Genomic DNA, 56,839 nt, shown 5'->3' on the forward strand with positions numbered 1-56,839 from the left:
GAGGGGCAGGCGGCGATGTCCGCCAGGAGCGTCTTCTCGACCAGGCGGACCTCCGGCTGACCGGTGAGGTTCTCGGTGCCGCTGGTGTCCGTGGCGTGGCGGGGGTCGGCCAGGTAGAGGCGGACCGTGTTGCCGACGCCGGCGGTGAAGCCGCGCTCCAGGACGAGGAGGCGGCCGTCGGGGGTCGCCTGGACCTCGGGCACGCCGAGGCCGGTGTCGGTGCGGTAGGCGTACTGGGCGCCGGGCGTGAAGCGGCCGTGGTGGCGGGTCCACGTCTGGAAGCGGACGATGCCGGCGGAGTCGCCGGCGAGCGCGTACTCCATGGACGCCAGCAGGGTGTGGCCGCCGGGCAGCAGGGTCAGGCCCTCGAAGGTCTGGTTGGCGGTGGCGCGGCCGGCCGGGGCGACCTGGAGGGCGGGCGGGACCGGGAGGCGCTCGAGGATCGTGCCGTCGCGGGAGTAGCGGCGGACGGACGGCTCGGTCTCGGAGGAGATCAGCCGGGTGCCGTCCCGGTCGATGACGAGGCCCTCGGAGTCGAGGTCGGCGCCCTTCTCGTCGGCGAGGCGGACGACCGCCCGCGGCTGGAGCGTACGGGGGTCCAGGCGGAACAGCGACGAGCGGTCGGCCAGGGCCGCCGGCGAGCCGTCCCGGTCGACCGCGAGGGCGGAGAAGTTGCCGACGAAGGTGCCCTCGTACGTGGTCTTGTCGAGCGCGTCGGAGAAGCGGTCGATCGACACGGTGGCCGAGCAGGCGTGGCGCGCCGGGGTGTCCGCGGCGGGCCCGGCGGCCACGGGCCCGGCGGCGGCCAGACAGGTGGCCGCCGCCAGGCCGGCGGTGAGGGTGGCGAGTAAGGTTCTCGGGCGCATGACGCACACCGTAGGAGCCGGCGGTGCCGTGCGCGAGACCGCCTCGTGAAGGGTCAGCCCCGCGGCGGCACGGCGACGAACGCCTCGCGCGGGTGGCTGGTCGGCGTGTACCGGGTGACGCCGGTGGTGGTCGGCACCAGGTCCTTGTGGATCGCCTTGGCGACGTTCTGGATCGTGGTGACGCCGTAGCTCATGGTGCTGTTGTCCTGTGTCAGCACGGTGATCATGTAGTCGCGGCCGGCGCCGTTGAAGGTGCCCAGGCTGTGCACCCGCCAGCCGTGCGTGGAGCGCTGCAGCCAGCCGTTCTTCACGTGCACGGAGACGGAGGACGGCGCACCGGCCGGGGTGCCCCAGCGCTGCGAGGAGACGACCTGGCCCATCAGCTTCAGGATGTAGGCGCGGGAGTTGTCGCTCAGCACGCTGTTCTTGGCGGTGACGAGCTTGAGGAGCTTCTGCTCGTCGTTGACGTTCTCCTGGGTCAGGCCCCAGTAGCCGTTCGCGCCCGGCACGGTCTTCGTCATGCCGGCGGCGGCCAGGAAGCCCTTGATCTTCGTCATGCCGAGCTGCTTCCAGAGCTTGCTGGTCGCGTTGTTGTCGGACTGGGTGATCATGGCCTTGGCGAGCGACTGCTCGGTACTGGTCAGGTACCGGTTGTGCTTCTTGGCGTCCCACAGCAGCGTGGCGAGGACGGTGACCTTGACCGTGCTGGCCGAGTCGTAGGCGCTGGTGGCCCGCAGGGTGCAGGTGGTCTTGGTGCTGCGGTCGTACAGGCCGATGGCGACCGTGCCCTTGCGGTTGGTGAGGGCGGCCGTGATGTCCTTCTTCAGCTTCGCGGCCAGGCCCGCCTTGGCGGACGTACAGGTCACGGCGGGCGTGGCCGCGGCGGCCGGGGTGGCGGCGGTGACCGCCGGCACGAGCAGCGCGGCACTGACCGCGGCCGCGAGCACGCCGGCCCGGCCGGATATCCGGTGAGTCATGGAAGGTTCCCCCTTGAACGTCGAACGGGCGTCCCCCTGAACGCCGTTGAGCGCACCCGTGCGCTGCATGACTCGACTCGCCGGGGTGGTCGATAGTTGTACGCGCGTTCGGAGATGAGGAGTTGCTCACAATGGGCAGGGCCATGCCATAGGGAAGGGTGAGGGTCTCCGCGGTCCTACTAGTCCCACTTCTTCCCTCACACCGGCGAAGGCGATCTTGCCGCCGGGCGTGTCCCGCCGGCCGGCCCCCACCCTGGGCGATGCCCGGCGCACCGCCGGGCATCCCGACTCCCCTTCCTGGAGAGCCACATGAAGCAGCAGCTCCGCGTCTGGACGCTGGCCGCCGCCCTCGCCCTGACCGCCGTACTCGTGCCCGCCGGGACCGCCACGGCCCGCGCCGCCCAGCCCTCCTGCCCCGACGGCTCCGTCTGTCTCTGGAGCGGTGAGGGCTTCGGCGGCTCGTACTGGGAGTGGACGGCCCGCAGCGGCTACCGCGACCTGCCGCCGAGCCTCCACGACCACGTGGGCTCCTTCGTCGCCTCGACCCGCGCCTGCTTCGTCAACTGGGGCCCGGTGGAGAAGCGGGACGTGTTCAACGGCGACTGGCGCTCCCGCTACCTCGGCGACTTCGGCGGCCGGATGGACGGGGTGGGCCCGGGCGGCTGCTGACCCCGCCGCAACCGGTGCGGCGCGTCAGTCGCCCAGGTGCGTCGGCGCGAACATCCTGAGCACGGCCGGGAGCACGACCACCGACGGGCCCGGGGTGCCGAGTGCCTTCGTCAGGTCCTGTTCCAGCGTCTGCGGGGTGGTGCGGACGCCCGGCACGCCGAAGGACTCCGCGAGGGCCACGTAGTCCGGGCGGGTCAGTTCCGTCGCCGTCGCCTGGCCGAAGGCGTCCGTCATGTACTCGCGCAGGATGCCGTAGCCACCGTCGTCGACGATCAGCCAGGTGACGTTCAGGTCGTACTGGCGGGCCGTGGCCAGTTCGGCGATGGAGTACAGGGCGCCGCCGTCGCCGGACACCGCCAGCACCGGGCGTGTCGGGTCCGCCGCCGCCGCGCCCAGCGCCGCCGGGAAGCCGTAGCCGAGGCCGCCCGCGCCCTGGGCCGAGTGCATGGTGTTCGGGCCCTGCGCGTCGAACGCGGACCAGGCCCAGTAGGCCAGGATCGTCATGTCCCAGAAGGACGGGGAGTCGGCGGGCAGGGCGCGGCGGACCGAGGCCAGCACGTCCTGCTCCAGGGTGAGTTCCTGGGCTGCGATGCGCTCGGACACACGGGCCAGGAGGTCCCGCACCCGCTCGACAGCGGAGTCGTCCGTGCGCTCCTCCACCGTCTCCAGCAGCGCCTGGAGGGCCGGGCGGGCGTCCGCGTGGATGCCGAGCGCCGGGTGGTTGGACTCCAGTTTGCCGAGGTCCGCCTCGATCTGGATCACCCGGCCCCGGGGCTGGAACGTGTGGTAGTTGGACGACAGTTCACCGAGGCCGGAGCCGACCACCAGCAGGACGTCCGCGTCCTCCAGGAAGTCCGTCGTGTGCCGGTCCTCCAGCCAGGACTGCAACGACAGGGGGTGGTGCCACGGGAACGCGCCCTTGCCGCCGAAGGTCGTCACGACCGGCGCCCGGAGCTTCTCGGCCAGCTGGAGCAGCTTGCCCGACGCGTCCGCGCGGACGACCCCGCCGCCCGCGATGATCGCCGGACGGGCGGCGCGGGACAGCAGGTCGGCCGCCACCGCCGTCAGTTCGGGGCGCGGGACCAGGTCGTCGGGGGTCGCGTCCATCGCCGTCACCACGGGCAGCGAGGTCTCGGCCAGCAGCACGTCCTGCGGGATCTCCACCCACACCGGGCCGTGCGGGGCCGTCAGGGCCGACTTCCAGGCCGCCGCGATCGCGGAGGGGATCTGGGAGGGGGTGCGGACCGTGTGGACCGACTTCACCACGCCCCGGAACGAGGCCGCCTGGTCCGGGAGTTCGTGGAGGTAGCCGTGCCGGCCGCCGCCCAGTCCCGCCGTCGGGATCTGGCTGCTGATGGCGAGCACCGGCGCGCTGGCCGCAGCCGCCTCCTGGAGCGCGGCCAGGGACGTCAGCGCGCCCGGCCCCGTCGAGAGCAGCAGCGGCGCCGCCTCGCCCGTGATCCTGCCGTACGCGTCCGCCGCGAAGCCCGCGTTGTTCTCCACCCGCAGGCCCACATAGCGCAGGGAGGAGCGGCGGAGCGCGTCGAACATGCCGAGGGCGTGCTGGCCGGGGAGGCCGAAGACGGTCGTCGCACCCAGCCCGGCCAGCGTCTCCACGACCAGGTCTCCGCCGTTGCGCCCCGAAGGAGGGTTCAGGGCGGCGGTGATCTGCGCCGGCGTCGGGCGGAGTACCAGGTCGTGGTCGTGGGTCACTTCGCTTCCGTGTCCTTCCGGGCCGCCGCGATCTGGCGGCTCATGATCGTGGTCAGTTCGTACGCCGTGTGGGAGGCGGCGACCGAGGTGATCTCGGCGTGGTCGTAGGCCGGGGCGACCTCGACGACATCCGCCGACACCAGGTTGCAGCCCGCCAGGCCGCGCAGGATCTCCAGCAGCTCGCGGGAGGTCATGCCGCCCGCCTCCGGGGTTCCGGTGCCGGGCGCGTGCGCCGGGTCCAGGCAGTCGATGTCGATGGAGATGTACAGCGGGCGATCGCCGATGCGCTGGCGCAGCTGGTCGGCCACCTCGTCGGCGCCCCGGCGGTAGACGTCGGCGGAGGTCACGATGCCGAAGCCCATCTTCTCGTCGTCCGTCAGGTCCTGCTTGCCGTACAGCGGGCCGCGGGTGCCGACGTGGGACAGGGCGGAGGTGTCGAGGATGCCCTCCTCGACCGCGCGGCGGAACGGGGTGCCGTGGGTGTACTCGGCGCCGAAGTAGGTGTCCCAGGTGTCCAGGTGCGCGTCGAAGTGGAGCAGGGCGACCGGGCCGTGCTTCTTCGCCACCGAGCGCAGCAGCGGCAGCGCGATGGTGTGGTCGCCGCCGAGGGTCATCAGACGGGCGCCGGTGCCGAGCAGGTCGTCGGCGGCGGCCTCGATGGTCTCGACGGCCTCGTTGATGTTGAACGGGTTCACGGCGATGTCGCCGCCGTCCGCGACCTGGGCGAGGGCGAACGGGGAGGCGTCCTGCGCCGGGTTGTACGGGCGCAGCAGCCGGGACGCCTCACGGATGGCGTTGCCGCCGAAGCGGGCGCCCGGCCGGTACGAGACGCCGGAGTCGAACGGCACGCCCACGACGGCGACGTCGGCGGTGCCGACCTCGTCCAGGCGGGGCAGCCGGGCGAAGGTCGCGGGGCCGGCGTACCGCGGGATGCGGGAGGAGTCGACGGGGCCGCGGGGCGTCTCGTTGCTGCTCATGGTGAAATGCCTTCTTTCTTGCGCTTCTTCGCGCATGTACTGCTTTCTCTACGACTCTACTGGTGAGCCGGGACCGGTTCGGACGGGAGTTCGGGGGAACGTCCGGCGAGGCGCTCGCGCCAGGTGGCGAGGACGGTCTCGTCGGTGGGCCTCGTGGCCAGGGAGACGGCGACGTAGGCGGCGAGGGAGGCCGGCAGGCCGTAGTAGACGGGCTCGTTGGCGAGGATGCCGTAGCCGGCCATCAGGCCGATGACCGCGAGGCCGCCGACGATCACGGAGGCCAGCGCGCCCTGGACCGTGCCGCGCTTCCACAGCAGGCCGCCCAGGATGGGCACGAGCAGGCCGCCGACGAGGAGGTTGTACGCCACGGTGAGCGCCTCGACCACGTTGTTCAGGGCGATCGCCGTGCCGATCACGGCCACGCCCATGACCAGGATGAACGCGCGGTTGCCCCTGACCTCGTCGTGGTCCTCGCCGTCCCGTCGCACGACCCCGCGCAGACGGGACCAGATGTCGTTGTTGGCGACCGTGGCGCAGGCGATCAGGGCGCCGGAGGACGTCGACATCACGGCGGCGAGGGCCGCGGCCAGGACCAGTCCGCGCACGCCGACGGGGAGCTCGTCCTTGACGATGGTGGCGAAGGCGTCGTCGGGGCTGCCCAGCTTCGGGTACAGCACCTTGGCGGCCGTGCCGATCACCGCGCCGGCCAGGGCGTAGGCCAGGCAGTAGGTTCCGGCCACCGTGCCGCCCCACCTGGCGGTCCGGTCACTGCGGGCGGTGAACACGCGCTGCCAGATGTCCTGGCCGATCAGCATGCCGAACGTGTAGATCAGGACGTAGGTGAAGATCGTCTCGCCGCCGATGCCCAGCGGGTCGAAGTAGCCGGTCGGCAGCTTGGCCTTCATCTCGGCGAAGCCGCCCGCCTTGACGACCGCGATCGGCAGCAGCAGGAGCAGCACGCCGATGGTCTTGACGACGAACTGGACCATGTCGGTCAGGGTGATGGACCACATGCCGCCGAGCGTCGAGTAGGCGACGACGATGGAGCCGCCGAGGATGATCGCCACCGTGCGGTTCATGTCGAAGAGCACGTCGAAGATCGTGGCGTAGGCGATGGTGGAGGTCACCGCGAGCATGAGGGTGTACGCCCACATGACCACGCCCGAGATCACGCCGGCCCGGCCGCCGTAGCGCAGGTCCAGCATCTCGGAGACCGTGTACACCTTCAGGCGGGCGATGCGGGCCGAGAAGAAGACGGAGAGGGCGAGCAGGCCGAGGCCGATGGTGAAGACCATCCAGGCGCCGGAGAGGCCGTACTGGTAGCCGAGGCCCACGCCGCCGATGGTGGAGGCGCCGCCGAGGACGATCGCCGCCATCGTGCCGGAGTACATGGCGGGCCCGAGGCGGCGGCCGGCCACCAGGAACTCGCTCTTGGACCTGGCGCGGCGCATGCCCCACCAGCCCATGGCGAGCATGCCGGCGAGATAGACGACGATCACTGTGTAGTCGACGGCCATGGGGCCCTCCTTCGCGCACTGTCCGGTGGCGTGTCGTGCAGGTTCTTCGGGGATGTGCCGGCAGCGGCTCGCGGGGACATCCGCCCGTACCCGCGGCTGCCGTGCCCCTTGAGGCTAGGTGGCCGGAAAGCGACTGCGAAGTGTACGTTTCATCCATATGAACGGGGTGGGATGGAGGGAACGCACACCATGCCGGAGACGCTCGCCCCAGCGGTCCCACCGACCCCGCCGGTCACACTCCAGGCGCTGCTGGCCCGGGACGACCTCGCCCTGCGGCAGATCGCCGGACCCACGGACCCGGGGATCGCGGTCCACTGGGCGCACACCTCGGAGATGGCCGACCCGTACCCCTATCTGCTGGGCGGCGAGCTGCTGCTGACGGCCGGGGTGCACATCCCGGAGGCGGCCGGCTCGGGGACCTACTTCGACAACTACGTGGCCCGGATCGTGGCGGCGGGCGGCGCGGCCCTCGGCTTCGGGGTGGCCCCCGTGCACGACACGGTCCCGCGCGCCCTGGTCGCCGCCTGCGACCGGTACGGGCTGCCACTGCTGGAGGTCCCGCCGCAGACCACGTTCTCCGGGGTGGCCCGGGCGGTCTGGCAGCTGATGGCGCAGGCCCGGCTGGCCGAGCTGCGCCGGGTGACCGAGGCCCAGCAGAGTCTCGCGGCCGCCGCCTCCCGGCCGGACCCGGTCCCCTCGGTGCTGCGCCAGCTGGCCCAGCGCCTGGGCGGCCGGGCGGTGCTCTACGGGCCCGACGGCACGGAGATCGCGGGGGCCGGCCGGGAGACACCGGAGGGCGCGCGGACGGCGCTGGCGGAGCTGGCGGGCGTGGTCAGGCATCCGGCCGTGCCCCGCGGCCGACCGCACCCGGCCCCTTCCGCACCGGGCGCCCCGAGCGCACCCGGCACGCCGGCCCCCCGCCCGCACCCCGCCTCCGCCACCGACACCCACGGCACCACCCACCTCGCCGTCTACGCCCTCGGCGCCGGGGAGGGGTTCGTGCTGGGGGTGGCCGCCCCCCGGCGCGACCCGGGTGATCACACCATCGCCTCGGTCGCCGCCGTCCTGCTGGCCCTGCTGACCGGGGAGCACCACAGCGGCGCCGGGGCGGCCCGGTCCTCCGCGCTCGTCCGGCTGCTGCTAGGCGCCCCGCCCGAGGAGGTGGCGCCGCTCCTCGGCACCGGGCAGTGGCTCGTGGTGCACGCGCGGCCGGAGGCCCAGGCCCCCGACGCGGTCGCCGCCTCCGCGCTGGGCGCCGCCCTGGGTTCGCCGCTGGTCGACCTCGCCCGCGACGTCGTACGGGTGCTGGTGCCGGCGGAGCGGGAACCGGGACCGCAGCCCGGCTGGACGCTCGGCGTGAGTGCCGCGGCCGGGCCCCGGGAGTGGCCGGCCGCCGACACCCAGGCCGCCCGCGCCCTCGCCCGGGCCCGCGCCACCCGCACTCCGCTGGTCCGGCACGCCGCCCGGCCGGCGCTGGCGGACCTGGTGCCGCGTGCGGACGCCGAGACCCATGCCCGTGCGCTGCTCGGTCCCCTCGCGGGGCAGGCCGCGCTCGCCGACACCCTGCGCACCTGGCTGTCCCTGCACGGCAATTGGGACCGTACGGCGGTGGCGCTCGGCGTGCACCGCAACACCGTGCGGCAGCGGATCGCCCGCTGCGCCGCCCTGTTGGCCGCCGACCTGGACGATCCGGACGTGCGCATGGAGCTGTGGTTCGCGCTGCGCCGTGACTGACGGCGACCGTGCGTGACCCCCGTCCCAGCGGTCGGTATGCCGAGGACGCGCGCCGGGCACTGCCCCACAATGGGAGGCATGCCGATATCCGGGACACCCAGCCGCGCCCAGCTCGTCGACCACCTGGTGCGCACGCGTATCGCGGGGGACGTCGCCACGCCCCGCGAGAACAACCTCTCCCACTACCGTCAGCTCGCCAACGGTGTCCGCAACTACTGGCTCGGCCTGGAACTGGGCGACCGCTGGACGGACGAGCAGGACGTGCTCGCGGTGATGGCCGAGCGGGTGGGCGTCAACGACGACCCGGAATACCGGTACGGGCAGGACACCATCGACCCCGAGCTGACGGTGGACGCCCTCGACCGCATGGCGGCGCGGCTACGCAAGGCCGCCGAGGACCGGCAGCGGGTGCTGTTCGCGACCGGGCATCCCGGGGGGCTGCTGGACGTCCACCGGGCCACGGCGGCCGCGTTGCGCGCCGCCGGCTGCGAGATCGTCGTCATCCCGGACGGGCTCCAGACGGACGAGGGATACGTGATGCAGTTCGCGGACGTGGCCGTGCTGGAGCACGGGGCGACGCTGTGGCACACGCACTCCGGTGAGCCGATGCGGGCCATTCTCACGGGACTTGAGCGGGAGGGGCGCCCGCTTCCGGACCTGGTGGTCGCCGACCACGGCTGGGCCGGGTACGCGGGACAGCACGGGGTCGACTCCGTGGGGTACGCCGACTGCAACGACCCGGCGCTGTTCCTCGCCGAGTCCGAGGGCACCGTGCAGGTCGTCGTCCCGCTGGACGACCATGTGGTGAGCCCGCGTCACTACGACCCGATGACCGCGTACCTGCTCGCCGCGGCCGGTCTGGCCTGACACGGCCGCACGCCGGGGGTCCGACGCTCCGGCACAGAACGGGGTGCGGCCCCGCGAACGGGGCCGCACGTCTTCAGTTCGTGGTCGGCTCAGTGGCCGCCGCCACCTCCTCCGCCGCCGTGGCCGCCGCCACCGCCGCCGTGGCCGCCGCCACCGCCGCCGTGACCGCCACCGCCGCCGCCGTGGCCGCCACCACCGTGACCGCCGCCACCGTGACCGCCACCGCCGTGGCCGCCGCCACCGTAGCCGCCACCGTGACCGCCGCCGTAGCCGCCGCCGTGGTCACCGCCATAGCCGCCGCCGTGGTCACCGCCGTAGCCGCCGCCATAGCCGCCGCCGTGGTCACCGCCGTAGCCGTTGTCGTCATCGTCGCCCCAGTTCCAGCTGTAGGAACCGTGGTCGCTGTGGGTCGAGGCAGAGGCGGTTCCGGCCGTGCCGATCGCGGCTCCGCCGGCCAGCAGCAGGCCGCTGGCGGAAATCGCGACAAGACGCCTCACGCGCTGTGATCGCATGGGAATACCTTCCATCTCCATCGTCTCTCACGGCTCCCTGAGGAAGCGCGAGGTGGATGGCCGTCGCCGCTGCGAAAGGGGAAGAATGCGGCGCGGTCTTCAGATGTCACCGCAGCCAGTTGGAACCGAAACGCGCCGGGCACCTCACACAGGGGTCTGCCGGGCATGCCGTTCACTGCGGCCTTTCACTCAGAGAGCCTAGTCCCACACGGGTCACGCGTCATCTCGGAGAGCACCCCGGTCACGGCCGTCTCGGCAGGCGGACAGCGCCCCCGTCACGATCGTCTCGGCACCCGGACGACACCCTCCTGGATGACCGAGATGGCGAGCCGCCCGTCCTGGGTGTAGATGCGGGCCTGGCCGAGGCCCCGGCCGCCGTGCGCGGACGGCGACTCCTGGTCGTACAGCAGCCATTCGTCCGCCCGGAAGGGGCGGTGGAACCACATCGCGTGGTCCAGGGAGGCGCCGACGACGTCCCCGACGGCCCAGCCGCCGCGCCCGTGCGCGAGCAGCACCGAGTCGAGCAGGGTCATGTCGGAGACGTAGGTGGCGAGGACGACGTGCAGCAGGGGTTCGTCGACGGCGCCGCCGAGCTTGCCGTTGGTGCGGAACCACACCTGCGAGTGCGGCTCGCGCGGCTCGCCGTACCGCCCGTACGGCGGCTCGTCCACGTACCTGAGGTCGATCGCCTCGCGCGCCTCGAGGAACCGCTCCACGACGTCGGGGGCGAGGTGGCCGTAGCCGCGCAGCCGCTCCTGGGAGGTCGGCAGGGTCGCCGGGTCGGGCGCGGCGGGCATGGGCGCCTGGTGCTCCAGCCCGTCCTCGTACGCCTGGAAGGACGCCGACAGGTGGAAGATCGGCTTGCCGTGCTGGACGGCGACCACCCGGCGGGTGGTGAAGGACCGGCCGTCACGGATGCGGTCCACGGTGTAGACGATGGGCGCGCCCGGGTCGCCGGGGCGCAGGAAGTACGCGTGCAGGGAGTGGGCGGGCCGGTCCGCGGGGACCGTCCGCCCGGCGGCGACCAGCGCCTGCGCCGCCACCTGCCCGCCGAAGACGCGCGGGACGACGGCGGAGCGGGAGCGGCCGCGGAAGATGTTCTCCTCGATCTGCTCCAGGTCGAGCAGATCGAGGAGATCCTGGAGTGCCTGGCTCATGGTGTGCTGTTGTACCGGCCAGTGATCGCGTGTCGGTGTCCGGGGCCTTACAGACCCATGTCCTTGGCGATGATCGTCTTCATGATCTCGCTGGTGCCGCCGTAGATGCGGTTGACCCGGTTGTCCGCGTACAGACGGGCGATCGGGTACTCGTTCATGTAGCCGTAGCCGCCGTGCAGCTGGAGGCAGCGGTCGATGACGCGGTGCGCGACCTCGGTGCAGAACAGCTTCGCGGAGGCGGCCTCGGCGGGGGTCAGCTCACCGGCGTCCAGGGCCTCCAGGGCGCGGTCGGCGACCGCCTCGGCGGCGTCCACCTCGGCCTGGCAGGCGGCCAGCTCGAACTTGGTGTTCTGGAAGTGGGCGACCGGCTTGCCGAAGACGGTGCGCTCCTGCACGTAGCTCTTGGCGAACCGGACGGCGGCCTTGGCCTGGGCGTAGGCGCCGAAGGCGATGCCCCAGCGCTCGGAGGCCAGGTTGTGGCCGAGGTAGGAGAAGCCCTTGTTCTCCTCGCCGAGCAGGTCCTCGACCGGGACCTTGACGTCGACGAAGGCCAGCTCGGCGGTGTCGGAGGTGCGCAGGCCCAGCTTGTCCAGCTTGCGGCCGATGGAGTAGCCCTCGGACTTGGTGTCCACAGCGAACAGGGAGATGCCGTGGCGGCGGTCCTCGGCGGTGGGCGCGGCCGTGCGGGCGCAGACGATCACCTTGTCGGCGTGCACACCGCCGGTGATGAAGGTCTTGGCGCCGTTGAGGACGTAGTGCGTGCCGTCCTCGGAGAGCCTGGCGGTGGTCTTCATGCCCGCGAGGTCGGAGCCGGTGCCCGGCTCGGTCATCGCGATGGCCCACATCTCCTCGCCGGTGACGAACTTCGGCAGGTAGCGCTTCTTCTGCTCGTCGGTGGCGAGCATCTTGATGTAGGGCAGGGCGAGCAGCACGTGCACGCCGGAGCCGCCGAACTGGACGCCGGCGCGGGCGGTCTCCTCGTAGAGGACGGCCTCGAACTTGTGGGTGTCCAGGCCCGCGCCGCCGAACTCCTCGGGCACGCTGATGCCGAAGATGCCCAGCTCGCCGAGCTTGTAGTAGAAGTCGCGCGGCGCCTGGCCGGCGGCGAACCACTCGTCGTACACCGGCACGACCTCGGCCTCGATGAAGGCGCGAAGGGTCTCCCGGAACGCCTCGTGATCCTCGTTGAACACCGTACGGCGCACGCCGCCCACCTCCACGTACCTGACATCGGCATGTCTAAGCGCTTGCTCAGATGCCAAGGTACTGGCGAGTACGCTCAGGCGTCCAGGGTGACCTTTGCCACGCGTCCCGGTCAGTCGCCGGCTTTGCCGTACCGGCGGAACTCGGACGGCAAGACGATCTCGACAGCGGCCGGCACCTCGGCCGCGTCGACGGCGAGGCCTTCCTCGTCGAGGACAGCCTCGGGGATGACGATCGCGTGACCCGCGTCACCCCTCCCCCGCCGCCTCGAACGCCCCCCGCGCCATCCGGTGCAGCAGCGCCGCCGTCACCCCGCGCCCCGGCAGGGTCCCCGCGCGGCCCAGGTGGGGCGTGGAGTTGAGCAGGCCGAAGACCGAGTGGACGGCCGAGCGGGCGGCCGGTTCGGTCAGGCCCGGGTACACCGCGCGGACCACCTCCACCCACAGCTCCACGTACTGCCGCTGGAGCTGCCGCACCAGCTTGCGGTCGCTGTCCCGCAGGCGGTCCAGCTCGCGGTCGTGCAGGGTGATCAGCGGGCGGTCGTCCAGGGCGAAGTCGATGTGGCCCTCGATCAGGGAGTCGAGGACGCGGGTCGCGGGGACCCCGTCGGCCTCGGCCAGCCGGCGCCTGGCACCGGTGAGCAGCTGCCCGCTGATGCCGACCAGCAGTTCGGCGAGCATCGCGTCCTTGCCCGGGAAGTGCCGGTAGAGGCCGGGGCCGCTGATGCCGACCGCGGCGCCTATCTCGTCGACACCGACACCGTGGAACCCGCGCTCGGCGAACAGCCGGGCGGCCTCCTTGAGGATCTGCTCACGGCGGGTCGGTGCGTCGGTTCTGGTGGCCATGCAGACAATTCTAGACAGCGAGGTTAGCGGTCGTTAACCTGATGGCAATGGTTAACGCTCATTAACAGGTTCGATCACCGGTGAGGGGAACCGCAGGATGCAGGAGGCACCGGAGCTTCACAGCGCGGCAGATCCCGCGTCGGAGGCCTGGAGGGCCAACGAACAGGCGCATCTGGCCCTCGTGGAGGAGCTGCGCGCCAAGCTGGCCGCGGCGGCCCTCGGCGGCGGCGAGAAGGCACGCGCCCGGCACACCGCGCGCGGCAAGCTGCTGCCGAGGGACAGGGTGGACACGCTGCTCGACCCGGGCTCGCCCTTCCTGGAGCTGGCCCCGCTCGCGGCCGACGGGATGTACGAGGGGCAGGCCCCGGCGGCCGGAGTGATCGCCGGGATCGGCCGGGTCAGCGGCCGCGAGTGCGTGATCGTCGCGAACGACGCCACGGTCAAGGGCGGCACGTACTACCCGATGACGGTGAAGAAGCACCTGCGCGCGCAGGAGGTGGCCCTGGACAACCGGCTGCCGTGCGTCTACCTGGTCGACTCCGGCGGGGCCTTCCTGCCGATGCAGGACGAGGTCTTCCCGGACCGGGACCACTTCGGGCGGATCTTCTACAACCAGGCCCGGATGTCCGGCGCGGGCATCCCGCAGATCGCGGCCGTGCTCGGCTCCTGCACGGCCGGCGGGGCGTACGTCCCGGCGATGAGCGACGAGGCCGTGATCGTCCGCGGCCAGGGCACGATCTTCCTGGGCGGCCCGCCGCTGGTGAAGGCGGCCACCGGTGAGGTCGTCACGGCGGAGGAGCTGGGCGGCGGCGAGGTCCACTCGCGTGTCTCCGGGGTCACCGACCACCTCGCCGAGGACGACGCGCACGCCCTGAGGATCGTCCGGAACATCGTCGCCACGCTCCCGGCCCGGCAGTCCCCGCCCTGGGAGGTCGTGCCCGTCACCGAGCCGAAGGCCGACCCCTACGGGCTCTACGGCGCGGTCCCCGTCGACTCCCGCACCCCCTACGACGTCCGCGAGATCATCGCGCGCGTGGTCGACGGCTCCCGGTTCGCGGAGTTCAAGAGCGAGTTCGGGCAGACCCTGGTCACCGGCTTCGCGCGCATCCACGGCCACCCGGTCGGGATCGTCGCCAACAACGGCATCCTGTTCTCCGAGTCCGCCCAGAAGGGCGCCCACTTCATCGAGCTGTGCGACCAGCGCGGCATTCCGCTGGTGTTCCTCCAGAACATCTCCGGTTTCATGGTCGGCAAGGACTACGAGGCGGGCGGCATCGCCAAGCACGGCGCCAAGATGGTGACCGCGGTCGCCTGCACCCGCGTGCCGAAGCTGACGGTCGTCGTCGGCGGCTCGTACGGCGCGGGCAACTACTCGATGTGCGGCCGGGCCTACTCGCCCCGCTTCCTGTGGATGTGGCCCAACGCCAAGATCTCCGTCATGGGCGGCGAGCAGGCCGCGTCCGTGCTGGCGACCGTCAAGCGGGACCAGCTTCAGGCGCGCGGGGAGCAGTGGTCCGCCGAGGACGAGGAGGCGTTCAAGGCGCCCGTCCGCGCCCAGTACGAACGCCAGGGCAACGCCTACTACGCCACCGCCCGGCTCTGGGACGACGGCGTCATCGACCCGCTGGAGACCCGTCAGGTGCTGGGCCTCGCCCTGACGGCCTGCGCCAACGCGCCCCTGGGAGACCCCCAGTTCGGCGTCTTCCGGATGTGAGGAGGGGAACCGTGTTCGACACAGTGCTGGTGGCCAACCGGGGCGAGATCGCCGTACGCGTCATCCGTACGCTCCGCTCGCTGGGCGTACGCTCGGTGGCGGTCTTCTCCGACGCCGACGCCGACGCGCGGCACGTCCGGGAGGCCGACACGGCGGTACGGATCGGTCCGGCGCCGGCCGCCGAGAGCTATCTGTCGGTGGAGCGGCTGCTTCAGGCCGCCGCCCGCACCGGCGCCCAGGCCGTCCACCCCGGCTACGGCTTCCTCGCGGAGAACGCGGGCTTCGCGCGCGCCTGCGAGGAGGCGGGGCTGGTCTTCATCGGCCCGCCGGCGGACGCGATCGCGCTCATGGGCGACAAGATCCGGGCCAAGGAGACGGTCCAGGCGGCCGGAGTGCCGGTGGTGCCGGGCGGCCGGGACCCCGAGCTCGCCGAGGCGGCCCGCGCGCTGGGCGCGCCCGTGCTGCTCAAGCCGTCCGCCGGCGGCGGCGGCAAGGGCATGCGGCTGGTGCGGGACCTGACCGTGCTGGAGGAGGAGATCGCCGCCGCCCGCCGCGAGGCCCGCGCCTCCTTCGGCGACGACACCCTGCTGGTGGAGCGGTGGGTCGACCGGCCGCGGCACATCGAGATCCAGGTGCTCGCCGACGGCCACGGCAACGTGGTCCACCTGGGCGAGCGCGAGTGCTCCCTCCAGCGGCGCCACCAGAAGATCATCGAGGAGGCGCCGAGCGTGCTCCTCGACGAGCGGACCCGGGCCGCGATGGGCGAGGCGGCCGTGCAGGCGGCGCACTCGTGCGGGTACCGGGGCGCGGGGACGGTGGAGTTCATCGTCCCGGGCGGCGATCCCTCGCAGTACTACTTCATGGAGATGAACACCCGCCTCCAGGTGGAGCACCCGGTCACCGAACTCGTCACCGGGCTGGACCTGGTGGAGTGGCAGCTGCGGGTGGCCGCCGGGGAGCCGCTGGGGTTCGCCCAGGAGGACCTGCGGCTGACCGGCCACGCGGTGGAGGCCCGTATCTGCGCGGAGGACCCCGCGCGCGGGTTCCTGCCCTCCGGCGGCACGGTCCTGCTGCTGGGCGAACCGCAGGGCGACGGCGTGCGCACCGACTCCGGGCTCACCGAGGGCACCGAGGTGGGCAGCCTGTACGACCCGATGCTGTCCAAGGTGATCGCGTACGGCCCCGACCGCGCGACGGCGCTCAGGAAGCTCCGCTCGGCGCTCGCGGAGACGGTCACGCTGGGCGTGCAGACCAACGCCGGGTTCCTGCGCCGGCTGCTCGCGCACCCGGCGGTCGTCGCGGGCGAGCTGGACACGGGCCTGGTCGAGCGCGTCGTGGACGACCTGGTCCCCACGGACGTGCCCGAGGAGGTCTACGAGGCGGCGGCGGCCGTACGCCTGGAGCGGCTCAAGCCGCGCGCGGAGGGCTGGACCGACCCCTTCTCCGTGCCGAGCGGCTGGCGGCTCGGCGGCACCCCGAAGCCGCCGGCCTTCCACCTGCGGGCGCAGGAGGCGGTGACGTACACCCCCCGGGGCACGCACACCGTCACCGGTGACCGCGTGACCGTCACCCTCGACGGCGTCCGGCACACCTTCCACCGGGCCGGCGACTGGATCGGCCGGGACGGGGACGCCTGGCAGGTGCGCGACCACGACCCGGTGGCCGCGTCCCTGAACCGCGCGGCCCACGCGGGTGCCGACTCGCTCACCGCGCCCATGCCCGGCACGGTGACGGTGGTCAAGGTGGCCGTCGGCGACGAGGTGACCGCCGGGCAGAGCCTGCTGGTGGTGGAGGCGATGAAGATGGAGCACGTCATCTCCGCCCCGCACGCCGGCACGGTCGCCGAGCTGGACGTGACACCCGGTACGACGGTCGCCATGGACCAGGTGCTGGCCGTCATCGCCCCGAAGGAGGCGGCGGAATGAGCGCCGACGGTCTGCCCATGGTCGTACCGGTCCCGGGCCTGCCCGCGCGGGTGCGGATCCACGAGGTCGGCGCGCGCGACGGGCTGCAGAACGAGAAGACGGCCGTGCCGACGGCGGTGAAGGCGGAGTTCATCCGGCGGCTGGCCGGCGCGGGTCTGACGACGATCGAGGCGACGAGCTTCGTGCACCCCAAGTGGGTGCCCCAACTGGCCGACGCCGAGGAGCTGTTCCCACAGGTGAGCGACCTGCCCGGGGTGGCCCTGCCGGTGCTGGTCCCCAACCGGCGCGGCCTGGACCGGGCGCTGGCCCTCGGCGCCGGGCGCGTCGCCGTGTTCGCCAGCGCCACCGAGTCCTTCGCGAAGGCCAACCTCAACCGCACGCTGGACGAGTCGCTGGCGGTGTTCGAGCCGGTGGTGCGGCAGGCCAAGGACCAGGGCGTGCACGTGCGCGGCTATGTGTCCATGTGCTTCGGCGACCCGTGGGAGGGCGCGGTGCCGGCGCACCAGGTGGCCCGGGTGTGCACGGCCCTGCGGGACATGGGCTGCGACGAGCTGAGTCTCGGCGACACGATCGGTGTGGCCACGGCCGGCCAGGTGCGCGAGCTGCTCGGGCTGCTCAACGACAGGGGCGTGCCGACGGAGACGATCGGCGTGCACTTCCACGACACCTACGGCCAGGCGCTCGCCAACACACTGGCGGCGCTCCAGCACGGCGTCACCACGGTCGACGCCTCCGCGGGCGGCCTCGGCGGCTGCCCGTACGCCAGGTCCGCCACCGGCAACCTCGCCACCGAGGACCTCGTCTGGATGCTGCACGGCCTCGGCATCGCGACGGGGGTCGACCTCGGCCGTCTGACCGCCACGAGCGTGTGGATGGCCGAACAGCTGGGCCGGCCCAGCCCGTCCCGTACCGTCCGCGCTCTCTCCCACAAGGACCAGTGATCAGCATGGACCACCGTCTCAGCCCCGAGCTGGAGGACCTCCGCCGTACGGTGGAGGAGTTCGCGCACGACGTCGTGGCGCCGAAGATCGGCGACTTCTACGAGCGGCACGAGTTCCCGTACGAGATCGTGCGGGAGATGGGCCGCATGGGCCTGTTCGGGCTGCCGTTCCCGGAGGAGTACGGCGGTATGGGCGGCGACTACCTGGCGCTCGGCCTCGCGCTGGAGGAGCTGGCCCGGGTCGACTCGTCGGTGGCCATCACCCTGGAGGCGGGAGTCTCGCTGGGCGCGATGCCGCTGCACCTGTTCGGCACGGAGGAGCAGAAGCGCCGGTGGCTGCCCCGGCTGTGCTCGGGTGAGGTCCTGGGCGCGTTCGGCCTGACCGAGCCGGACGGCGGCAGCGACGCGGGGGCGACCCGTACGACGGCCCGGCTCGACCCGGACACGGACGAGTGGGTGATCAACGGCACGAAGTGCTTCATCACGAACTCGGGCACGGACATCACGGGGCTGGTGACCGTCACCGCCGTCACCGGCCGCAAGCCGGACGGCCGGCCGGAGATCTCGGCGATCATCGTCCCGTCGGGCACACCGGGCTTCACGGTGGCGGCGCCCTACTCGAAGGTCGGCTGGAACGCGTCGGACACCCGCGAGCTGTCGTTCGCCGACGTCCGCGTCCCCGCCGCCAACCTCCTGGGCGAACAGGGCCGTGGCTACGCCCAGTTCCTGCGCATCCTGGACGAGGGCCGCATCGCCATCGCGGCCCTGGCGACGGGCCTGGCCCAGGGCTGCGTGGACGAGTCGGTGAAGTACGCCAAGGAACGCCGCGCCTTCGGCAGGCCCATCGGCGCCAACCAGGCGATCCAGTTCAAGATCGCCGACATGGAGATGAAGGCCCACACGGCCCGCCTCGCCTGGCGCGACGCCGCCAGCCGGCTGGTGGCCGGCGAGCCCTTCAAGAAGGAGGCGGCCCTGGCCAAGCTCTACTCCTCCACGGTGGCCGTCGACAACGCCCGCGAGGCGACCCAGATCCACGGCGGCTACGGCTTCATGAACGAGTACCCGGTGGCCCGTATGTGGCGCGACTCCAAGATCCTGGAGATCGGCGAGGGCACGAGCGAGGTCCAGCGGTTGCTGATCGCCCGGGAACTGGGCCTGGTGGGCTGACCCGGAGCCCCGCCCACCCGCACGGGACCGGCAGCACCGGCTGCCGGTCCCGTGTCATCGCGCGGTGCCCCCGCCGCCGTCCGCGCGCGGACCCCGGGCTGTCCGTCGTACCGCCAACTCCCGTTCCGTCGGGGGTTGTCCACAATGCGCGCACCGGGCGAACGGGCGGGGACCCGCCCCCTGGACATCAGCTGAGGTTAGGCTAACCTACCTTCGAACTTGTCCGGCGGGCGCTTCGCCCCGTTCGAAAGCAGTCATACCCATGCCCCAAGCCCGTGCCACCCACCTCACTCGCCGCGGCCTGCTCGCCGCCGGCGGCGCCCTCGGACTCGGTGCCGCGCTCGCCGCCTGCGGGGACGACAAGGGCGAAGACGGCGGCTCCGGCACGGAGGCGAAGGCCGGCACGTCCGGACCCTGGTCCTTCAAGGACGACCGCGGCACCACCGTGAAGCTGGACAAGGTCCCCGCGAACATCGTCGCGTTCACCGGTGTGGGCGCCGCGCTGTACGACTACGGCATCCAGGTGAAGGGCGTCTTCGGCCCGACGAGGACCGCCGCCGGCAAGCCGGACGTCCAGGCCGGCGACATGGACATCAGCAAGGTGACGGTCCTCGGCAACACCTGGGGCCAGTTCAGCGTCGAGAAGTACGCCTCCCTCGCCCCGGACGTGCTCGTCTCCACGATGTTCGACGGCGCCGGCACCCTCTGGTACGTCCCCGAGGAGTCGAAGAAGAAGATCGCCCAGCTGGCCCCGAGCGTCGGCATCTCCGTCTACGACCGCCGGCTCACCGAGCCGCTCCAGCGCATGTGGGACCTCGCCGCATCGCTCGGCGCGGACATGAAGGCCGCCAGGGTCACCGACGCCAAGAAGCGGTTCGAGGACGCCGCCGCCCGGCTGCGCGCCGCCGCGAAGGCCAAGCCCGGCATCAAGGTGATGGCCGGCAGCGCCAGCGACCAGCTGTTCTACGTGTCCGGCACCAACCTCTCCATCGACCTGGAGTACTTCAAGGCCCTCGGCGTGAACTTCGTGGAGCCGCCGGAGAGTGCCAAGAAGCAGGGCGGCGGCTGGTACGAGTCGCTGAGCTGGGAGAACGTCGACAAGTACCAGGCCGACATCATCATGATGGACGACCGCACCTCGGCCATCCAGCCCGCCGACATCACCAAGGCCACCTGGAAGAAGCTGCCCGCGGTCAAGGCGGGCCAGGTCATCGCCCGGTCCCCCGAGCCGATCCTGTCCTACGACAAGTGCGTGCCGCTGCTGACGAACCTGGCGGAGGCCCTGGAGAAGGCCAGGAAGGTCGGCTGACCCGCGAGCACCCCCGACAAAGCCCTGAACCCCACCCTCAGGAGCCACACATGACGACGGCCGTAGCCGCCCCGTTCCGTTTCTTCTCCCTCCAGGTCGTACGGACGAGGCGGCTCGGTCCGTCCCTGCTCCGGGTCACTTTCGGCGGAGCCGATCTGCACGCCTTCCACTCGGACGGGCGGGACCAGTCCCTGTCGCTCTTCCTGCCGCATCCCGGGCAGACCGACCCCGTCGTGCCGCTGGAACTGGGCGAGGGCTGGTGGCAGGGGTGGCGGGAACTCCCGGACGACGTGCGGGCGGTGATGCGTTCGTACACGCTCCGGGCACTGCGCCGCGACCCCGACGAGATCGACGTCGACTTCGCCCTGCACGGCGTGGAACCGGGCGCGGCCACACCCGCCGGCCCCGCCTCCCGCTGGGCCGCCCGTGCCGCCGCCGGTGACCGGGTGCTGCTGCTCGGCCCGGCCGTCGCGGACAACCGGGCGATCCGGTTCCGTCCGCCCGGGGACACCGGTCCCGTCGTGCTGTGCGGCGACGAGACCGCCGTACCCGCCGCGACCGCGATCCTCGAAGCCCTCCCCGCCGGCACCCGGGTCCGGGCCTGGCTGGAGGTGCCGCACGCCGGTGACATCCAGGACGTGCGCACGGAGGCGGACGCGGAGATCACGTGGCTCGTACGGCACGACGGGTCCCCCATGACCGTCGACGCCGTACGAGCCGCCCCCCTGCGGGACGCGGAGCGGGCGTACGTGTGGATCGCCGGCGAGTCGGGCCGGGTGAAGGCGCTGCGGCGGCACTTCGTCGCCGAGCGCGGGGTGGACCGGCGGCGCGTCACCTTCGTCGGCTACTGGCGGCGGGGGATGACGGAGGAACAGCTCCGGGCCGTGGAACAGAACTGACGTGCCGTGACACCGGTCACGGGGCACGGCATGTCCCGCCCCCCAGAAGTTAGGTTAGGCTAACCTAAGTTGATCTCGCACGGACCGTCCCCTCGGAGGACCCCCACATGCGCTCGCACCTGCTCAATGGCCTCACCGCGGAGCACTACCGCCGCTCCGTGACCGAAGGAGTCGAGCGGGTGGCGGCCAAACTCGCCACCACCGACCGTCCGTTCACCGGCGTCACCGTGGACGCCCTCTCCCCCACCATCGACGCGATCGACCTCGACCGCCCGCTGGGCGACACCGCCGCCGTCCTGGACGAGCTGGAGGACGTCTACCTCCGGGACGCGGTCTACTTCCACCACCCCCGCTACCTCGCCCACCTCAACTGCCCGGTCGTCATCCCGGCGGTGCTCGGCGAAGCCGTGCTCTCCGCGGTCAACTCCTCGCTGGACACCTGGGACCAGTCGGCCGGCGGCACCCTCATCGAGCGCAAGCTCATCGACTGGACGGCCGCCCGCATCGGTCTCGGCCCGGCCGCCGACGGCGTGTTCACCTCCGGCGGCACCCAGTCCAACCTCCAGGCGCTGCTGCTGGCCCGGGAGGAGGCGAAGAGCCACTCGCTCGGCCGACTGCGCGTCTTCGCCTCCGAGGCCGGCCACTTCAGCGTCAGGAAGTCCGCGACGCTGCTCGGACTCGGGCCGGACGCCGTCGTCACCGTCCCCGTCGACCACGACAAGCGCATGCAGACGGTCGCCCTCGCCCGTGAGCTGGAGCGCTGCGCACGGGACGGCCTGGTCCCCATGGCCGTCGTCGCCACCGCCGGCACCACCGACTTCGGCTCCATCGACCCGCTCCCGGAGATCGCCGGGCTGTGCGCCCAGTACGGCGTGTGGATGCACGTCGACGCGGCCTACGGCTGCGGGCTGCTCGCCTCCCTGAAGTACCGGGACCGGATCGAGGGCATCGAGCGCGCCGACTCCGTCACCGTCGACTACCACAAGTCGTTCTTCCAGCCGGTCAGTTCCTCCGCCGTGCTGGTCAGGGACGCGGCCACGCTGCGGCACGCCACCTACCACGCGGAGTACCTCAACCCGCGCCGCATGGTGCAGGAGCGCATTCCCAACCAGGTCGACAAGTCCCTCCAGACCACCCGCCGTTTCGACGCCCTCAAGCTGTGGATGACGCTGCGCACGATGGGCGCCGACGGCGTCGGGCAGCTCTTCGACGAGGTGTGCGACCTGGCCCGGGAGGGCTGGGAGCTGCTCGCGGCCGACCCCCGCTACGACGTCGTCGTCGAGCCCAGCCTGTCCACCCTCGTCTTCCGCTACGTCCCGGCCGCCGTCACCGACCCCGCCGAGATCGACCGCGCCAACCTGCACGCCCGCAAGGCCCTGTTCGCCTCGGGTGACGCCGTGGTCGCGGGAACCAAGGTGGACGGCCGCCACTACCTGAAGTTCACCCTGCTCAACCCCGAGACACGGGCGGCCGACATCGCCGCCGTCCTCGATCTGATCGCCGGCCACGCCGAGCAGTACCTGGGAGAGTCCCTTGACCGCGCGTCCTGAAGCCCACGGCAAGACCTACGACTTCGTGGGGGTGGGGCTCGGCCCCTTCAACCTCGGACTCGCCTGCCTCACCGAGCCGATCGCCGAACTGGACGGCGTCTTCCTGGAGTCCAAGCCCGACTTCGAGTGGCACGCCGGCATGTTCCTGGACGGCGCCCACCTCCAGACCCCGTTCATGTCGGACCTGGTCACCCTGGCCGACCCGACCTCGCCGTACTCCTTCCTGAACTATCTGAAGGAGAAGGGCAGACTGTACTCGTTCTACATCCGCGAGAACTTCTACCCGCTGCGGGTCGAGTACGACGACTACTGCCGCTGGGCCGCGAACAAGCTGAGCAGCGTCCGCTTCGGCACCACGGTCACCGAGGTGACGTACGAGGACGAGCGGTACGTCGTCCGCACCGGCGCCGGGGACACCTACCGGGCCCGGCACCTGGTCCTCGGCACCGGCACGGTCCCCTTCGTGCCCCAGGCGTGCCAGGGGCTGGGCGGCGACTTCCTGCACACCTCCCAGTACATGCACCGCAAGGCGGAGCTGCTGGAGAAGAAGTCCATCACCATCGTCGGCAGCGGCCAGAGCGCGGCGGAGATCTACCACGAGCTGCTCGCCGGGATCGACGTCCACGGCTACCGGCTCAACTGGGTCACCCGCTCCCCGCGGTTCTTCCCGCTGGAGTACACCAAACTGACCCTGGAGATGACCTCCCCGGACTACGTCGACTACTTCCGGGCGCTGCCCGAGGAGACCCGCTACCGGCTGGAGAAGCAGCAGAAGGGCCTGTTCAAGGGCATCAACTCGGAGCTCGTCGACGCGATCTTCGACCTGCTGTACCAGAAGAACGTCGAGAGCGGCGACCGTCCGGTCCCCACCCGGCTGCTCACCAACTCCACGCTGCGCACGGCGGCGTACCAGGACGGCACCTACACCCTCGGCTTCCACCAGGACGAGCAGGACAAGGACTTCGAGATCCGCAGCGAGGGCCTGGTCCTGGCCACCGGCTACCACTACACCCCGCCGGCCTTCCTCGCCCCGGTCCAGGGCCGGCTCCGCTTCGACGGCCACGGCCGCTTCGACGTCGCCCGGAACTACTCCATCGACATCACCGGCCGCGGGGTCTTCCTCCAGAACGCCGGCGTCCACACGCACAGCATCACCAGTCCCGACCTGGGCATGGGCGCGTACCGCAACGCGTACATCGTCCGTGAGCTGCTCGGCACGGAGTACTACCCGGTGGAGAAGACCATCGCCTTCCAGGAGTTCGCGGTATGACCGGCACGACCACGACCACGACCACGACCTTCACCTTCCGTCCCGTCGACCCGTCGACGGACGCCGGACTGCTCCACTCCTGGGTCACCCATCCCAAGGCGGCCTTCTGGATGATGCGGGACGCGCGGCCGGAGGACGTTGAACGCGCCTACAGGGAGATAGCGGCGGACGAGCACCACCACGCGCTGCTCGGGCTGCGCGACGGCACGCCCGTCTTCCTGATGGAGACGTACGACCCCGCGCACCGGGAGCTGGCCGGGCTGTACGAGGCGCGGCCGGGCGATGTCGGGATGCACTTCCTGACCCCGGCCACCGACACCCCCGAGCACGGGTTCACCAAGGCCGTCATCACCGCCGTCATGGCCCGTCTCTTCGAGGACCCGGCGGTGCGGCGGGTCGTCGTCGAGCCGGACGTGCGCAACACGGCCGTGCACGCGCTGAACGCGGCCGTCGGGTTCGTGCCCGAGCGGGAGATCGACACACCGGAGAAGCGGGCTTTGCTGAGCTTCTGCACCCGCGAGCAGTTCGAGAAGGCGGTGACCGCATGAGCCTCGCCGACGCCGTGGCCCATCTGTCCCCCGAGCGCTGGGCGACGGCCAACCGGCTGCTGCTGCGCAAGGCGCTCGCCGAGTTCGCGCACGAGCGGCTGGTCACGCCCGAGGAGGACGGCGGCCGGTACGTCGTCCGCAGCGACGACGGGCTCACCGCCTACCGGTTCAGCGCCGTGCGGCGGGCCCTGGACCACTGGGAGATCGACGCCGGCTCCCTCACCCGGCACCGCGAGGGCACCGAACTTCCGCTGGCCGCACTGGACTTCTTCATCGAGCTGAAGGAGTCGCTGGGACTGAGCGACGAGATCCTGCCGGTCTACCTGGAGGAGATCTCCTCCACCCTCTCGAGCACCTGCTACAAGCTCACCAAGCCCCGCGTGACCTCCGCGGAGCTGGCCCGCGGCGGCTTCCAGGCGATCGAGACGGGGATGACGGAGGGCCACCCGTGCTTCGTCGCGAACAACGGGCGGCTCGGCTTCGGCGTCCACGAGTACCTGTCGTACGCCCCGGAGACGGCGAGCCCGGTGCGGCTGGTGTGGCTGGCCGCGCACCGCTCGCGGGCCGCGTTCACGGCCGGTGCCGGGATCGAGTACGAGTCGTTCCTGCGGGGCGAGCTGGGTGAGAAGACGGTGGAGCGGTTCCGTGCCGTCCTCACCGACCAGGGGCTGGACCCGGCCGACTACCTGTTCATCCCGGTCCACCCCTGGCAGTGGTGGAACAAGCTCAGCGTCACGTTCGCCGCCGAGGTGGCCCGCCGGCACCTGGTCTGCCTGGGCGAGGGCGACGACGAGTACCTGGCCCAGCAGTCGATCCGCACCTTCTTCAACACCAGCGACCCACACAAGCACTATGTGAAGACCGCCCTGTCCGTCCTCAACATGGGCTTCATGCGCGGCCTGTCCGCCGCCTACATGGAGGCGACCCCGGCCATCAACGACTGGCTGGCCCGGCTGATCGACGGCGACCCGGTGCTGAGGTCCACGGGCCTGTCCGTCATCCGGGAGCGGGCCGCCGTCGGCTACCGGCACCTGGAGTACGAGCGGGCCACCGACCGCTACTCGCCCTACCGCAAGATGCTCGCCGCGCTGTGGCGGGAGAGCCCGCTGCCCTCGCTGCGGGACGGCGAGACCCTCGCCACCATGGCCTCGCTGCTGCACGTGGACGAGGAGGGCGCCTCCTTCGCGGGCGCCCTGATCGAACGCTCGGGCCTGGCCCCCGCCCAGTGGCTGCGGCAGTACCTGCGGGCCTACTACACCCCGCTGCTGCACAGCTTCTACGCCTACGACCTGGTGTTCATGCCGCACGGCGAGAACACGATCCTGGTGCTGCGGGACGGGGCCGTGCAGCGGGCGGTCTACAAGGACATCGCCGAGGAGATCGCCGTCATGGACCCGGACGCGGCCCTGCCGCCGGAGGTCCGGCGGATCCGCGTCGAGGTCCCCGAGGACAGGAAACTGCTGTCGATCTTCACGGACGTCTTCGACTGCTTCTTCCGCTTCCTCGCCGCCCGCCTCGCCGCCGAGGGCCTCCTGGAGGAGGACGGCTTCTGGCGCACGGTCGCGGAGGTCACCCGCGAGTACCAGGAGGCGAACCCGCACCTGGCCGACAGGTTCCGCCGGTACGACATGTTCGCCCCGGAGTTCGCGCTGTCCTGCCTGAACCGTCTCCAGCTGCGCGACAACAGGCAGATGGTGGACCTCGCCGACCCGTCCGGCGCGCTCCAGCTCGTCGGCACCCTCAAGAACCCGATCGCCGGGTTCTGAGGGCACCGCGGCCCCGGCGGGCACCTCGCGGTACGGTCCCGCGGGGTGCCCGCCGGCTTCCGGTCAGCGTGCCGGCCAGGGCACCTGCGGCGAGCGGTAGTAGTGGATGCCGAGGGCGTCCCAGCGGGGGCCCTGGGCCGCCAGCCGCACCCGGTAGGCGGTCCAGTCGTGGGTGGCCGCCGGTGACCAGCCCAGCTCGGCCGCGCCGGCGAGCCGGGGGAACGCCATGTACTCGATCTCGGCGGTGTCCGTCACGTTCTCCGTCCACAGGGGCGCCTCGACGCCCCGGACCGCGGAGGCCGGCACCCCGGCGAGATAGGCGCCCGGATCCCAGTCGTAGGACCGCTTCACCTCGACCAGGCCCGCCCAGTCCTGACCGGGGCCGGTGTCGCGCGTGTACTTCATGTCGAGGTAGGTCCGGTCGGCCGGGGACAGGATCAGGCCCGTGCCGTTCCGGGCGGCCTCGGCGACCCGTGCCTTCTCCGCCGCGCTGGTGTCGTCCAGGCCCCAGTACTGGGCGAGGGCGCCCTTCGCCGGGTGCGCGCCGGTGAGCTGGTGCCAGCCGATGACGGTCTTGCCGTAGCGGGCGACGACCGGCTGCACCCGGTCCATGAACGTCACGTAGTCCGCGTGGCTGGTGGAGTGCGCCTCGTCGCCGCCGATGTGCAGGTAGCGGCCGGGGGTGAGGGCGGCCACCTCCCGGACGACGTCGTCCACGAAGTCGTAGGTGGCCTTCCCGGGCACGCACAGCGAGCTGAAGCCGACCTCGGTCCCGGTGTACAGCGGGGGTGCCACGCCGTCGCAGTTGAGCCTGGCATAGGAGGCGAGGGCCGCGTTGGTGTGGCCGGGCATGTCGATCTCGGGCACGACCTCCAGGTAGCGGGAGGCCGCGTACCGCACGATCTCCCGGTAGTCGGCCTTGGTGTAGTGACCGCCCGGGCCGCCGCCGACCTGGGTCGAGCCGCCGTAGGAGGCCAGGCGCGGCCAGGAGTCGATCGCGATGCGCCAGCCCTGGTCGTCGCTGAGGTGCAGATGCAGCTCGTTGACCTTGTACAGGGCCAACTGGTCGATGTACCGCTTGACTTGGGCGACCGTGAAGAAGTGCCGGGAGACGTCGAGCATGGCGCCCCGGTAGGCGAAGCGGGGGCGGTCCAGCACGGTGCCGCCGGCGACCGGCCAGGGGCCGGGCTGGACCGTCTTCTTCTCGACGGCCGCCGGGAGGAGCTGGCGCAGGGTCTGCACGCCGTGGAAGAGGCCGGCGGGGGTGCGCGCGGTGAGGGTGACCCCGCCCGCGTCGGTGTGCAGACGGTAGCCCTCGGCGCCGAAGTCGCCCTGCGCGAGGCCGAGCCGGATGCCGCCGGCGCCGTGGCCGGTGACGGGCAGCGGATAGCCGGTGGCCGGGCGCAGCAGGCCGGCCAGGTAGCCGCCGATGCGGCGGACCTCGGCGGATCCGTCGACGCGGATGCGGGTCTGGCGGGTGATGCGGTACGGCGTTCCGCCGGGCGTGACCGAGGCGGGGGCCGGGACCACCCGGTCCAGGGGGGTCGGGGCGGCGGCCTGCGCCGTGCGGTCCGCGCCGAGGGTGACGACGCCGGCCGCGGCGAGCAGCAGCAGGGACCCGAGGACGTGGGACAGGCGGGGAGTCGTGCCGTGGTTCCGTCTCACAAGCGCTCCCTTCGGAAGGGGTGACCGTCAGACTTGGTCGAGACCACTGTCCCGCAGATCGGGTGGAACAATCCCCGCATGGCGGAAATCATCCAGAAGGACGGTACTTGGGCCTTCGACGGGGACGCCCTGCGCCTCACCCCGGGCCGGGACAAGAACGTGGGCCTGCTCCGCCGCGAGCTGGGCGAACTGATCGTACCGCTCGGCGCCTTGACCGGCGTGTCCTTCGAACAGGGCCGGAAGTCGGGCCGGCTCAGGCTGCGGCTGCGCGCCGGCGCCGACCCGCTGCTGCACGTCACCGGGGGCCGGCTCGCCGAGCCGCACGACCCGTACCAGCTGACGGTGGAGCCCGACCGGTACGGAGTCGCCGAGTACGTCGCCGACGAGGTGCGCAACGCCCTGCTGCTGGACGGGGTTTCACCGGAGCCGGCCGACGGGTATCTGCTGCCGGGCCCGTCCCTGCCGGTGTCCGCGTCGGCCGGGGACGGCACGGCGGGCTTCGACGGGGAGCGGGTGCGGCTGGAGTGGAACTGGAAGACCGAGGAGGCCAAGGCCTCGGCAGGGCCGCGCACGATCCCCCTCGCGGACATCACCGGCGTCGAGTGGCAGCCGGCGGCCGGACTGGAGAACGGGCACCTGCGGTTCCTCGTGCGCGGCGCCCCGGTCACCGCACCGGCCAAGTACGACCCGAACGCGGTCGAGCTGTGGGGCTTCAGGAGGGATCCGCTGATGGCCCTGGTCGCGGCGGCGGTGCAGGCGCGGCTGCCGCATCCCTCGGCTCCGCGTCCCCCGGCGGCGGAGCCGGACGTACGGCAGGACGCTGCCCGGCCGTCCGAAAAGGGCGCCGGGGACGGCCACGACGCGCTGCTGCGCCGGCTGCGCGAGCTGGGTGAGCTGCACCGTGACGGGGTGCTGACGGACGAGGAGTTCGCCCTGGCCAAGCGGGCGGTCCTCAAGCGCCTGTGAGTGAGGCGCCGGTGGGGACCGCCCGCCGGGGGCCTACTTGGCCTTGCGGGACACCGTGAAGTGGTCGATCCGGTCGCCGGTCTCGGCGATGCCCGACACCGTCAGCGTGGTCTGCCGGCCCTTCGGCGCGGGCGTGACGTCCACGCGCAGGAAGGAGTAGTCGAGGTAACGCACCCGGGACCAGGCGACGGTCTCGTTGACCTTGCCGTCCTTGGTGTTGACGAACGAGGCCACGGAGTCGGTCTCGTGCTCGTGGCCCTCGTAGGAGTCCGGGGCGGAGAACGCGTACAGGCTGCGGCCGGCGGCGCCCGCGGTGACGTAGACCACACCGTCGGTCTCGGGGTAGGCCGTTCCGCCGATCGGCAGCTTCCTGGTGACCTTGCCGGCCTTGATGACGTCGGTGCGCTCGTACTGGTGGTTGTGGCCGTTGATGACCAGGTCCACCGTGTACTTCTCGAACAGCGGCACCCACTCCTGGCGCACACCGCCCTCCGACGCGTGCGCGGTGGACGTGCAGTAGGCGCAGTGGTGGAAGAAGACGACGATGAAGTCGACGTCCTTGGCGGCGCGGTACTTCTTCAGCTGGCCTTCCAGCCACTTGGTCTGGGTTCCGCCGGATATGCCCAGGTTCGCCGGGATCTCGAAGGAGACGTCGTTGGCGTCGAGCGAGATGACCGCCGTGTTGCCGTAGACGAAGGAGTAGACGCCCGGCAGGTTCTTCTTGTCGGGGCCGTTGTCCGGGAGGTTCCAGCGGGCCTCCTCGCCGCCGTAGCCGTTGGGCGAGTACCAGGCCTCCATGTCGTGGTTGCCGTACGCGGGCATCCACGGGACCTGCTTGGCGACCGACTCGGTCTGGGCGAGGAAGGAGTCCCAGGTGCGCGAGTCGAAGCCGGTGTCGGCGGTCTTGCCGGCGCCGGACGGGTCGGCGTAGGCGATGTCGCCGGCGTGCAGGTGGAACGCCGGGTTCTGGCCGAGCAGCAGGCTGTTGTTGGCCAGGCCGTGGTAGCCGACGCCCTCGTCGCCGAAGGCGGTGAAGGTGAACGGCGCCTTGTGGGCGGGGGCGGTGGTGAACGTGCCCACCGTGCCCAGCAGGTGCGGCTGGGCCGGGTCGAAGCCCTGGTGGCCGACGCCGTAGTAGTAGGTCTTGCCGGGGCGCAGGTGGGTCAGCTTGGCGTGCAGGTAGTACTGGGTGTGGTCGCCGCTCGCGCCGACGCCGGCCGGGGTGTAGAGGGTGCGGACCTCGGCGTCGATCCTGCGCGAGAGGTCCCAGGGGTGGGCGCCGATGCGGATGAACGGCTTCTTGACGGCGACCGGGACCTGCCAGGAGACGGTGATCTCGGTGCGCGGGTCGTTGCCCCAGGCGAGGTGGCGGCCGAAGGGGGCGACCAGGGCGCCGTCGACGTGCTGGGTGGCGGGGGCGGTCCGCTGGGTCGGCACGGCCGCCTGGGCGGTGGCGCCCGGTACGAACGCGCCACCCGCGACGGCGCCGAGCGTGACCGCGCCGCCCCTGATCATGGTGCGCCGCGAGAATCTGGCGCGCAGGTACTCGTGCTGTTCGGCCATGCTCATGCGCGCGGCCAGCTTCTCGGGTACTCCCATACGAGGAATGTCCATGGCGTCTGAAACTCGTCTGTTCGAGCAACGAGTCGCAGGACACAGGATGGACAGCTCACGAACAGAGCCCCATAAGAGTTTCAACAGTCGCTTGCCCGGAATCGGGCACGATTCTTGCGAAACAGGCGCCGGTACTCCAGGATCTACCGGGTGCACGACGAACTTCTCGATCACCTGACGCGGTCCACGCCCCTCAGCCGGGGCGAGGCGCTGCGCGTGGTCCAGGACGTGCTCGCCTACTTCGACGAGACGATCCAGGAGTTCGTCCGCCGCCGCCACCGCGAACTCCAGGCCCAGGGCCTGGTGAACGCGGAGATCTTCGACCGGATCGGGGCGGACCTGAAGTACCGGGCGGTGGCGCCGCCGGAGCTGACGCTCAGGCAGCTGCGCCGCATGGTCTACGGCTGAAACCAGCCGGAACCCGGCCGGCGACAGCCCGGCCCAGCGACAGCCAAGGGATACCTCTATACATGTGTGGAATTGTCGGATACATCGGGAAGCGTGACGTCGCTCCCCTCCTCCTGGAGGGCCTCCAGCGCCTGGAGTACCGCGGCTACGACTCCGCGGGCGTCGTCGTCACCTCCCCGAAGACGCCCGGCCTGAAGATGGTCAAGGCCAAGGGCCGGGTGCGCGACCTGGAGGCCAAGGTCCCGGCGCGCTTCAAGGGCACCACCGGCATCGCCCACACCCGCTGGGCCACCCACGGCGCCCCGTCCGACGTGAACGCCCACCCGCACATGTCGGCCGACAACAAGGTCGCCGTCGTCCACAACGGCATCATCGACAACGCCGCCGACCTGCGCCGCAAGCTGGAGGCCGACGGCGTCGAGTTCCTCTCCGAGACCGACACCGAGGTCCTCACCCACCTGATCGCCCGCTCGCAGGCCGAGAAGCTGGAGGACAAGGTCCGCGAGGCCCTGCGGGTGGTCGAGGGCACGTACGGCATCGCGGTCATGCACGCCGACTTCTCCGACCGCATCGTGGTGGCCCGCAACGGCTCCCCGGTCGTCCTCGGCATCGGCGAGAAGGAGATGTTCGTCGCGTCGGACATCGCCGCCCTGGTCGCCCACACCCGGCAGATAGTGACGCTGGACGACGGCGAGATGGCCACCCTCAAGGTCGACGACTTCCGCACGTACACCACCGAGGGCACCCGCACCTCGGCCGAGCCGACCACCGTGGAGTGGGAGGCGGCCTCCTACGACATGGGCGGCCACGACACGTACATGCACAAGGAGATCCACGAGCAGGCCGACGCCGTGGACCGCGTGCTGCGCGGCCGCATCGACGACCGGTTCTCCACCGTGCACCTCGGCGGCCTCAACCTGGACGCCCGCGAGGCCCGGCAGATCCGCCGCGTGAAGATCCTCGGCTGCGGCACCTCGTACCACGCGGGCATGATCGGCGCCCAGATGATCGAGGAGCTGGCACGCATCCCCGCCGACGCCGAGCCCGCCTCCGAGTTCCGCTACCGCAACGCGGTCGTCGACCCCGACACCCTGTACATCGCGGTCTCGCAGTCCGGTGAGACGTACGACGTGCTGGCCGCCGTGCAGGAGCTCAAGCGCAAGGGCGCGCGGGTCCTCGGCGTGGTCAACGTCGTCGGCTCCGCGATCGCCCGCGAGGCCGACGGCGGCATCTACGTGCACGCGGGCCCCGAGGTCTGCGTGGTCTCCACGAAGTGCTTCACCAACACCACGGTCGCCTTCGCGCTGCTCGCCCTGCACCTGGGCCGCACCCGCGACCTCTCGGTGCGCGACGGCAAGCGGATCATCGAGGGCCTGCGCAGGCTGCCGCAGCAGATCACCGAGATCCTGGAGCAGGAGGAGGAGATCAAGAAGCTGGCGGAGAGCTACGCCGACGCCCGCTCGATGCTCTTCATCGGCCGCGTCCGGGGCTACCCGGTGGCCCGCGAGGCCTCCCTGAAGCTCAAGGAGGTCTCCTACATCCACGCCGAGGCCTACCCCGCCTCCGAGCTGAAGCACGGCCCGCTGGCCCTCATCGAGCCGGCCCTGCCCACGGTCGCGATCGTCCCCGACGACGACCTGCTGGAGAAGAACCGCGCGGCCCTGGAGGAGATCAAGGCCCGCGAGGGCAAGATCCTGGCGGTGGCCCACCGGCACCAGGAGAAGGCGGACCAGACGATCCTCGTCCCGAAGAACGAGGACGAGCTGGACCCGATCCTGATGGGCATCCCCCTCCAGCTCCTGGCGTACCACACGGCGAAGGCCCTGGGCCGGGACATAGACAAGCCCCGCAATCTCGCCAAGTCGGTGACGGTGGAGTAGCGGACAGAACGGACCCCCACGTGGCCACCTCTCACGTGGGGGTCCCTTCGTGCTGCACGATCTCAGCCGGCGGCCGTCACCCCCCGGCCCGCAGCACGTCCCGGAAGGGCCGTCGGCCAGTGGGCGAGCGCCGCCGTCGCCGCGTACCAGGCCACCGCCCCCGAGACGACGGCCACCCATCCCCCGGCCTTCGCGAGGGCGGAGCTGTCGGCGAAGGCCGCCACGGCCAGCACCACCATCGCCAGGAACAGCAGCCCGTGCGTGAGCTGACCGAGGGTGTCCCCGCCGGCGACGGTCAGTGTGAGGGCGACCAGGGCGAACAGCAGCAGGAAGAGTCCGGCCGCGTTGGCCGAGCCGGGGTCCGACACGGCCCAGGTGAACCACAGGGCGCCGAGGACGGCGTACCCCACGCCGGAGGCGCCGTCACGCAGGGCCAGCAGGCCGACGAGGAAGAGGGCGACCCCGCCCACGTAGTGGGCCACGGTCACGGCGTCGGAGGCACCCACGCCGTCGATGACACCGGTCGTGCCGAGCCCGAATGCCAGCAAGGTGATCGCCAGGGCCAGTCGGCCGACCACGGTGGTGCTCACGCTTCCCGCGGAGACGTCATTGTCCACGGCGGGCTCCCTTCGTGCATGTGCAGTTGTGCGGTGACCGGTATATGCCCTTCACAAGGGCACAAACCACCTCTACGCACGAGTAGTTTCCCGCTACACAAAGGGAGTTGACGAAGCGTGAGACGTCAGGGGGATGCGAGGGGGACGTCAGGGGTCAGGGGATGACGATCACGGGCCGCTTGGCCCGCTTGGCGAGCCGCCCCGCGACCGAGCCGAAGATCCGGCCGACGATGCCGTGCGTGGAGCCGACCACGATCGCGTCGGCCTCGTACTCGCGGCCGACCTCCTCCAGCTCGTGACAGATGTCCCCGCCCCGCTCGACCAGGATCCACGGAACCTCGGCCAGATAGTCCGCGCAGGCCAGCTCCAGCCCCAGGACCTCCGTGCGGTGGTCCGGCACGTCCACGAAGACGGGCGGCTCACAGCCTGCCCACACCGTGGTGGGCAGCCGGTTGGCGACGTGCACGATGATCAGGCCGGAACGGGAACGGTGGGCCATGCCGATCGCGTAGGCGAGGGCGCGCTCACTGGAGGTGGAGCCGTCGAAGCCGACGACGACTCCGTGCCGGAAGGCGGGGTCGCAGGAGGGGCGTGACTCGGCCGCCGCCAGGGGATCGGCCGCCGTGGGGTCGGCGACCGGCCGCTTGCGGTCCGCGGGTTCGGAGAATTCGTGACCGGCCATGGCTGTCTCGGCGTTGTGATCCTTTATGGATGGGACGACAGTGTGCTGCGGAAGCGTGCTGCGGAGCTGTGTCCGGGAAACATCTTCCCAAGCCCATACCCCCAAGGGTACGGCCGCACGCCTCCTGAGCCCAGATCCCGCGCACGCTCCGTGAGCGGTCCCCGACGTCCGTAGGGGTTCACCGGAGCATGCACGAGCCGCGCCCGTAACGCAATGGTTGCTGCCCCGTACAGGCGGTTTGCACAGCGTTCACAGATGCGCGTTCGGTGACCGACCGGTCGGACGGACGTTGAACCGGGGTGAACCACCGCCACAGGGAGTACGAGATGCCCGGAGCCCGACCCCGCCGCGACCCGCGCCCCGCACCGGACAGCGCGAGCGATGTGATCCGCTGGGCCGTCTTCAGCTGCGTGCTCGTGCCCGTGGTCCTGCTCTGGTACGGCACCTCGCTGGCCGGCGCCATGGGCACCGCGCTGGGCCTCGCCGCCGTCACGGCGGCCTGCCGGGTGCTGCTGCGCCGCTCCGAGCGCTGCGCCGAGCGTTGCGCCGCGCAAAGAGGCGGACGTCACACCCGGGAGCAGACACCGGTCGACTGACCTGTTTCCATACCTACGAACGCTGGTTTTCAGCCAACTTCTGGATATCGACCAGGAGGGGCCCGAACCACCCCCCAACCCCCGTTCCACCTGCACGGAAAGGGTCTACGGGCTGCTGCGCACCCTACGCGGTTTGGCCACTGCCACAAGGCGCACTTCCCTGCACGCCTCGCGAGTGCAACGCTTCGTGATCGAATGCTTCACGCCAAGTTGTCATGTCGACAATGTGCCGCGTGTGGAACTGGTCACCGCACGACCGCGGGAGCCAGTAGATTCGATCTTGACTGTCTTACGGCGGGGGACTCGTGCAGGACCGAGGGGAAACGTGCAGGAGCGACACAACCGAGGAGCCGCGACCACCGAGGGGGGCTTAGCAGTATGAGCCACGACTCCACTGCCTCGCCGGACGCCGCAGCCCGGAAGCTGTCCGGGCGACGCCGCAAGGAGATCGTCGCGGTGCTGCTGTTCAGCGGCGGCCCCATCTTCGAGAGTTCCATACCGTTGTCGGTGTTCGGGATCGACCGCCAGGACGCCGGCGTGCCGCGCTACCGCCTTCTGGTGTGTGCCGGCGAGGAGGGCCCGCTGCGGACCACAGGGGGCCTGGAACTCACCGCGCCGCATGGGCTGGAGGCGATCTCACGCGCCGGGACGGTCGTCGTACCGGCCTGGCGTTCGATCACCTCGCCGCCGCCGGAGGAAGCACTGGACGCGCTGCGCCGCGCACACGAGGAGGGCGCCCGCATCGTCGGGCTGTGCACGGGCGCGTTCGTGCTCGCGGCGGCCGGACTGCTGGACGGCCGCCCGGCGACCACGCACTGGATGTACGCGCCGACGCTGGCCAAGCGCTACCCGTCGGTGCACGTCGATCCACGCGAGCTGTTCGTCGACGACGGCGACGTGCTGACGAGCGCGGGCACGGCGGCCGGAATCGATCTCTGTCTGCACATCGTGCGGACGGACCACGGCAACGAGGCGGCCGGCGCGCTCGCCCGGCGCCTGGTGGTCCCGCCGCGCCGGTCGGGCGGCCAGGAGCGCTACCTCGACCGGTCTTTACCGGAGGAGATCGGCGCCGACCCGCTCGCCGAGGTCGTCGCCTGGGCGCTGGAACACCTCCACGAGCAGTTCGACGTGGAGACGCTGGCGGCACGCGCCTACATGAGCCGCCGTACGTTCGACCGCCGGTTCCGTTCGCTGACGGGCAGCGCGCCGCTGCAGTGGCTGATCACACAGCGCGTGCTCCAGGCCCAGCGTCTGCTGGAGACGTCGGACTACTCCGTGGACGAGGTGGCGGGCCGGTGCGGGTTCCGCTCGCCGGTGGCCCTGCGCGGCCACTTCCGCCGCCAGCTCGGCTCGTCCCCCGCCGCCTACCGGGCCGCCTACCGGGCCCGCAGGCCGCAGGGCGACAAGCCGGGTGAGGCGGAGGCGGCCGTACCGCCGGCCGGCCAGCAGGGCGCGCCCGCGGGCCTGTCCGGCCCCGGCCCGGTCGGCCCGGCCCCCGTGCTGCACGAGCACCGGGACAGCGGGGTGCCCCTGCAGAGCCGCCGTGCCACGGCGGGCGCGGTGGGCCTGCTGCCGGGTCCACGCAGCGGTAACTGAGCACGGCGGAAAGGGGGACGGGAGCATCCCGTCCCCCTGACGCCCTCGCGCCACTTCCCGCGGAGCACAGGGGCACGCAAAAGCCCAGGCCCGCTTTAGGGTGGTCGCATGAACGATCGCATGGTGTGGATCGACTGCGAGATGACCGGCCTCTCGCTGTCCGACGACGCTCTCATCGAGGTGGCCGCCCTCGTCACCGACTCCGAGCTGAACGTACTCGGCGAGGGGGTGGACATCGTCATCCGCCCGCCGGACCGGGCACTGGAGACGATGCCGGAGGTGGTGCGTCGGATGCACACCGCGTCCGGGCTGCTCGCCGAGCTGGAGGGCGGCACGACCCTGGAGGACGCCGAGGCACAGGTCCTCGCCTACGTCCGGGAGCACGTGAAGGAGCCCGGCAAGGCCCCGCTGTGCGGCAACTCGGTCGGCACCGACCGCGGCTTCCTCCTGAGGGACATGCCGACCCTGGAGGACTACCTCCACTACCGCATCGTCGACGTCTCCTCGGTCAAGGAGCTGGCCCGCCGCTGGTACCCGCGGGCGTACTTCAACAGTCCGGAGAAGAACGGCAACCACCGGGCCCTCGCCGACATCCGCGAGTCGATCGCCGAGCTGCGCTACTACCGCGAGGCCATCTTCGTGCCGCAGCCCGGGCCGGACTCCGACACCGCCAAGGCGATCGCCGCCAAGCACGTCCTGCCCGCCCGGTAGGCGCCGCCGGCGCCGCGCGCAAACCTGTGCGCGAGCACCCCTTCGGACCCTGTAGACTTCTTCTCGGCCGGTCGGGGACGACACTCCTCGAACAGCCGGTCGTGGTGGGTGTAGCTCAGCTGGTAGAGCACCTGGTTGTGGTCCAGGATGTCGCGGGTTCGAGTCCCGTCACTCACCCTGAGTGATCAGCCGGTGACTCCGTCGTGAGACGGGTCACCGGCTGTTCTCGTTGTCCGGACGCCCCCGCGCGCCGGCGTCCCGCACGGGGCGGGCACGGGTGCCCGGCCGGCGGGAGACGTCACGACGACGTCCGGACCACCAGTTCCGTCGGCAGGACCGCCTGGTGGCGGTCGGCGCCCCGGGACGCCGCCGGGCGGCGGTCGGCGATCTCCGTGAGGAGGAGGTCGATCATCGCGCGGCCCATCTCCTCGATGGGCTGGCGGACGCTGGTGAGCGGCGGGTCCATGTGCCGGGCGATGGCGGAGTCGTCGTACCCGACCAGCGCGACGTCGTCGGGGACGCGGCGGCCCGCCTCGCGGAGCACCTGCCGGGCCCCGGCCGCCATCACGTCCGAGCCCGCGAAGACGGCGTCCAGGTCGGGGTGGCGGGACAGCAGGGTCGTCATCGCCCGGCGCCCGCCCTCGTCGGTGAAGTCACCCGGCACGATGAGGAGTTCGTCCACCGGGTGGCCCGCGTCGCGCAGGGCGTCGCGGTAGCCGTCGACGCGGCGCTGGGCGCCGTAGACGTCCAGGCGGCCGGTGATGTGCGCGATCCGGCGGCGGCCCCGGCCCAGCAGGTGCTCCACCGCCGAGCGGGCGCCGCCGTAGTTGTCGGAGTCCACGGAGGGGAGCGACTCGGCCGCCGAGCGGGGGCCGCTGATCACGGCCGGGATCTCCAGCTGGGCGAGCAGGTCCGGGAGCGGGTCGTCGGCGTGCACGGAGACCAGCAGGACCCCGTCGACGCGGTGGGCCGCCAGGTACTGGGCCAGGCGCTGCCGCTCGCGGTCGCTGCCGGCGAAGATCAGCAGCAACTGCATCTCGGTGTCGGAGAGTTCGGCGCCGACCCCGCGCAGCATGTCGGAGAAGTACGGCTCGGCGAAGAACCGGGTCTCCGGTTCGGGGACGACCAGCGCGATGGCGTCGGTGCGGTTGGCCGCGAGGGCGCGGGCGGCGGTGTTGGGGACGTAGCCGAGTTCGGCGACGGCCGCCTCCACCGCGGCGCGGGTGGCGTCGCTGACCCGGGGCGAGCCGTTGATGACCCGGGAGACGGTGCCCCGCCCGACCCCGGCCCGGGCGGCGACCTCTTCCAGGGTCGGCCGCCGGCCGCCCCGGCCTCTCCCAGCGTTGCCTGCCATGGTCGCCGCCTTCCGTTCACCGCCGTTCAGGCCAGGAATGTAACAGCCGTGACCGGGGCGCTTCCGCTTCCGTCCGCGGCCGCGGGCACGGCCGGTGCCTCCCGGCCGTGCCCGCCGCGGGCGTGGGTCAGGCGGGCAGGGCGTTGTCGCGGATCACGCCGGCGTACCAGTGGGCGCTGGCCTTGGGGATGCGGCGCTGGGTGGCGTAGTCGACGTAGACGGCGCCGAAACGCTTCGAATAGCCGTAGGACCACTCGAAGTTGTCCAGCAGCGACCACAGGAAGTAGCCGCGCACGTCGGCGCCGTCGGCGATGGCACGGCGCACGGCGTCCAGGTGGGAGTGGAGGTAGGCGATCCGCTGCGGGTCGTTGACCCGTCCCTCCGGGGAGACGTAGTCGTCGAAGGCGGCGCCGTTCTCGGTGACCATCAGCGGCAGCTGCGGGTGCGAGGCCGCCAGCCCGGTCAGCAGGGTGTGCAGTCCGCTCGCGTCGATGGCCCAGTTCATCGCGGTCAGGTCGTCGTTGGCGAGGTGGAAGGCGACGTGCTCGGAGCCGGTCCACGGGGAGTGGTCGCTGGCGCCGTGGCCGTCGTTGCGGGTGCTGGCGGAGCCGTCGGCGGGCAGGGAGACCACGGTCGGCGAGTAGTAGTTGACGCCGAGCACGTCGATCGGACGGGAGATCTCCGTCAGGTCCCCGTCGTGCACCAGCTCCGCCCAGTCGACCAGGTGCGCGGTGTCGGCCAGCAGGTCCTCGGGGTAGGCGCCGTCCAGGAGGGGACCGGTGAAGATCCGGTTGCCGACCGCGTCGATGCGGCGCGCGGCCTCGGCGTCCCCGGGGCTGTCGGTGAGCGGGCGCACCTGGTGCAGGTTCAGGGTGATGGAGGTCTGCGCGGACGCCGGCAGGACGGCGCGCAGCGCGCCGACGGCCTGGCCGTGGGCCAGGTTCAGGTGGTGCGCGGCGCGCAGGGTGGCGGCCGGGTCGGTCCGCCCCGGCGCGTGCACGCCGGAACCGTAGCCGAGGAACGCCGAGCACCACGGTTCGTTGAGGGTGGTCCACACGCCGACCCGGTCGCCGAGGGCGCGGGCCATGATGTCGGCGTAGTCGGCGAAGCGGTGGGCGGTGTCGCGGTGCGGCCAGCCGCCGACGTCCTCCAGCTCCTGCGGCAGGTCCCAGTGGTAGAGGGTGGCGACGGGCGTGATGCCCGCCTCCAGGAGCTCGTCGGTGAGGCGGCGGTAGAAGTCCAGGCCGCGCTCGACGGCGGGTCCCCGGCCGGTGGGCTGCACCCGGGACCAGGAGACGGAGAAGCGGTAGGCCTTGAGGCCGAGTTCCTTCATCAGGGCGACGTCGTCGCGGTACCGGTGGTAGTGGTCGGCGGCGATGTCACCGGTGTCGCCGTTGCGCACCTTGCCGGGAGTGTGGCTGAAGGTGTCCCAGATGGAGGGGGTGCGGCCGTCCTCGGCGGCGGCGCCCTCCACCTGGTAGGCGGCGGTGGCGGCACCCCAGACGAAGCCGGTCGGGAAGGAGGTGTCCGAGGCCGGCTGGGCCGTGGTCTCGGGTCGTACGGCGGTCATGGTGAGAACGCTCCCAAAGGGGGTGAGAAACGGACGCCGGACGGCGGTCCGGGAGTGAAGGGGGTGGGAGGGCGCAGGGCGCGGGCGGGTGGCGCCCGGTCCGGTACGGCCCGCTGCGGGGCGGCCTGTGCGGGCGGTACCGGACCGGACACGGCGGCGGGCCGACGGGACGCGGCGCACGCCGGCCTCGGGAGGGGCGGGGCCGGCGCCGTGGCGGCCGGCCCCGCGGCACCGGCTGGGCTCAGCCCTTGACGGCGCCCGCCATGATCCCTCCGACGATCTGCTTGCCGAAGACGACGAAGACCAGCAGCAGCGGCAGGGTGCTGATCAGCGCACCGGCCATGACGATGCTCTGGTCGGGGGTGTAGGAGGCGCTGAGCTGGCCGAGCGCCACCTGGATGGTGGGGTTCTCCTGGTTCAGCGCGAGGAAGGGCCAGAAGAAGTCGTTCCACGCCTGGACGAAGGTGAGCATGCCCAGCACCATCATCGCGGGCCGGGCCACGGGCAGCACCACGCTCCACACGATGCGGATGTTGCTCGCCCCGTCGACCTTGGCCGCCTCGATCAGCTCGTACGGCAGGGCCTCGATCAGGTACTGGCGCATGAAGAAGACGCCGAAGGCGCCGACCAGGGTCGGGAAGATCACCGACTCCAGCTTCCCGCCCCACCCGATGTCCGACATCATCATGAACAGCGGGACGACGCTGAGCTGCGGCGGGATCGTGAGCGTGGCGATCACGGCGGTCATCAGCACACCACGGCCCCGGAAGCGCATCTTGGCGAAGGCGTAGCCGGCGAGCGTGCAGAAGAACAGGGTGGCGACGGTGATGCAGCCGGCCACGATGACGCTGTTGACGATGGCCTTGCCCAGGTGGGCCTGGTCCCAGGCCGCCTGGAGGTTGCTCCACAGCCGGCCGCCCGGCAGGAGCGGCGGCGGGGTGTCCAGGACCCGCTGCTGGTCGTGCGAGGCGGCCACCAGGGTCCAGTACAGCGGGAAGATCGAGCCGAGGCCGACGACGACGAGGGCGACGTAGGTGAACGGACCGCCCCTGAGCTGCTGGCCGGCTCCCATCTTGAAGCGGCCACGGCCCTTTCCGGGGGCGGTGGGAAGCGGTGCCGGGGCGAGGTCCGGCGCGGTCGTGGTGGGACTGGTCGTGGTCATCGATGTCGCTCCCGTCAGGCCGCGCTCTTGCGCATGAACCGGCCGACGATCCAGTTGATCAGGGCGATGAGCAGCAGCAGGACGAGCATGGCCCAGGCCACGGCCGCCGCCGGACCCAGGTGGCCCAGCTTCCAGCCGTAGTTGAAGAGGTAGATGCTGAGCGTCTCGTACTGGTGCTCGCTGCCGCCGATCGAGCCGAGGGTGCCGCCCTGGAGCAGCAGCGGCTCACCGAACAGCTGCATCGAGCCGATGGTGGAGATCACGATGGTGAACAGGATCGTGGGCCGCAGCGAGGGGATGGTCACCTTGCGGAACTGCTGCCACCGGCTCGCCCCGTCGATGGAGGCCGCCTCGTACAGGTCGGTGGGGACCGCCTGCATGGCCGCCAGGTAGATGAGGGCGTTGTAGCCGGTCCACCGCCAGATGATGATGACCGAGATGGCGATCTTGGAGGTCCACTCCCCGTTGCCCCAGTCGGTGTTGCCGGCGCCGAAGAAGTGCAGCACCCAGTTGAGGATGCCGCCGTCCGCGCGGAAGACCAGGGCGAAGACCAGGGCGGCCGTGGCCACCGAGGTGGCGTACGGGGTGAGGATGACGGTCCGCCAGAAGGTGCTGGCGCGCAGCTTGTAGTTGAGCAGATGGGCCAGGCCCAGCGCCACGAGCAGCTGCGGGACGGTGGAGATGACACCGATGACGAAGGTGTTGGTGACGGCCGTCCAGAACTCGGAGTCCTGGAGGATCTTGGCGAAGTTGTCCCAGCCGACCCACTGGGACTGGTCCAGGTTCGTCATCTCCACCCGGTGCAGGGCGATCCAGCCCGTGTACAGGAGTGGGTAGAGCCCGAAGGCGCCGAAGATCAGGAAGAAGGGGGCTATGTAGGCGTACGGCGAGGCCTTGTCGTCGAAGCGCCACAGCCGGCTGCGCCAGGTGCCGCGTCCGTTCGACGCGGCACCGGTGCCGCCGGGCGGCGGGGTGTAGGCGCCCCGGGCGGGGGTTGTCGTTGCCACGGAGGGAGTCCTTCCCTGGAGGTTTCGGCCGGGTGGGCGGGAAGCGCGTTCGGGGACCGGGGTCGGTCCGCCCCTCCCCGCGCGGATCGGTACGGTGGCGGACGGCCCACGCCGCGGCCTGACGTGCGTGTGAGGCGGAGCCCGGCCGTCGGCTGCCGGGTCCCGCCGGGTGGTGCCGTGGGCGGCGCCCGCCGTCGGGCACCGCTCACGTGGTCGAGCGCGGACGGGTGCGGCCGGCCGGTGGGGCCCCGCACCCGGTACGGCTAGCCGAGCGCCTTGTCGATCGAGTCGGTCGCGGCCTTCCACGCGTCGGCGGGCTTGGTGCCCCGCTTCTCCATGTTGTTGATCTGGTTGGAGATCGTGTCCTTGATCACGCCGTCCTTCGCGCCGAGCACCGCCTCGGGGATGGACTTGGCCTCCTCGGCGTAGATCTGGCCGATGGGGGCGTCACTGAAGTACGGCAGCTTGGCGTTCTTCACGTCGGCCAGCTCGTAGGCGCCCTTGTTGGACGGGAAGACGCCGATCGCCTTGAACACCGCGGCCTGCTGCTCCGGGGCGGTCAGCCACTTGACGAGCTCCGTGGCCTCCTTGACGTGCTTGCCGCCCTTCGGGACGGCGAGGAAGGAGCCGCCCCAGTTGGCCGCGGTCGAGCCGGGGGCGCGGGAGATGTCCCACTTGCCCTTGAAGGAGTCGCCGGAGTTGACGGAGATCTGGGCGGCCATCCAGGCGGGGCAGGCCACGGTGGCCACGGTGCCCTTGCGGAGCGCCGCGGTCCAGGCGTCGGTGAACTGCGGCAGGCCCTGGGTCAGCTTCTTGTCGGCGGCCTCGGCGGCCAGGTTCCAGCCCTGCTGCACGGACGGGCTGTCCTTGTAGACCGGCTTGCCGTCGGTGTCGTAGTACTGCTTGGAGGAGGAGCTGACGACCGCGTTGTACATGGCGGACGCGGAGTCCATGAAGTAAGTGCCGGAGGGCGCCTTCTTCTTGTACTGCTCGCCGAGCTTGAGGTAGTCCTCCCAGCCGCCGGCGACGGCCTTGGCGACGGCCTCGCGGTCGCTGGGCAGGCCCGCCTTCTGGAAGAGGTCCTTGCGGTAGCACAGGGACATGGGGCCGATGTCGGTACCGGCGCCGATCACCGTGCCGTCCTTGGCGGTGGCCTGCTTCTCCTTCCAGGAGACCCAGTCGTTCACGTTGATCGTCTTGCTGAGGTCGGCGAACTTGCCCGCCTGGGTGTCCACGACCTCCTTGATGCGCCCGACTTCGATGCCCGTGACGTCGGCGAGGCCGCTGCCCGTGTTCAGCTGCTGAAGGAGCTTCGGGTAGTAGTCCTGCTCGTTGGCGGTGGTCTCTTCCTTGACCGTGATGTTCGGGTGCAGCTCGTGGTACTTGGCGAACAGTCCGGCCTCCTTGTAGCCGAACTGTCCGAAGTCCGCCACCTTGAGGGTGATGTTCCCGTTGGCGTCCGAGCTGTCCGAGTCGTCGTCGCTGCTGCAACCGGTCAGCAGCAGCGCGGAGGCCGTCAGGACCGTCGTGGCCAGTGTCGCCGTTCTGCGGCCGTGACCACCGCCGGTACGGGTGATGCGCATTCCACTACTCCTTGTTCCAGTGGGCAACGGGACCTCAGGAATCGGACCGCCGGACACGGCGGTCCGGACCTGCCCTCTCGGTTCGAGCAGCGGCTGGCCGACAGCACACGGAGTGCGTGGAAAGGTGCTGGTCAAAGGTGCGCCATGCAAGGTAGAGGGGAAGGCCATGAGTGGTTCGATCCGAACGGAAGAGAGCCCCGGTCGCCCTGTGGGACCGCTCCCACGCGGCATGCCGGAAGACTCGTTGGTGCCAGGCCGGGTGTCAAGTCTTGAAGACGGCCTTGTTGCGTAAGCGTGTTCCGCGCGTCACGTGAACGTGTCGTGCGCCGGAACGCAACCGGCCCGTCATCCGGGCGTTGCCCACGGTGTCGGGGCAGGTCACGGGCGGGGCGATCGCCGCACGCGGCCAACCGCGCCCGCGGCCGGACCGGTTGCCGGAATCCCTGGGTCAGAATGAAGCTCCCCCGCACCGGACCACCGGAAGGTGAACGATGAGCCCTGCCGAACAGCCGCAGCCGCACAGGACCGCGGACGTCCGGCGCCCGACCCTGAACGCCGTCGCCGCACGCGCCGGCGTGGGCCGCGGCACGGTCTCGCGGGTGATCAACGGCTCCCCGAAGGTCAGCGCACGCTCCCGGGCGGCCGTGGAACAGGCCATCGCGGAACTCGGCTACGTGCCCAACCGCGCCGCCCGCTCCCTGGCCACCCGGCGCACGGACGCGGTCGCGCTGGTGGTGCCCGACGCCGGGACCCGGCTCTTCTCCGAACCGTACTTCTCCGGGATCATCCGGGGCGTCTCCGCCGGACTCGCCGGTGCCGGGATGCAGTTGCTGCTGGTCCTCACGGGTCACGACAAGGAGCACGGCCGGCTCGCCGCCTACCTGGCCGCCCATCGGGTGGACGGCGTCCTGATGATGGCGGTCCACGGGGACGACACCCTGCCCGACCGGCTGGAGGAGCTGGCCGTGCCGACCGTGCTGGCCGGGCGGCGCAGCGACCGCGAGCGGCTCTGCCATGTCCGCGCGGACAACCGGGGCGGTGCCCGGCTCGCCGTCCGGCATCTGCTGGCGGGCGGCCGCCGGTCCATCGGCACGATCACCGGTCCGCTGGACATGGATGTGGCGCGGGCGCGGCTCGAGGGTTACCGGGAGGCGCTGCGCGAGGCCGGGGTCGCCGTGGCGGACGGCCTCATCGCGGCGGGCGACTTCACCGAGGAGGGCGGACGCGCGGCCATGCGGGAACTGCTGCGCCGGCACCCGGACCTGGACGCCGTCTTCGCCGCCTCCGACGTGATGGCCTCCGGCGCGGTGCTGGAACTGCGCGCGGCGGGGCGCCGGGTGCCGCACGACGTGGCGCTGATCGGCTTCGACGACTCGATCGTGGCCCGGCACATCGATCCCCCGCTGACGAGCGTCCGCCAGCCGCTGGAGGAGATGGGCCGCACGATGGCGAGCCTCCTGCTGGAGGAGATCGCCCACCGCGGCACCGGCCAGCGGGAAGTGGTGCTGCCGACGGAACTGGTGGTACGGGCGTCGGCTTGAGGGGGCGGCTCGCCCCGCCCGGCCATGGGCAGGTCAGCCGGAGAGCACGTACGCCGGCCCGGGACGGCGCACGTCAGCCGCTGTGGCGTGGCCCGGTCCGACCACACGCGCGTCGGCCCCCGACTCATCCCCGTCATGTCGATCGAGCCCGACCCCTTTCGCCATGGGAGCGCTCCCATGCATAATGCGTGCACTCGACTCCAGGGGAGAGCCCTCATGCCCGAACCGACGACCGTGGCCTTTCCTCCCGCCTTCCTCTTCGGCGCCGCGACCTCGGCGTACCAGATCGAGGGGGCGGTGCGGGAGGACGGCCGCACCCCCTCGATCTGGGACACCTTCAGCCATACGCCGGGCCGGACGGCCGGCGGCGAGACCGGGGACATCGCCGTCGACCACTACCACCGCTACCGCGACGACGTCGCGCTCATGGCGGAGCTGGGCCTGACCGCGTACCGCTTCTCCGTCTCCTGGTCCCGGGTGCAGCCGACGGGCCGGGGGCCGGTGGTCCAGCGGGGCCTGGACTTCTACCGCCGGCTGGTCGACGAGCTGCTGGCCCGGGGCATCACCCCGGCGCTCACCCTCTACCACTGGGACCTGCCGCAGGAGCTGGAGGACGCGGGCGGCTGGCCGCACCGCGACACCGCGTTCCGGTTCGCCGAGTACGCACAGTCCGTCGGCGAGGCGCTGGGCGACCGGGTGGAGCAGTGGATCACCCTCAACGAGCCGTGGTGCAGCGCCTTCCTGGGCTACGCCTCCGGGGTGCACGCCCCCGGCCGGACCGACCCGGCGGCCTCCCTGCGCGCGGCCCACCACCTCAACCTGGGGCACGGGCTGGCCGTGTCCGCCCTGCGCGCGGCGATGCCGGCCGGCAACCGGATCGCGATCAGCCTCAACTCCTCCGTCGTACGGCCCCTTTCCCAGGACCCGGCCGACCTCGCCGCGGCCCGACGGATCGACGACCTGGCCAACGGCGTCTTCCACGGGCCGATCCTGCACGGGGCGTACCCGTCGTCGCTGTTGGAGGCCACGCGCTCGGTGACCGACTGGTCGCACGTCCTGGACGGCGACGTCCGCACGATCAACGCCCCGCTGGACGCGCTGGGCCTGAACTACTACACGCCGACGCTGGTCTCGGCCGCGCCCGGCGGGGCCAAGGGTCCCCGCGCGGACGGCCACGGCTCCAGCGACCACTCGCCCTGGCCGGCCGCCGACGACGTCCTCTTCCACCAGACCCCCGGCGACCGCACCGAGATGGGCTGGACGATCGACCCGACGGGCCTGTACGACCTGCTCATGCGCTACACGCGCGAGGCACCCGGTCTCCCCCTCCACATCACCGAGAACGGCGCGGCCTACGACGACAAGCCCGACCCCGACGGCCGGGTGCACGACCCCGAACGCATCGCCTACCTGCACGCCCACCTCGCGGAGGTGCGCCGCGCCATCGCCGACGGCGCCGACGTGCGCGGCTACTACCTGTGGTCCCTGATGGACAACTTCGAGTGGGCGTACGGGTACGGCAAGCGGTTCGGCGCGGTCTACGTGGACTACGCCACGCTGGAGCGGACGCCGAAGTCGAGCGCGCTGTGGTACGGGGAGGCGGCGCGGACGAGGGTGCTGCCGCCGGTGCGCGCGGGGGCCTGAAAGGGGGCGGGGCCCCTTCTGCGGGGCCCGGTGATCGGCGCGACTACTTGTACGCCCCGAACGCCTTGGAGAAGGCGAACGGTTCCTGGGTGACGGAGCTGCACGTGGCGTCGGCGGTGGGCTTGGTGCCGCCGGCGCACTGCTTGTCGCGGGTCGCCGACCACATCGACAGCCAGCCGAGCCCCTTGGAGCGGGCGAAGTTCACCAGCTGGGTGGCGTCGTCGACCTTGAACACCTCGGAGGAGACGTCGTTGACGCCGATCATCGGGGTGACGGCGACGGCCTTCCAGGCGGCGGAGTCGGACAGTCCCAGGACGCTCTTGACCTGGGCCTGGGTGGCGGTCGCGGCCTGCTCGGCATAGGTGCCCATGTCGCCGCTGTACGAGGCGCCGTAGTCCATCGCCATGATGTTGACGGTGTTGATCCTCACGCCGTTGGACTTGGCGTTGGCGAGGAGGTTCACGCCGTCCTGGGTGAGGCCCTCGGGCATCACCGGGAGGGTGAAGGAGACGTCCAGGCCGGGGTGCTGCGCCTGGAGCTTGGCGATGGCCTGGGCGCGCCGGGTGTTGGCGGCGGTGTCGGGCAGCGCCCCGCCCTCGACGTCGAAGTCGACCTTGGTCAGTCTGAACGCGTCGACCGCCTTGCCGTAGGCCGCCGCCAGCGCGTCCGCGGAGGAGCAGGTGGTGGCCAGCTCGGAGCCGGAGGCGCCGCCGAAGGAGACCCGGACGTCACCGCCCTTGGCGCGCAGCGCGCCGATCTGCGCGGCCACGGCGTCACCGGTGAGGTCCGTGACCCCGCCCCACTTGGGGGTGCAGCCGCCGCCGTCGGTGAGGAAGGCGAGGTTGTAGGTCTTCACGCCGGTCGCGTCGGCGGCGGCGAGGAGGTCGAAGGCCGGGTAGAGGCTGGTGTCGACGTAGGGGGCGAAGCCGGCGGACGCGGTGGTGCCGGATCCGGTGCTGCCGGTGGGGGTGGGCGTCGCGCTCGCGGTGGGCGTGGAGGTGGGAACCGGGGTCGGCGACTGGGTGGGCTGCGTCGGCCGGCCGCTCGGCTCGGGGGTCGCTCCGCCGTCCGCGGAACAGCGCGCGTCGTCGATACGGCAACCGGTCGGGTCGCCGCTGCCGTTGACCACGAAGCCGACGGTCACCGACTTGCCGGGGGCCAGACCGTCGGTGTCCCACGTGGCGGGTTTCACGGTGACGTGCTGACCGCTGACGCTCGACTCGCCGTTCCACAGGGAGCCGAGCTTGGCGCCCGCCGGCAGGTCGAACTCCAGCGTCCAGGTCTTCTCGGCCTGGCCGGTGTTGTTGGTGACGACGTACTGGGCGGTGTAGCCCGTGGACCAGTCACTGGTCCTGGTGTACGCGGCGTTCACCCCGGCGGCGTTGGCGGTGCCGGTGAGCAGGACCGCTCCGCCGCCGATCACGGCCGCGGCCACCAGGCCGCCTATCGCCTTGTTCCTGCCACTGATCCTGCGCCGGTGCGTGCTCATGCGCGTGCCTGCCTTCGCTGTTCACGGGGAGAGGTGCGGCAGCACGCTAGCGATCAGGAAAGGGACAATCCGCTTGTTCGGGGCGCCCGTTGCCGGCCTTAGGGTTCGCTTAAGGCAGCGATCGGGAACGGTTAAAGACAAAGACCCGTTTGCCCGCTCGGCGTCTGCGCACGGCGCCCCGCTGTCTGCGTCCCCCCGGCTTCCGCGCGTCCAGCTGGAACCAGATCCGCACCTCGGTGCCGCCCAGCACCGAGGAGCCGATGCGTACGTCACCGCCGGTGGACTCGGCGAGCCGGCGGACGATGTCCAGGCCCAGGCCGGTCGAGCCGGTGTGCCCGGAGCCCCGGCCGCGGGCCATCGCCGCGTCGGGGTCGGCTATGCCGGGGCCCGCGTCGGAGACGAGCACGATCACCGCGTCCTCGCCGTTGTGCACGTCGACCGCGAAGGCGGTGCCCTCGGCGGTGTGCCGGAAGACGTTGCCCAGCAGGGCGTCGAGCGCGGCGGCCAGGTCGGCGCGGGCCACGGGTACGCGCACCGGCCTGTCGACGCCGGCCACCCGCCACTTGCGGCCCTCGTCCTCCGCCAGCGCGGACCAGAACTCCATGCGTTCGCGGACCACTTCGGCCGCGTCACAGCCCGCGCCGGGTCTTGCGGCGGCCGTCTGCGGCTTGGCCTCGCGGGCCGTCCGGATGATGGTGTCGACCTCGCGCTCCAGCTGGGCGACGGCCTCCCGGGTCTGCTCGGCGGCGGGTCCGGCACCGAGGGAGGCCGCGTTCAGCCGGAGGACGGTGAGCGGGGTGCGCAGCCGGTGCGAGAGGTCGGCGGCCAGCTCCCGCTCGTTGGCGAGGAGCTGGACGACCTGGTCAGCCATGGAGTTGAACGCGACGGCGGCCAGCCGCAGTTCGGTCGGACCGTCCTCGGGCACCCGGGCGCCCAGCTTGCCGTCGCCCAGCTCGTGCGCGCCCTCCACGAGCCGCCGCGCGGGCCGCACCATGCGCACCCCGAGCCGGTCCGCGACCGCCACCGAGCCGACGATCAGCGCGAGCCCGACGGCCGCGAGCACGGCCCAGGCCGTGCCGACGCCGTTGGTCACCGCGGACTCGGGAACGTACACCTCGACCACGGCTATCGCGCCGGAGCCGAGCGCGACCGGCTGGAGCAGGGTGGAGCCGCCGGGCACGGTGGTGGTGGAGGCGCGGCCGAGTCGTCGTACGGCCTCGATGTCGCGTCCCGCGGCGCGCCGGCGGCCGAGGTCGAGCGCGGCCCGGCCGCCCTCGGCGGGCAGGTGGACCGCCATCCCGGAGTCGGCGCCGGCCGAGGCCACCACCCGCTCCAGCTGGTCCCGGTCGGTGGTGATGGACAGCGCGGGCGCGACCGCCGCGGCCTCCCGTTCGGCGCCTGAGAACGCGCGGTCGCGGGCCATCTCCTTGACGACCAGGCCGAGCGGCACGGCGAAGGCGACCACGACCATCGTGGTGACCGCGAGGCAGACCTTGACCAGGGCCCATCTCATCGCGGGACCTGCCCGTCCGAGGGCGGTTCGAGCTTCACCCCGACGCCCCGCAGCGTGTGCAGATAGCGCGGCCGGGCGGCCGTCTCCCCCAGTTTGCGGCGCAGCCAGGACAGATGGACGTCGATGGTCTGGTCGTCGCCGTAGGACTGCTGCCAGACCTCGGCGAGGAGTTCCCTGCGTGGTACGACGACGCCGGGCCGCCCGGCGAGGAAGGCCAGCAGGTCGAACTCGCGGCGGGTGAGGTCGAGCCGGGCCCCGTCCAACTCGGCCTGGCGGCGCAGCGGGTCGACGGTCAGGCCGCCGACGCGGAGCACGGCCGGGGGCGGGGCCTCGCCGCCGGTACGGGCCCGGCGCAGCACGGCGGCGATCCGGGCGGAGAGGTGTTCGACGGAGAACGGTTTGGTCAGGTAGTCGTCCGCCCCGGCGTTCAGCAGCCGGACGATCTCCGTCTCGTCGTCCCGGGCGGTGGCGATGATGACGGGCACGTCGGTGATGCCGCGCAGCATCTTCAGCGCCTCGGAGCCGTCCAGATCGGGCAGTCCGAGGTCCAGGATGACCAGGTCGAAGCGGAAATGGGCGACCTCGCGCAGCGCCTCCAGTGCCGTACCGACGCTGCGCACGGTGTGCGCGGCGTCGGTCAGGTGCCGGATGAGCGCCGAGCGTACGAACTGGTCGTCCTCGACCACGAGCACACTTGCCATGCGCCGCACCGTACGCCATGCGGACGGCACCGGCCGGGCGCCTGTGGACAACCCGGGGCATGTGCGAACGGCGGTGCCCCTGGGGCAGTATGGCCCGCGATGCGCAGAGGACTCGTACACGTACTGGCGTGGCTGCTCGCGACGGGAGCGGCGGTCACGCTGTCGTGGTGGGGTGTCCACACGGTGATGGCGGGGACGGCGTACGACCCGCCGCGCGCGCTCCCGGTCACGTCCGCCGACGCGGACTCCCACGGTGCGAAGTCCGCGTCCGGGGCACCCTCTCCGTCGCCGGCCCCGTCCCGCGAGCGGCCGGTCCGGCCGACGGCGACGCCGGCACCCGCGCGCACGCCGGCCCGCACACCGTCCCCGTCCCCCTCCTCCTCGTCCCCCACCGCGACCGCCACCGCGTCCGGCCGGGTCAGGTCCTACGACACCGACGGCGGCCGGGCGGTGTTCGACCTGCGGACGGCCGACGCCGCGCTCGTGTCGGCGACGCCGGCGACGGGCTGGTCGATACAGGTGTGGAAGACGGAGAGCTGGATCCGCGTGGAGTTCGGCCGGGGCGCGGACCGGGTGTCGGTGTTCTGCACGTGGCACGACGGGCCGCCGCGGGTCGAGGTGGGCACGTACTGACCCACCTGAGCGTGGTCGGGGTGCGGGGGCGGCGTGCCCGGTGCCGCCGGCGGGCTCCTAACGGAACACGGAGGGCGGTGGTGCCGGGGAGGCCACCGCGGCCTCGTCCGTCACGGGCACCGCGCCTCCGGTGAAGTCGGTGAGCCGCCTGCCGTGTTCGACCCGGCCGGGGTGCGGGTCGGAAGCGGCGCGGCGGGTGAGTTCGGCGAGCGGCAGGGGGAGGTCGGAGGCGACCAGGACCGCGTTGCCGAAGCGCTTGCCGCGCAGCACGGCCGCGTCGGCGACCAGCGCGAGTTCGGCGAACCGGGCGGCGGCGGTGGCGATCTGGCCGCGCAGGTGCGCGAGCGGAGGGCCGTCGGCGAGGTTGGCCGTGTAGACACCGGAGGGCTTCAGGGCCCGCCTGACCTCGTCCAGGAACTCGGTCGACGTGAGGTGGGCGGGGGTGCGGGCGCCGCTGAAGACATCGGCGACGACCAGGTCGGCCCAGCCGTCCGGCACCTTGGCGAGCCCCGTGCGCGCGTCGGTGGCCCGCACCCGTATGCGCGCGCCCGGGTCCAGCGGCAGCTCCCGGCGGACGAGTCGCACCAGGCTCTCGTCCCGCTCCACGACCTGCTGGGTGGAGCGGGGCCGCGTCGCGGCGACGTACCGGGCGAGGGTGAGCGCACCGCCGCCGAGGTGCACGGCGTGCACGGGCTTGCCGGGCGGGGCGGCGAGGTCGATGACGTGGCCGAGGCGGCGCTGGTACTCGAAGGACAGGTACACCGGGTCGTCCAGGTCGACGTGCGACTGGGGCGCGCCGTCGATCAGCAGCGTCCAGGCCCGCGCGCGGTCCGGGTCGGGGACGAGCTGGGCGAGCCCGCCGTCGACCGGCTCCTCGACCGCTGCCGCGGCCGACCCGCGCCGTGTGTTCCTCGACCTGCCCATCCCCCCATTTTCGCAGCCGCCGGGGGCAGGCGCGTCACCGGCAGTTGTCGGCCGCCTCGAGCAGGCGGGCCGCCTCGCCGAGGGCCCGGCGCAGGACCACCGGGTCGGTGGCGAGGTCCGCCTCGCCGGGCGGCAGCAGCCAGTCGGAGCCCTCCACCGGCGGCTCGGGGTTGAGCCGCAGCCCGCGTCCGTCGGTCTCGGTGCAGGTGCTGCCCGGCACGTCCCAGCCGGCGGCCGTACCGGCCGGCACCAGGAAGCCGAGGGTGCCGCAGCCGTCGTCGTGCAGCACGGGCCCGACCGCGTCCGCCGCGCCCCGCCGCAGGATGTCGACCGCCTCCAGCCCCTGCCGGGTCGGTACCGTGACGAGGTCGCATCTCGCGTCACCTCCCCCGCACGCGGACGACGACGGCGACGTACAAGGATCGTTGCTCTGGCTGGTCTCCATGCCGGCCTCCACCACACAGCCCTGTTGCGGTCCATGGAGTCCAACGCGCCGGCCCGTCAACGGCAACGGCACAAGTGCGCCGCAAAGGATGGCACTTCATGGCAGATCGTGCATGAGATATCCGGTTTGTAGCCAAACACAGCGTGGCGGGTCCTTCACAGCGGGTACGTTCATGCCCGCCGGAACCAGGGCGTCACACGGGCAACTCGTCCCGGAGCCGCCCGGGTACCGGCGTGGTTCGACGGTTCGCACGAGAGGACCCGGCCATGGCGTCGTCAACCGTGACCTCGTCCCAGCCCGAACGGCCACCACGGCCGAACGTCGCCTTCCGGCAGCTGCGCGGCCGGCGCTCACCGGCGGAGTTCGCGGCCCTGGTGCGGCGGGCCGCGCGCGAGATCGGTGAGCGGGTGAGCTGTGACGCGCGCTACATCGGCAGGGTCGAGGCGGGCGAGATCCGCTGCCCCAACTACGCGTACGAACGGGTGTTCCTGCACATGTTTCCCGGCCGCACCCTCACCGACCTCGGCTTCGCGCCCCGCTCCTCCGTCCGCGGACGCGCGGCGCGTACGGCGGTGGAGACGGCCCCCGCGCCGCGGGTGCCCGGTGAGTCACGCGGGGCCATGGAGCCGTATGAGCCCCGTGAGACCACCGGGTCGGGCGACACGCGGGACGCGCGGGAACGGGGCCCGCGCGCACCGCACAGGCTGTACGAACCGCACGAACCGTTTGCGAAAGACCCCCTGAACCACGAGGAGAGCGACGTGCTGCGTCGCGCATTCATGACCGGCGGAGGCGCCACCGTGGCCGCCGCCACGCTGGCCCCGCTGGGGCTCACCACCGGCGCCACGGCGGCGGAACGGCCGCTGCGGCGCGCCGGCACCTCCGAGGCGGCGGCGCTGGAGGAGGCCGTCCGCCGCATCCGGCTGCTCGACGACCGGCACGGCGCGGACGGCCTCTACCGGCGCGCGGCGGCTCCGCTGCGCGCGGCGTACGAGCTGCTCGACGCCGGCGCGACCCGGCAGACCACCGCCGACCGGCTGCACGCGGGCGCCGGTGAACTCGCCATCTCCGTCGGCTGGCTGGCCCACGACTCCGGCCGCTTCGACGACGCCCGCTCGCACTACGCGGAGGCGCTGGCCACCGCCCGTATGACCGGCGATCCGGCGCTGGAGGCGCACGCCTTCTGCAACACCGCGTTCCTGGCCCGGGACGCCGGGCGCCCCCGGGAGGCGGTACGGGCCGCGCAGGCGGCGCAGCGCGCCGCCCAGCCGCTCGGCTCGGACCGGCTGATGTCCCTGCTGGCGCTGCGCGAGGCGGGCGGCTGGGCGGGCCTCGCCGACCGCACCGGGTGCGCGCAGGCGCTCGCCCGGGCGCACGCCCTGTTCGAGCGGGGCCGCGCGGACGCCGACCCGGAGTGGATGAGCTTCTACGGAGAGGCCGAGCTGGAGGGGCTGGAGGCGCAGTGCTGGTCCACGCTGGGCGACTGGCGGCGGGCGTCCCGGCACGCGCGGCGGGCGGCGCGTCTGCAGGACCCCCACTTCACGCGGAACATCGCGCTGTACACCGCGGAGCTGGCCGACGACCTCGCCCGCGAGGGGCGTCCCGACGAGGCGGCGGAGGCGGGGCTGCGGGTGCTGGCGCTGCTGGACCAGGTCCAGTCCTCCCGCATCCAGACGATGCTGGCCGGGACGGCGCGGGTGCTGCTGCCGCACCGGCGGGCGTCGGGGGTGTCGGAGTTCCTGGACCGCCACGCGTCCGTTCCACGGCGGGTGTAGCGGGTCGTCCGGTGCGAGGCGGGGGCCGGCGTGGTCACCGGTCCGCGGACCGGCGGGGCCGGCCGTGCCCGCGGCGGAGCCGCGCCTCGCCCCGCGCCCGGGCACCTCGCCGGCAGGGCCCGGCGGCACCCACCCGGCCGTTCCTCGCCCCGGGCACGCCGTCAGCCCGTCAGGTGCCCCGTGTCGTTCCAGCTCTCGATCGCCGGTTCCCCGTAGGCCCAGCCCAGTACGGACAGCGACGTGGGGTTCAGCCGTATCCGCGCCGCGAAGTCCAGCGGCAGTCCCAGCCACCGCGCCCCGATCGACCGCAGGACGTGCCCGTGGGCGAAGACCAGGACGTCCCGGTCGGCCGAGCGGGCCCAGGAGACCACCTCGTCCGCGCGCGCGGTGACGTCGGCGAGGCTCTCGCCCCCGGGGACCCCGTCGCGCCAGATCAGCCAGCCGGGCCGCACGGCCTGGATCTCGGCCGGGGTCATGCCCTCGTAAGCGCCGTAGTCCCACTCCATCAGCGTGTCCCACACCGTGGCACGGTCCCCGAAGCCGGCCAGTTCGCACGTCTCCCGCGCGCGTGACAGCGGGCTGGTCCGCACCTCCGCGTCCGCCAGTCCGTCCAGCGGAGCGCGGTGCAGCCGCTCGCCGAGCAGCTTGGCCCCGCGCCGGCCCTCCTCCAGCAGCGGCACATCGGTCCTGCCGGTGTGCTTGCCGGACAGCGACCATGCCGTCTGTCCGTGCCGGGCCAGCAGAATGCGCGGTGCCATGGGGTCTCTCCGAAGGAACAAGCGGATGAACGACAGGGGGACGCACGACGAGTGGGTGCGGTCCCTCCATCATCGCGCACCCCGTTCCCAGGCAACCCGCCGGGCGATCTCCGCGTCTTCGAGGGCTGACACCCATCGGGTGCGATCCCGAGCGCCCGTCCTGGGCGGAGTAGGGACACCGTAAAGTGGCACGGTCGCCCGCCGGGCGCAGCCGCACACAGAAGGGGGAGGGCGATCGGATGCCGCAGACCGAGACACCGGGCACCGAGGTGGCCCCGCGACCCCGGCTGCGCTGGTGGACCGAGCTGCCGCTGATCCTGCTGGTCTACGGCTGTTACTCGGCCGGCCGGCTCCTCGCGCGCGGTGACGTCACCAGTGCCGTCGACCACGGCCTGGCGATCCTGCGCGTCGAGAAGGCCCTGCGCCTGAACGCCGAGCACCCGCTGAACCGGCTGTTCACACGCGAGCCCTGGCTCGGGGTGCCGGCCGACTTCTGGTACGCCTCGCTGCACTACCTGGTCACGCCCGTGATCCTGGTCTGGCTGTTCCGCGCGCGTGCCGCGCACTACCGGGCGGCCCGCACCTGGCTGATGACGTCCACGTTCATCGGACTGATCGGCTTCACCCTGCTGCCGACCTGCCCGCCCCGCCTGCTCTCCGCCGGCCACGGCTTCGTGGACACGATGGCGCAGTACAGCGCGTACGGCTGGTGGGGCGGCGAGGCCAGCGCCCCGCGCGGCATGGGCGGCATGACCAACCAGTACGCGGCGATGCCGAGCCTGCACGTGGGCTGGGCGCTGTGGTGCGGTGTGATGCTGTGGCGGCACGGTGGCACGCGCCTGACGAAGGTCCTCGGTGTCGTCTACCCGCTGGTGACCGCGCTGGTGGTCATGGGCACCGCCAACCACTACTTCCTGGACGCCGTCGCGGGCGTGGCCGTGATGGGCGTCGGCCTGCTGCTGGCGCCGCGGCTGCTGCGGGCGGCGGACCTCGTGCGGACCCGGCCGTCCCGCCGTACCGCACCGGTCACCCAGACCGCGGGTTCCCCGATTGTCAGTGCCGGATGCCAGACTTCGGCGGGTGAGCGAATTCCACGGCAGCGCGAGTCGCGGCTCGACCCCGCGGCCGGACCGGACGCCTCCCCCAGTGACGCGGGCGAAGGGGCTCCGGCACCGGCTCGCTGAGCTGCGCGGTCCCGACGTACCGGCCAAGGCCCTGGACGCCCGCGCCCTCGCGGCGCTGGCCGCGAACCCGGGCTGTTCCCGGCGGGCGATCCTGGACGGCGCCGGGGTGGACAAGGCCCGGCTGGCCGGTGCGCTGGGCGCGCCGGCCGGTTTCGGGCAGTCGCAGTTCGCGCTGACCCGGGGCAACGCGTTCGAGGCGCGGGTCAAGGCGGACGGCGGCGCCGAACTGCTGCGGCTGGCGCACGCCCGGCTGGACCCCGGCGCCGAGCCCCCCGCCACGGCGGCCGTGCCCGATCTGACGGCGCACGGCCCCGAGGGGCGCACGGCCCGTACGGCGCTGGCGCTGCGCGAGGCCACGCAGGCCGGCGGCTGGACGCTGCTGGACCACCCCATGCTCGCCCTCGACGTGGCCGGTTCGCTCGCCTTCCTGGAACCGGACGCGGTCGTGGTGCACCCGGACGGCAGCTGGTCGGTGGTGGAGATCAAGTCCTTCCCGATGGTGGACGGCGCGGCGGACCCGGCGAAGGTGGGCGCGGCGGCCCGCCAGGCGGCGGTGTACGTGCTCGCCCTGGAGGAGGTCGCGAAGCGTCTCGGCACGGAGCCGGAGGGGCCCGCCCCGGCGGGCGCTCCGGTGCCGCGGGTGCGCCACCAGGTGCTGCTGGTGTGCCCGAAGGACTTCTCCAACCTGCCCGCGGC

The 56,839-nt window shown here is 72.2% G+C and carries 49 protein-coding genes and 1 tRNA gene (2 of these 50 cut by a window edge); 27 read left to right on the forward strand and 23 right to left on the reverse strand.

The features are described 5' to 3' along the window. Positions 1-866, reverse strand: partial view of an esterase-like activity of phytase family protein gene (locus tag AB0946_RS03300; protein ID WP_366758913.1) — the 5' portion only. It extends 172 nt beyond the left edge of the window; only the first 866 of its 1,038 coding nucleotides appear in the window; its start codon is at positions 864-866; the stop codon falls past the left edge of the window. A gap of 53 nt (positions 867-919) precedes the next feature. Beyond that, complete coding sequence (locus tag AB0946_RS03305) at positions 920-1,843, reverse strand: serine hydrolase (RefSeq protein WP_366758914.1); 924 nt, start codon at positions 1,841-1,843, stop codon at positions 920-922. Positions 1,844-2,152: 309 nt separating this feature from the next. Between AB0946_RS03305 and AB0946_RS03310 the strand changes: the two genes are divergently transcribed. After that, on the forward strand, positions 2,153-2,512 hold the full coding sequence (locus AB0946_RS03310) for a peptidase inhibitor family I36 protein (protein WP_366758915.1): 360 nt from the start codon (positions 2,153-2,155) through the stop codon (positions 2,510-2,512). Between the two features lie 24 nt (positions 2,513-2,536). Here the strand turns inward: AB0946_RS03310 and AB0946_RS03315 are convergent, their stop codons facing one another. The 3 genes from AB0946_RS03315 to AB0946_RS03325 are packed head-to-tail and all read right to left on the reverse strand — an operon-like array spanning position 2,537 to position 6,719. Beyond that, a complete protein-coding gene (locus tag AB0946_RS03315; RefSeq protein WP_366758916.1) occupies positions 2,537-4,225 on the reverse strand; it encodes a thiamine pyrophosphate-binding protein in 1,689 nt (562 codons plus the stop codon). Continuing rightward, positions 4,222-5,202 carry an agmatinase gene (gene speB, locus AB0946_RS03320; protein WP_366758917.1) on the reverse strand — a complete coding sequence of 327 codons (981 nt, stop codon included), beginning with the start codon at positions 5,200-5,202 and terminating at the stop codon, positions 4,222-4,224. Before speB ends, AB0946_RS03315 begins: the two co-directional genes overlap by 4 nt. Before the next feature lie 56 nt (positions 5,203-5,258). Next, positions 5,259-6,719: a sodium:solute symporter gene (locus AB0946_RS03325; protein ID WP_366758918.1), complete on the reverse strand. Its 1,461-nt coding sequence runs from the start codon at positions 6,717-6,719 to the stop codon at positions 5,259-5,261. Between the two features lie 189 nt (positions 6,720-6,908). Here AB0946_RS03325 and AB0946_RS03330 point away from each other — a divergent pair, with 189 nt between their 5' ends. From AB0946_RS03330 to AB0946_RS03340, 3 genes are all read left to right on the forward strand, one after another. Next, complete coding sequence (locus tag AB0946_RS03330) at positions 6,909-8,453, forward strand: PucR family transcriptional regulator ligand-binding domain-containing protein (protein ID WP_366758919.1); 1,545 nt, start codon at positions 6,909-6,911, stop codon at positions 8,451-8,453. Positions 8,454-8,531: 78 nt separating this feature from the next. Continuing rightward, on the forward strand, positions 8,532-9,320 hold the full coding sequence (locus tag AB0946_RS03335) for a phosphatase (protein WP_366758920.1): 789 nt from the start codon (positions 8,532-8,534) through the stop codon (positions 9,318-9,320). 80 nt (positions 9,321-9,400) lie between these two features. Continuing rightward, positions 9,401-9,826 (forward strand): hypothetical protein, encoded by a 426-nt coding sequence (locus AB0946_RS03340; RefSeq protein WP_366758921.1) that lies wholly within the window; start codon positions 9,401-9,403, stop codon positions 9,824-9,826. Between the two features lie 281 nt (positions 9,827-10,107). Here AB0946_RS03340 and AB0946_RS03345 read toward each other — a convergent pair whose 3' ends face one another. The 3 genes from AB0946_RS03345 to AB0946_RS03355 all read right to left on the reverse strand — a co-directional run bounded on the left by AB0946_RS03345 (position 10,108) and on the right by AB0946_RS03355 (position 13,037). Next, complete coding sequence (locus AB0946_RS03345) at positions 10,108-10,989, reverse strand: acyl-CoA thioesterase II (protein ID WP_366758922.1); 882 nt, start codon at positions 10,987-10,989, stop codon at positions 10,108-10,110. A gap of 47 nt (positions 10,990-11,036) precedes the next feature. Continuing rightward, positions 11,037-12,194 (reverse strand): acyl-CoA dehydrogenase family protein, encoded by a 1,158-nt coding sequence (locus AB0946_RS03350; protein ID WP_366758923.1) that lies wholly within the window; start codon positions 12,192-12,194, stop codon positions 11,037-11,039. A gap of 246 nt (positions 12,195-12,440) precedes the next feature. Further along, complete coding sequence (locus AB0946_RS03355) at positions 12,441-13,037, reverse strand: TetR/AcrR family transcriptional regulator (protein WP_366758924.1); 597 nt, start codon at positions 13,035-13,037, stop codon at positions 12,441-12,443. Positions 13,038-13,134: 97 nt separating this feature from the next. Between AB0946_RS03355 and AB0946_RS03360 the strand changes: the two genes are divergently transcribed. The 10 genes from AB0946_RS03360 to AB0946_RS03405 all read left to right on the forward strand — a co-directional run bounded on the left by AB0946_RS03360 (position 13,135) and on the right by AB0946_RS03405 (position 26,125). Continuing rightward, a complete protein-coding gene (locus tag AB0946_RS03360; RefSeq protein ID WP_366758925.1) occupies positions 13,135-14,751 on the forward strand; it encodes a carboxyl transferase domain-containing protein in 1,617 nt (538 codons plus the stop codon). 11 nt (positions 14,752-14,762) lie between these two features. After that, complete coding sequence (locus tag AB0946_RS03365) at positions 14,763-16,676, forward strand: biotin carboxylase N-terminal domain-containing protein (protein WP_366758926.1); 1,914 nt, start codon at positions 14,763-14,765, stop codon at positions 16,674-16,676. After that, positions 16,673-17,617 (forward strand): hydroxymethylglutaryl-CoA lyase, encoded by a 945-nt coding sequence (locus AB0946_RS03370; protein WP_366758927.1) that lies wholly within the window; start codon positions 16,673-16,675, stop codon positions 17,615-17,617. The genes AB0946_RS03365 and AB0946_RS03370 overlap by 4 nt, the downstream gene beginning before the upstream one ends. Positions 17,618-17,622: 5 nt before the next feature. Beyond that, entirely contained in the window at positions 17,623-18,783 is a 1,161-nt protein-coding gene (locus AB0946_RS03375; RefSeq protein ID WP_366758928.1) for an acyl-CoA dehydrogenase family protein, read from the forward strand. Positions 18,784-19,045: 262 nt separating this feature from the next. Then, entirely contained in the window at positions 19,046-20,092 is a 1,047-nt protein-coding gene (locus AB0946_RS03380) for an ABC transporter substrate-binding protein (RefSeq protein ID WP_366758929.1), read from the forward strand. Between the two features lie 50 nt (positions 20,093-20,142). After that, a complete protein-coding gene (locus AB0946_RS03385; RefSeq protein WP_366758930.1) occupies positions 20,143-20,991 on the forward strand; it encodes a siderophore-interacting protein in 849 nt (282 codons plus the stop codon). Between the two features lie 107 nt (positions 20,992-21,098). Beyond that, positions 21,099-22,541 carry a lysine decarboxylase DesA gene (gene desA, locus AB0946_RS03390; RefSeq protein WP_366758931.1) on the forward strand — a complete coding sequence of 481 codons (1,443 nt, stop codon included), beginning with the start codon at positions 21,099-21,101 and terminating at the stop codon, positions 22,539-22,541. Further along, positions 22,525-23,811, forward strand: coding sequence for a lysine N(6)-hydroxylase/L-ornithine N(5)-oxygenase family protein (locus AB0946_RS03395; RefSeq protein WP_366758932.1), 1,287 nt, complete (start codon positions 22,525-22,527; stop codon positions 23,809-23,811). The genes desA and AB0946_RS03395 overlap by 17 nt, the downstream gene beginning before the upstream one ends. Continuing rightward, positions 23,808-24,359, forward strand: a complete 552-nt coding sequence (locus AB0946_RS03400; protein WP_366758933.1) for a GNAT family N-acetyltransferase — start codon at positions 23,808-23,810, stop codon at positions 24,357-24,359. Before AB0946_RS03395 ends, AB0946_RS03400 begins: the two co-directional genes overlap by 4 nt. Beyond that, entirely contained in the window at positions 24,356-26,125 is a 1,770-nt protein-coding gene (locus tag AB0946_RS03405) for an IucA/IucC family siderophore biosynthesis protein (protein WP_366758934.1), read from the forward strand. Before AB0946_RS03400 ends, AB0946_RS03405 begins: the two co-directional genes overlap by 4 nt. 63 nt (positions 26,126-26,188) lie before the next feature. On the opposite strand, the gene AB0946_RS03410 is transcribed toward AB0946_RS03405, so the two are convergent. Beyond that, positions 26,189-27,790, reverse strand: coding sequence for a beta-N-acetylhexosaminidase (locus AB0946_RS03410; RefSeq protein ID WP_366758935.1), 1,602 nt, complete (start codon positions 27,788-27,790; stop codon positions 26,189-26,191). 78 nt (positions 27,791-27,868) lie between these two features. Between AB0946_RS03410 and AB0946_RS03415 the strand changes: the two genes are divergently transcribed. Continuing rightward, on the forward strand, positions 27,869-28,756 hold the full coding sequence (locus tag AB0946_RS03415) for a DUF4429 domain-containing protein (protein ID WP_366758936.1): 888 nt from the start codon (positions 27,869-27,871) through the stop codon (positions 28,754-28,756). A gap of 33 nt (positions 28,757-28,789) precedes the next feature. Here AB0946_RS03415 and AB0946_RS03420 read toward each other — a convergent pair whose 3' ends face one another. Beyond that, a complete protein-coding gene (locus AB0946_RS03420) occupies positions 28,790-30,355 on the reverse strand; it encodes a metallophosphoesterase family protein (protein ID WP_366758937.1) in 1,566 nt (521 codons plus the stop codon). A gap of 165 nt (positions 30,356-30,520) precedes the next feature. Here AB0946_RS03420 and AB0946_RS03425 point away from each other — a divergent pair, with 165 nt between their 5' ends. Then, positions 30,521-30,778, forward strand: a complete 258-nt coding sequence (locus tag AB0946_RS03425) for a hypothetical protein (protein ID WP_366758938.1) — start codon at positions 30,521-30,523, stop codon at positions 30,776-30,778. 62 nt (positions 30,779-30,840) lie between these two features. Next, a complete protein-coding gene (gene glmS, locus AB0946_RS03430) occupies positions 30,841-32,658 on the forward strand; it encodes a glutamine--fructose-6-phosphate transaminase (isomerizing) (RefSeq protein WP_366758939.1) in 1,818 nt (605 codons plus the stop codon). Between the two features lie 62 nt (positions 32,659-32,720). On the opposite strand, the gene AB0946_RS03435 is transcribed toward glmS, so the two are convergent. Together AB0946_RS03435 and AB0946_RS03440 are read right to left on the reverse strand one after the other, a co-directional pair. Next, a complete protein-coding gene (locus AB0946_RS03435) occupies positions 32,721-33,275 on the reverse strand; it encodes a hypothetical protein (protein WP_366758940.1) in 555 nt (184 codons plus the stop codon). A gap of 154 nt (positions 33,276-33,429) precedes the next feature. Next, the gene (locus AB0946_RS03440; protein ID WP_171155963.1) at positions 33,430-33,957 is read right to left on the reverse strand and encodes a universal stress protein; all 528 of its coding nucleotides are present in this window, start codon (positions 33,955-33,957) and stop codon (positions 33,430-33,432) included. Between the two features lie 326 nt (positions 33,958-34,283). On the opposite strand from AB0946_RS03440, the gene AB0946_RS03445 reads away from it, so the two are divergent. The 4 genes from AB0946_RS03445 to AB0946_RS03460 all read left to right on the forward strand — a co-directional run bounded on the left by AB0946_RS03445 (position 34,284) and on the right by AB0946_RS03460 (position 37,037). Continuing rightward, the gene (locus AB0946_RS03445) at positions 34,284-34,553 is read left to right on the forward strand and encodes a hypothetical protein (RefSeq protein ID WP_366758941.1); all 270 of its coding nucleotides are present in this window, start codon (positions 34,284-34,286) and stop codon (positions 34,551-34,553) included. Positions 34,554-34,931: 378 nt separating this feature from the next. Continuing rightward, positions 34,932-36,149 carry a helix-turn-helix domain-containing protein gene (locus tag AB0946_RS03450; RefSeq protein WP_366758942.1) on the forward strand — a complete coding sequence of 406 codons (1,218 nt, stop codon included), beginning with the start codon at positions 34,932-34,934 and terminating at the stop codon, positions 36,147-36,149. Between the two features lie 108 nt (positions 36,150-36,257). Then, positions 36,258-36,860 carry an oligoribonuclease gene (gene orn / locus AB0946_RS03455; RefSeq protein WP_366758943.1) on the forward strand — a complete coding sequence of 201 codons (603 nt, stop codon included), beginning with the start codon at positions 36,258-36,260 and terminating at the stop codon, positions 36,858-36,860. Between the two features lie 104 nt (positions 36,861-36,964). Continuing rightward, a tRNA-His gene (locus AB0946_RS03460) sits at positions 36,965-37,037 on the forward strand. A 121-nt stretch (positions 37,038-37,158) separates the two neighbouring features. Here the strand turns inward: AB0946_RS03460 and AB0946_RS03465 are convergent. The 5 genes from AB0946_RS03465 to AB0946_RS03485 all read right to left on the reverse strand — a co-directional run bounded on the left by AB0946_RS03465 (position 37,159) and on the right by AB0946_RS03485 (position 43,536). After that, a complete protein-coding gene (locus AB0946_RS03465) occupies positions 37,159-38,214 on the reverse strand; it encodes a LacI family DNA-binding transcriptional regulator (RefSeq protein ID WP_366758944.1) in 1,056 nt (351 codons plus the stop codon). A 127-nt stretch (positions 38,215-38,341) separates the two neighbouring features. Further along, the gene (locus tag AB0946_RS03470) at positions 38,342-39,784 is read right to left on the reverse strand and encodes a GH1 family beta-glucosidase (RefSeq protein ID WP_366758945.1); all 1,443 of its coding nucleotides are present in this window, start codon (positions 39,782-39,784) and stop codon (positions 38,342-38,344) included. A gap of 241 nt (positions 39,785-40,025) precedes the next feature. Beyond that, on the reverse strand, positions 40,026-40,946 hold the full coding sequence (locus AB0946_RS03475) for a carbohydrate ABC transporter permease (protein WP_366758946.1): 921 nt from the start codon (positions 40,944-40,946) through the stop codon (positions 40,026-40,028). 14 nt (positions 40,947-40,960) lie between these two features. Then, positions 40,961-41,953 carry a sugar ABC transporter permease gene (locus tag AB0946_RS03480; RefSeq protein WP_366758947.1) on the reverse strand — a complete coding sequence of 331 codons (993 nt, stop codon included), beginning with the start codon at positions 41,951-41,953 and terminating at the stop codon, positions 40,961-40,963. Positions 41,954-42,216: 263 nt separating this feature from the next. Beyond that, entirely contained in the window at positions 42,217-43,536 is a 1,320-nt protein-coding gene (locus tag AB0946_RS03485) for an extracellular solute-binding protein (protein WP_366758948.1), read from the reverse strand. A gap of 491 nt (positions 43,537-44,027) precedes the next feature. Here AB0946_RS03485 and AB0946_RS03490 point away from each other — a divergent pair, with 491 nt between their 5' ends. Together AB0946_RS03490 and AB0946_RS03495 are read left to right on the forward strand one after the other, a co-directional pair. Further along, positions 44,028-45,077, forward strand: a complete 1,050-nt coding sequence (locus AB0946_RS03490) for a LacI family DNA-binding transcriptional regulator (RefSeq protein ID WP_366758949.1) — start codon at positions 44,028-44,030, stop codon at positions 45,075-45,077. A gap of 216 nt (positions 45,078-45,293) precedes the next feature. Beyond that, positions 45,294-46,721 (forward strand): GH1 family beta-glucosidase, encoded by a 1,428-nt coding sequence (locus tag AB0946_RS03495; RefSeq protein WP_366758950.1) that lies wholly within the window; start codon positions 45,294-45,296, stop codon positions 46,719-46,721. Between the two features lie 43 nt (positions 46,722-46,764). Here the strand turns inward: AB0946_RS03495 and AB0946_RS03500 are convergent, their stop codons facing one another. From AB0946_RS03500 to AB0946_RS03510, 3 genes are all read right to left on the reverse strand, one after another. Further along, entirely contained in the window at positions 46,765-48,210 is a 1,446-nt protein-coding gene (locus tag AB0946_RS03500) for a cellulose binding domain-containing protein (protein WP_366758951.1), read from the reverse strand. A gap of 109 nt (positions 48,211-48,319) precedes the next feature. After that, complete coding sequence (locus AB0946_RS03505) at positions 48,320-49,723, reverse strand: HAMP domain-containing sensor histidine kinase (protein WP_366758952.1); 1,404 nt, start codon at positions 49,721-49,723, stop codon at positions 48,320-48,322. Then, on the reverse strand, positions 49,720-50,424 hold the full coding sequence (locus tag AB0946_RS03510; protein ID WP_366758953.1) for a response regulator transcription factor: 705 nt from the start codon (positions 50,422-50,424) through the stop codon (positions 49,720-49,722). Before AB0946_RS03510 ends, AB0946_RS03505 begins: the two co-directional genes overlap by 4 nt. A gap of 99 nt (positions 50,425-50,523) precedes the next feature. Here AB0946_RS03510 and AB0946_RS03515 point away from each other — a divergent pair, with 99 nt between their 5' ends. Beyond that, positions 50,524-51,057: a hypothetical protein gene (locus AB0946_RS03515; protein WP_366758954.1), complete on the forward strand. Its 534-nt coding sequence runs from the start codon at positions 50,524-50,526 to the stop codon at positions 51,055-51,057. A 57-nt stretch (positions 51,058-51,114) separates the two neighbouring features. Here AB0946_RS03515 and AB0946_RS03520 read toward each other — a convergent pair whose 3' ends face one another. Both AB0946_RS03520 and AB0946_RS03525 read right to left on the reverse strand, forming a co-directional pair. Further along, positions 51,115-51,981, reverse strand: a complete 867-nt coding sequence (locus AB0946_RS03520) for a fused MFS/spermidine synthase (protein ID WP_366758955.1) — start codon at positions 51,979-51,981, stop codon at positions 51,115-51,117. A gap of 34 nt (positions 51,982-52,015) precedes the next feature. Next, positions 52,016-52,426 (reverse strand): hypothetical protein, encoded by a 411-nt coding sequence (locus tag AB0946_RS03525; protein WP_366758956.1) that lies wholly within the window; start codon positions 52,424-52,426, stop codon positions 52,016-52,018. Positions 52,427-52,692: 266 nt separating this feature from the next. On the opposite strand from AB0946_RS03525, the gene AB0946_RS03530 reads away from it, so the two are divergent. Beyond that, the gene (locus AB0946_RS03530; protein WP_366758957.1) at positions 52,693-54,201 is read left to right on the forward strand and encodes a hypothetical protein; all 1,509 of its coding nucleotides are present in this window, start codon (positions 52,693-52,695) and stop codon (positions 54,199-54,201) included. A gap of 161 nt (positions 54,202-54,362) precedes the next feature. Here the strand turns inward: AB0946_RS03530 and AB0946_RS03535 are convergent, their stop codons facing one another. Further along, on the reverse strand, positions 54,363-54,959 hold the full coding sequence (locus AB0946_RS03535; protein ID WP_366758958.1) for a histidine phosphatase family protein: 597 nt from the start codon (positions 54,957-54,959) through the stop codon (positions 54,363-54,365). Positions 54,960-55,198: 239 nt separating this feature from the next. On the opposite strand from AB0946_RS03535, the gene AB0946_RS03540 reads away from it, so the two are divergent. Together AB0946_RS03540 and AB0946_RS03545 are read left to right on the forward strand one after the other, a co-directional pair. Then, positions 55,199-56,143 (forward strand): phosphatase PAP2 family protein, encoded by a 945-nt coding sequence (locus tag AB0946_RS03540; protein ID WP_366758959.1) that lies wholly within the window; start codon positions 55,199-55,201, stop codon positions 56,141-56,143. Beyond that, positions 56,106-56,839: the 5' portion of a hypothetical protein gene (locus tag AB0946_RS03545; protein WP_366758960.1), read on the forward strand. The gene runs 439 nt beyond the window's last position; the window shows 734 of its 1,173 coding nt (coding positions 1-734); its start codon is at positions 56,106-56,108; its stop codon lies off the right edge, out of view. Before AB0946_RS03540 ends, AB0946_RS03545 begins: the two co-directional genes overlap by 38 nt.

It is taken from the genome of Streptomyces sp. NPDC046870 (assembly GCF_040704595.1).
Lineage (GTDB): Bacteria > Actinomycetota > Actinomycetes > Streptomycetales > Streptomycetaceae > Streptomyces > Streptomyces argyrophylli.

Coding starts and splice junctions, on each gene's coding strand:
- AB0946_RS03305 (WP_366758914.1), bottom strand. CDS start 1,843: ATGACTCACCGGATATCCGGCCGGGCCGGCGTGCTCGCGGCCGCGGTC.
- AB0946_RS03310 (WP_366758915.1), top strand. CDS start 2,153: ATGAAGCAGCAGCTCCGCGTCTGGACGCTGGCCGCCGCCCTCGCCCTG.
- AB0946_RS03470 (WP_366758945.1), bottom strand. CDS start 39,784: ATGACCGCCGTACGACCCGAGACCACGGCCCAGCCGGCCTCGGACACC.
- AB0946_RS03465 (WP_366758944.1), bottom strand. CDS start 38,214: ATGGCAGGCAACGCTGGGAGAGGCCGGGGCGGCCGGCGGCCGACCCTG.
- AB0946_RS03500 (WP_366758951.1), bottom strand. CDS start 48,210: ATGAGCACGCACCGGCGCAGGATCAGTGGCAGGAACAAGGCGATAGGC.
- AB0946_RS03490 (WP_366758949.1), top strand. CDS start 44,028: ATGAGCCCTGCCGAACAGCCGCAGCCGCACAGGACCGCGGACGTCCGG.
- AB0946_RS03495 (WP_366758950.1), top strand. CDS start 45,294: ATGCCCGAACCGACGACCGTGGCCTTTCCTCCCGCCTTCCTCTTCGGC.
- AB0946_RS03540 (WP_366758959.1), top strand. CDS start 55,199: ATGCCGCAGACCGAGACACCGGGCACCGAGGTGGCCCCGCGACCCCGG.
- AB0946_RS03440 (WP_171155963.1), bottom strand. CDS start 33,957: ATGGCCGGTCACGAATTCTCCGAACCCGCGGACCGCAAGCGGCCGGTC.
- AB0946_RS03370 (WP_366758927.1), top strand. CDS start 16,673: ATGAGCGCCGACGGTCTGCCCATGGTCGTACCGGTCCCGGGCCTGCCC.
- AB0946_RS03345 (WP_366758922.1), bottom strand. CDS start 10,989: ATGAGCCAGGCACTCCAGGATCTCCTCGATCTGCTCGACCTGGAGCAG.
- AB0946_RS03485 (WP_366758948.1), bottom strand. CDS start 43,536: ATGCGCATCACCCGTACCGGCGGTGGTCACGGCCGCAGAACGGCGACA.
- AB0946_RS03525 (WP_366758956.1), bottom strand. CDS start 52,426: ATGGAGACCAGCCAGAGCAACGATCCTTGTACGTCGCCGTCGTCGTCC.
- AB0946_RS03355 (WP_366758924.1), bottom strand. CDS start 13,037: ATGGCCACCAGAACCGACGCACCGACCCGCCGTGAGCAGATCCTCAAG.
- AB0946_RS03530 (WP_366758957.1), top strand. CDS start 52,693: ATGGCGTCGTCAACCGTGACCTCGTCCCAGCCCGAACGGCCACCACGG.
- AB0946_RS03405 (WP_366758934.1), top strand. CDS start 24,356: ATGAGCCTCGCCGACGCCGTGGCCCATCTGTCCCCCGAGCGCTGGGCG.
- glmS (WP_366758939.1), top strand. CDS start 30,841: ATGTGTGGAATTGTCGGATACATCGGGAAGCGTGACGTCGCTCCCCTC.
- AB0946_RS03535 (WP_366758958.1), bottom strand. CDS start 54,959: ATGGCACCGCGCATTCTGCTGGCCCGGCACGGACAGACGGCATGGTCG.
- AB0946_RS03385 (WP_366758930.1), top strand. CDS start 20,143: ATGACGACGGCCGTAGCCGCCCCGTTCCGTTTCTTCTCCCTCCAGGTC.
- AB0946_RS03330 (WP_366758919.1), top strand. CDS start 6,909: ATGCCGGAGACGCTCGCCCCAGCGGTCCCACCGACCCCGCCGGTCACA.
- AB0946_RS03510 (WP_366758953.1), bottom strand. CDS start 50,424: ATGGCAAGTGTGCTCGTGGTCGAGGACGACCAGTTCGTACGCTCGGCG.
- AB0946_RS03325 (WP_366758918.1), bottom strand. CDS start 6,719: ATGGCCGTCGACTACACAGTGATCGTCGTCTATCTCGCCGGCATGCTC.
- AB0946_RS03450 (WP_366758942.1), top strand. CDS start 34,932: ATGAGCCACGACTCCACTGCCTCGCCGGACGCCGCAGCCCGGAAGCTG.
- AB0946_RS03400 (WP_366758933.1), top strand. CDS start 23,808: ATGACCGGCACGACCACGACCACGACCACGACCTTCACCTTCCGTCCC.
- AB0946_RS03360 (WP_366758925.1), top strand. CDS start 13,135: ATGCAGGAGGCACCGGAGCTTCACAGCGCGGCAGATCCCGCGTCGGAG.
- speB (WP_366758917.1), bottom strand. CDS start 5,202: ATGAGCAGCAACGAGACGCCCCGCGGCCCCGTCGACTCCTCCCGCATC.
- orn (WP_366758943.1), top strand. CDS start 36,258: ATGAACGATCGCATGGTGTGGATCGACTGCGAGATGACCGGCCTCTCG.
- AB0946_RS03515 (WP_366758954.1), top strand. CDS start 50,524: ATGCGCAGAGGACTCGTACACGTACTGGCGTGGCTGCTCGCGACGGGA.
- AB0946_RS03375 (WP_366758928.1), top strand. CDS start 17,623: ATGGACCACCGTCTCAGCCCCGAGCTGGAGGACCTCCGCCGTACGGTG.
- AB0946_RS03380 (WP_366758929.1), top strand. CDS start 19,046: ATGCCCCAAGCCCGTGCCACCCACCTCACTCGCCGCGGCCTGCTCGCC.
- AB0946_RS03445 (WP_366758941.1), top strand. CDS start 34,284: ATGCCCGGAGCCCGACCCCGCCGCGACCCGCGCCCCGCACCGGACAGC.
- AB0946_RS03335 (WP_366758920.1), top strand. CDS start 8,532: ATGCCGATATCCGGGACACCCAGCCGCGCCCAGCTCGTCGACCACCTG.
- AB0946_RS03505 (WP_366758952.1), bottom strand. CDS start 49,723: ATGAGATGGGCCCTGGTCAAGGTCTGCCTCGCGGTCACCACGATGGTC.
- AB0946_RS03475 (WP_366758946.1), bottom strand. CDS start 40,946: ATGACCACGACCAGTCCCACCACGACCGCGCCGGACCTCGCCCCGGCA.
- AB0946_RS03415 (WP_366758936.1), top strand. CDS start 27,869: ATGGCGGAAATCATCCAGAAGGACGGTACTTGGGCCTTCGACGGGGAC.
- AB0946_RS03520 (WP_366758955.1), bottom strand. CDS start 51,981: ATGGGCAGGTCGAGGAACACACGGCGCGGGTCGGCCGCGGCAGCGGTC.
- AB0946_RS03420 (WP_366758937.1), bottom strand. CDS start 30,355: ATGGGAGTACCCGAGAAGCTGGCCGCGCGCATGAGCATGGCCGAACAG.
- desA (WP_366758931.1), top strand. CDS start 21,099: ATGCGCTCGCACCTGCTCAATGGCCTCACCGCGGAGCACTACCGCCGC.